A 57,671-nucleotide genomic window follows, 5' to 3' on the forward strand; every position below is an offset into this window, starting at 1 on the left:
CCCCGTTGCGGCCGGGGCCCCCGCGCCCCCCCCGGGGCCCCCCCCCGCGGCCCGGCCGCCGGGGGGGCGCCCCCCCCCCCCCCCCCCGCCCGGGGGGGGGGGGGGCCCCCCCCCCCCCCCCGCCCGCCCCCCTTCCCACCACACCCGAAGGGAAGCGCAGCCATGTCCGTAACCGGATTCCCGTCACCCGTCGCCGAATCGGCCGCTGGGAGGCTGGTCGCCGAGAACCTGGCGGTCGGCTCCTGGAACGACGCGGCGGTCAAGTTCGGCAACACCTTCGGCGCCGTCGCGGGCTTCCTGGGCATCCTGCTGGTGGTCTTCCTGGCCGCCGGTCGGGCCCGGGGTCGCCTGGCCCGACCGCTGGCGGTCGCGGTGTTCCTCGGCCCGGCGGTGCTGCTGCTGGCCGTCGGCCTGGTCGTGCCGCTGGTCCGCACGGTCTACCTCAGCCTCCAGAACGACGACGGCACCCGGTTCGTCGGCGGTGAGAACTTCGGCTGGGCCCTCACCTCCGACTCGGTGCAGAAGGTGCTGGTCAACACGCTGCTCTGGCTGGTGGTCGCGCCGCTCGTGGCGACCGGGCTGGGGCTGGTGCTGGCGCTGTTGGTCGACCGGATGCGCGGCCAGTCGGTGTACAAGTCGCTGATCTTCATGCCGATGGCGATCTCGCTGGTCGGCGCGTCGATCATCTTCAAGTTCGTCTACGAGTCGCGCGGGCCGGGCCAGCCGCAGATCGGCCTGCTCAGCCAACTCGCCGTCGCCGTGGGCTGGGACGATCCGCCGAACTGGCTGCTCTCGCAGCCGCTGAACACCTTCCTGCTGATGGCGGTGATGGTCTGGGTGCAGACCGGCTTCGCGATGGTGGTGCTGTCGGCGGCGATCAAGGCGATCCCGGACGAGGTGGTGGAGGCGGCCCGGCTGGACGGCGCGAGCGGGGTGCGGCTGTTCTGGTACGTCACCGTGCCGATGATCCGCACCACGGTGATGGTCGTACTGACCACCGTCATGATCATCACCCTGAAGGCCTTCGACATCGTCCGCACCATGACCGGCGGCAACTTCGGCACCCAGGTGCTGGCCAACGAGATGTACTCGCAGTCCTTCGTGCAGTTCAACTCCGGCCGGGGCAGTGCCCTCGCGGTGCTCCTCTTCCTCGCGGTGCTGCCGCTGGTGGCCTACAACATCGTGCAGCTGCGGAAGGAGCGTGAGGTCCGGTGACCGGGACGGGCGGCCGGGAGCGGCCGGCGGAGTCGGTGCGGTCGGTGAAGCCGGCACGGCCGGTGCGGTCGGTGAAGGCGGTGCCGCCGGTGCCGCCGGTGCGGAAGGCTTTCAGCAGTCCGCTGGCCTCGGTGTTCGTGATCGCGATGACGGTCCTCTGGACGATTCCGACGCTGGGCCTGCTGGTGACTTCTCTGCGCCCCAAGCAGGACGTGACGGCCAGCGGGTGGTGGAACGCCTTCCTCCATCCGGACCTCGGCCTCGGCAACTACCACTCGGTGCTGTTCGAGGGCGGGTCCGGCGCCTCCACCGGCCTGATGCCCTTCCTGGTCAACTCGCTGGCGATCAGCGTCCCGGCGACGGTCTTCCCGCTGGCGCTGGCGGCGATGGCGGCGTACGCGCTGGCCTGGGTGCGGTTCCGGGGGAGCGACGCGGTCTTCTTCACGGTGTTCGCGCTCCAGGTGGTGCCGCTCCAGATGGCGCTCATCCCGCTGCTGCGGCTGTTCGCCGGCGGTGCGCACCTGGGCTCGCTGACGCTGATCCCGGCGGTGGACCTCAAGGGCAGCTACGCGCCGGTCTGGCTGGCGCACACCATGTTCGCGCTGCCGCTGGCGGTGTTCCTGCTGCACAACTTCATCGCCCAGCTGCCGCGCGACCTGATGGAGGCCGCGGTGGTGGACGGCGCCTCGCACTTCAAGATCTTCCGCTCGATCGTACTGCCGCTGTGCACCCCGGCGCTGGCCTCGTTCGCGATCTTCCAGTTCCTGTGGGTCTGGAACGACCTGCTGGTGGCGCTGACCTTCGCGGGTGGCACACCGGAGGTGGCGCCGATGACGGTGCGGCTGGCGCAGCTGTCCGGCTCCCTAGGCGGGCGCTGGGAGCTGCTCACGGCCGGGGCGTTCCTGTCGATCATCGTTCCGTTGATCGTCTTCTTCAGTCTCCAGCGCTACTTCGTCCGGGGGCTGCTGGCCGGATCGGTGAAGGGGTAGCCAGGGGAGTCCTGTGGTGGTGAGGGCATTCTGAACGCGTTCGAAACAGATTTTTGAACTTGTTCAGAATGGTCTACAGTCGGCAGCGGCCGGGCGCTGAGCGTGCCGGTCCGCGGACCGCCCGATGGGTGGCGTCCGCATGCCTGCCGACCACTGAGGGGGACTCATGTCAGGCCCGTCCACGCCTGCCCCGTCCGATTCGCCCGGTCCGACCGAGTCGGCCGACTCGACCTCGCCGGGGTCGACTGAGTCGCTCGATCCGACTGGGTCACCCGACTCGACTGGGTCGCCCGACCTGATCGCGCCGGGGGCGACTGGGTCGTCCGACTTGACTGAGTCGCCCGATCCGGTCACGCCGGGATCGACTGAGTCACCCGACCCGACCAGGTCGCCCGATCCAGTCGCGCCGGGTCCGACCCAGTCGTCCAATCCGTACGACGCGTTCGACCCGTACGGTCCGTACCGCCCGGCGGGCACCCGCCCGCAGAGCAGGCCGGGCCCGGGCCGGGCGCCCGGCGTGGCCGTGCCCTCGCCCCCTGCGTGGCTGGGCCCCAGCGCCCCCGAGCGCCGGGCGGGGGCCACCCCTAAGATCCTCCTGGCGGCCCTGCTCGCCGGCCTGCTGACGGCCTGGCTGCTCTACGACGGCCTGGGGCCCAACCTGCTGCTGCTCGGCGCCGCCACCGCTGTCGGGGCGGGGATCGCCGCCCGGACGGCCGGGCGCCGGATCCGACCCTGGACGGCGGTGTGGAGCCTGCTCGCCCTCGCCCTGCTCGCCGTCCCGGCCCGGTGGGACGCCGGCTGGCCCGCGGTGCCGGCCGTGGTCGGTGCGCTGGCGCTGGCCTCGCTGGCGCTGCACGGCGGCCGTCGCTGGCCGGGTGTGCTGTTCCCGCTGCCCGGCATCGTGTGGCAGCTGGTGTCCTCGGTGGTCTGGGTCTGGGAGAGCATGGACCGGCGGCCGCTGCCCGGCCGCGACCGGATCGTCCCGGTGCTCAAGGCGCTCGGGGTCGCCGCCGCCCTGCTGACCGTCTTCGGCCTGCTGTTCGCCAGCGCCGACGCCGCCATGGCGGATCTGCTGGGCGGTCTCAGCCCGGATCTCGACCTCGACCAGCTCCCGGGGCGCGGCGCGTTGTTCGTGCTCGGAACGGTGACCGTGCTGGGCTTCGCGCATATGGCCGCCGGCCCGCGCCGCTGGGACCGTACGGTGATCCGGCCGGGCCGGGAGCGGCGGCGGCTGGAGTGGGCGCTTCCGCTGGTCGCGCTCAACCTGATGTTCGGTGTCTTCGCGGTGATCCAGGCCGTGGTGGTGCTCGGTGGCGCGGACGCCGTGCTGAGCAACACCGGGATGAGCCGCTCCGAGTACGCCCGGCAGGGCTTCTGGCAGCTGAGCGTGATCACCGTGCTGACGCTGGTCGTAGTGGCGGTCGCCAACCGCTGGGCGCCGCGCACCACCGTGGCCGACCGCCGGGTGGCGCGGATCCTGCTCGGACTGCTCTGCCTGCTGGCGCTGGCCGTGGTGGCCTCGGCGCTCGGCCGGATGTGGTTCTACGTGGACGCCTCCGGGCTCACCCGGTTGCGGCTCTGGGTACTGGTGGTCGAGGTCTGGCTGGGCGCCGTCTTCCTGCTGCTGATCGCCGCCGGGCTGACCCGCCGCGCCGGTTGGCTGCCGCGCGTCGTCGTCCTCAGCGGGATGCTCACCGTCGCGGTCTACGGCCTGATGGGCCCGGACGCGATCGTCGCCGAGCAGAACGTCACCCGGTACGAGCAGGCCCTGCGGGACGACCCGCGCACCGCGGCCATCGACCTGCGCAACGTCCGCGGGCTTTCGGCGGACGCGGTGCCTGCCCTGGACCGGCTCCCCGAGCCGCAGCGGAGCTGTGCACTGCAGCTGATCGGGCAGGGCCTGGGGGCGGGGTCGAAGCCCTGGTACGCCACCAACCTCGCGGCCACCCGGGCCCGGGAGATCCTGGCGGAGCGGCCGAGGGTCGACTCGACGACGGTCGGCCGTACGGCCTGCGATCAGGCGGGGCTGGCGTACGAGGCCTGGTAGGCCGCCCGAGGGTGGAGGCGGGGGCCGCGGACAGCGGTAGGGCCGGCCGGGAGCGTGCTGCTCCCGGCCGGCCCTTGGCGTCGTGCGGCGCCGGTCCGTCACCTACGGCGTCGGCGCGCGGTGGCGGCGTCGGCGCACGGTGACGGTGACGGTGTCAGTGCATCGCGACGGCGGAGGAGCCGCTCGGCAGGTCGCTGGCCTTGGCCTTGATCACGAAGACCGCGACGAGCAGGGCGACCGCCGCGAGCGCGGCGCCCACGATGAAGCCGTGCGAAATGCCCTGGGTGAGCACGGTGTTCGCGGCGTCGGTGCCCTGCGGGAACTCGTGGTGCTGCTGGAGGTAGGCCAGCTGTTCAGGCTTCGCGCTCTCCATGAACTTCGGCAGCTGCACGGCGGCTTCGGCCGTGGCGTAGTGCGCGAAGACCGTGGTCAGGATCGACAGGCCGAGCGAACCGCCGATCTGCTGCATGGAGTTGAGCAGGCCGGAGGCGGCGCCGGTCTCCTCGCCCGGGACGCCGGCGACCGCGAGCAGCATCACCGGGACGAAGATCAGACCCATGCCGAAGCCGAACACCACCGTGGGGCCGAGGACCCCGTCCAGGTAGCCGCTGTCCTTGCTCATCTGGGTCAGCCAGGTGAGGCCGACGGTGACCAGCAGTGCGCCGCCCGCCATGAAGGGCTTCGGGCCGTACTTGGCCTGGAGGTTGGAGGCGATCTGCGCGGCGATGATGATCGCGACGCTGATCGGGAGGAAGGAGACACCGGCCTTCAGCGGGCTGTAGCCGAGCGGGCCCTGCACGAACAGCACGACGTAGAAGAAGATGCCGAACATGGCCGCCGCCAGGCAGAGCATCATCACCAGGCCGCCGGTGCGGTTGCGGTTGGCGAACAGGTGCATCGGGGTGATCGGCTGGTCGGTGCGGCTCTCGACCACGAGGAAGGCGGCGAGCAGGATCGCGCCGGCCGCGAAGGAGCCGAGCGTGATGCCGTCCGACCAGCCGTCCGAGGCGGCCCGGATGAACCCGTAGACCAGGCCGACCAGGCCGAGCGTCGAGGTGAGGGCGCCGGGGAGGTCGAAGCGGCCCGGGTGGCGCTCGGACTCGGCGATGTGGCGCGGCGCGGCGATCGCGATCAGGATGGCGATCGGCACGTTGACGAAGAACACCCAGCGCCAGTTCAGGTACTCGGTGAGCAGACCGCCGGCCAGCAGGCCGATCGCGGCGCCGGAACCCGCCACCGCCGAGAACACGCCGAACGCGCGGTTGCGTTCCGGTCCCTCGTCGAAGTTGGTGGCGATCAGGGCGAAGGCGGTCGGGGAACAGATCGCGCCGCCGATGCCCTGGAGCGCGCGGGCGGCCAGCAGCAGGCTGCTGTCCTGCGCGAAACCACCGAGCAGTGAGGCCAGGCCGAACAGCAGGGTGCCGAAGATGAACACCCTTCGGCGGCCGAGGATGTCACCCGCGCGACCGCCGAGCAGCAGCAGCCCGCCGAAGGTCAGGGTGTAGGCGTTGATGACCCACGACAGGTCGGTGGTCGAGAAGCCCAGGGCGTCCCTGATGTGCGGCAGCGCGATGTTCACGATGGTCGCGTCGAGGACCACCATGAGCTGGGTGGCGGCGATGACGGTCAGGGTGATGCCCTTGCCCCGCCCCTGGTTCGTCCGCGGTGGTGGGTTCTTGCTGAGCGTGTCGGAGATAGCCACGAATGTGCCCCCTGCTGGCTATGTGCTCGGTGGTGCGGGGCCGGCGGAGTCGCCGGTCCGGGCATGGCACTGCGCCCTTGCGCAGGCCGAGAAGGAACGGGATCGTTCACTAAGCGGACGATATCCTGGCCGCGATTGTGAACGCAAGCGTTCCTTAAGGGTGGTGGCGATGGAGCGGTTGGTGCGACGCCTGGTGGCGGACCGGTCCGGTCGGTCGCCGGGTGGTTCGGCGGGGCCGGCGCCCGGAGAGGTGGCTGTTCGGCCCGAGGTCCTCCAGCCTGAGGCCGTGCGGTCCGGGGCTGTCCGGTCCGGGGCCGTTCGACCGGGGGAGGAGGGCGTCGGGGTGGCGCCAGGGGTGTCGGGCGCCGGGTCGGGCTCGGTGCCGGGTGGCGAACCGGGCTTCTGTCCGGTGCGGGCCGCCCGCCAGGCGCTGACGCGGCCGGCGCGGCGCCGGGGGAAGGAACTGGAGAACGCGATCTTCGAGGCCGCCCTCGACCAGCTCACCTCCGGCGGATACGCGCGGCTCACCATGGAAGGGGTCGCCGGCGCGGCGCGGACCGGGAAGGCCGCGCTCTACCGGCGCTGGGCGTCCAAGGACGAACTCGTCATCGACGCCCTGGACGCCACTCTTCCACGCCCTTACGACACCCCCGACCTCGGGTCCGCGCGTGACGAACTCCACCGGCTCATCGAGGGGTTCACGCAGGCGATGGCCTCCCCGACGGGCTCCGCGCTCAACGCGCTGATGGGCGAGATCGACCAGGAGCGGGCCGAGGTCTTCAAGGCCTTCATCACCGACCGGGTCATCGAGCCGACCGCGCGGACCATCCTGGAGATTCTGCGTCGCGGTGCCGAGCGCGGCGACGTCCGGCCCGGTGCGGCCACCCCGCTGGTGGCCGACGTCATTCCGGCGGTGCTGCTCTACCAGGTCAAGATCCGCGGGCTGGAGAACATGGGGCCGGGGTTCGCCGGTCGGCTGGTGGACGAGGTGCTGGAGCCGATGATCCGGGCCTGAGGCGGTCGCTGCCGGGCCCGGGGGCTGCCGGACCCGGCGCCTCCCCGGACCCGGCCTCCCGGGAGGCGGATTCGGCGGTCGTGAGCGGGCTTAGGCTGGAGGCTGCCCCCGCTGAACGGATTACGCCATGCCCATCGTCCCCCCGACGCACTCCGTCGAACGCTCGCTCCGCCGGGCCGGCGCCAAGATCGTCGTCGGTCTCGACGAGGTCGGGCGCGGCGCCTGGGCCGGGCCGGTCACCGTGGGCGCGGCCGTCACCGGTCTGCGCAAGGCGCCGGAAGGGCTGACCGACTCCAAGCTGCTCACCGAGCTGCGCCGCCGCGCGCTCGCACCCGTCCTCGCCGACTGGGTCACCGCGTACGCGCTCGGGCAGGCCACCCCGCAGGAGTGCGACGAGCTCGGCATGACGGCGGCGCTGCGGCTGGCCGCCGTCCGCGCGCTGGAGGCGCTGCCGGTCGAACCCGACGCGGTGATCCTGGACGGCAAGCACGACTACCTCGGCGGACCCTGGCGGGTGCGCACGGTGATCAAGGGCGACCAGTCCTGTATCTGCGTCTCCGCCGCCTCGGTGCTCGCCAAGGTCCACCGCGACGGCCTGATGGCCGAACTGGGCGAGGGGTGCCCGGACTACGGCTTCGCCGACAACGCCGGCTACCCGTCCCCGGTGCACCGTGCCGCGCTGGAGGAGTTCGGCCCCACCGAGCACCACCGGCTCTCCTGGGCGTACATGGACGGACTGCCGAAGTGGCGCCATCTCAAGCGCGTTCGGGAGGGTGCGGGCGACGGCCAGGGGTCCGCCGACGAACAGTTGACGCTCGGTTTCTGACGGTCCGTCTGGAATTGCCCCGGGAGGGGGCGGCAGGAGGCCGGTGCCCAAGGGGTGGGGTGCCCGTGCGCGTCCGACCGGCATTTGATAGATATCCGGGTATGCCTGTCTTCCCCGAGGAGCCGGAGATTCACGAGAGCCTCCCGGGCCCCGGCGTTCCCTTCCTCCGCGAGTCGGACGCACAAGCCCCCGCCACCGCACCCACCACCGTCGTCGCCCCGGCTCCGGTGCCCGGACCCCGTCCGGCGCCCCCGCGCCCGGCCCCGCCGCGCGCCGCCCGTCCGGGCCCGCCGCAACTGGTCCCCAAGCCCGGGCCGGCACCGCGCCGCCCGGCCCCCGCCGAACCGCGGGTGGAGGTCCAGCGGATCGCCGCCACCCCGGCACAGGCGGTGGAGCGCGCCGACGACGCGGTCGACCTGCTGCTGGAGTCCGGCCGCAACCCGGGCGACATCCTGGTGCTGACGGTCGGCGAAGCGCACCCCTGGCAGCAGCACGAGCTGTCCTTCGGTGAGGAGCGCTACTGGGCGCAGCTCGCCGAGGGCGGGGACGTGTTCTACGCGGACGCCGCGCTGACCCGTCCGGTCCGTCGCGAGGTGGTCGTCCTGGTGGTCAACGGCGGACCGTCCGCCCGGGCCGCCGAGGCGTACGCCAAGGCGCTCGACCACGCGACCGCGCTGCTGGTGGTCTGCGGCGACGCCGGCCCGGCCGCGAAGGGCGCGGCCGGAACCACGGCGGGCCGTCCGGTCAAGGCCTGACCACAGCCGTCCACTTCGGGCCCGGCGCCGCCGTACGGTGCCGGGCCCGAGGTCCGTCCCGCGGCCCCCGGTGGCTGACGGCCGGTGCTGACGGCTGTTGTCGAAGGCCGGTGTTGACGGCCGGTGCCGACGGCCGTTGTCGAAGGCCGGTGTTGACGGCCCGACGGCCGAGGGCTGCCGCGGACTCAGCGCGTGCCGGTGCGGCGGGTCGGTTCGGCCGCCGCGGCCCGCGTCGCGGTCCACGGGGGATCGGACTGCGGGGAGCGCGCCGTGTCCTCGCCGCGCTTGGCTTGGTCGGCCGCCAGCAGGCGGGTCCGCTGGCCGCGCGGGGCCTCCAGCGCCGAACGCGGCGGCAGTTCCGTCACGGTGTGCACCGGCCCCTCGGCCCAGGAGCCCGAGTGCGGCTTGCGCCCGCCCCGACCGTCCCCGAGGACCTGCCAGCCCGCCGGGGTGAGTCCGATGTACGCCCCGCAGCGCAGTCCGTGCAGTGCGGACGCGTCCCGCAGCGCCCACATCCAGGCGCCGTCCTGCGCCGTCCAGCCGGGTGCGCCGTCGCGGCAGCGCAGCAGTAGGGCCGTCCGGGTCGGCTCGGGCAGTCGCAGGTCGTGCGGGATGATCCGGCGCAGGTTCGCCAGCAGCGCGTTGCGGTGCTGCCATCCGTCGGTGTCGTGCGGCCAGGGGGTGAACGAGGCCGAGGCGGCGAGGTGGTGGAGCGCGTCCAGGACGGCGACCACGACGGTGCCCGGCTGGGGCAGGTGGCGCTGGTGCAGTTCCACGACGAACTCGCGCGGGTCGCGCAGCAACGGGATCCCCGAGGCGGTCCAGGTCTCCAGGTCCAGCACCCGTCTGGGTTCCGGGCTCCCGGAGAAGGGATTCTGACCTCGGCCGATACCGTTGATCACGATCCTCCTTCCTGGCCCGTGGGCAGGCGGGTGCCTGGGTACGCCGAAGGGCGGGTCCAGCGGACCGGATTTCGGGTACCCCCCAATTCTCGGGGCATCGGGGGCGGAGCGGCAACGATGAAATGATGAACGCCATCCGATAGCCCATGGTCTGCCGGATATGTTCCACAGTCGTCCGACCGCCGTAGAGGTGCCTCCGGGCCTTGATCCACAACGCCCGGAGGGCAGGGTGAGCCGTCGTCGGCACGGTGACCACTCCTTTCTCGGGCCGTTCGACCGGTGTGATCGAAATCGCTTCGCTTGATCCTTTCTGTTGGGCCATTCGAGTGAACGGGAGGGCTCCTTCGCCGGTTTTCCGGCGTTGGGTCACCCCTGCACGGCCAGCACCAGCGGCAGCACCGCGCTCGCCCCCGCCCGGCGCAGCAGCCGGGCGGCCACGGTGACCGTCCACCCCGAGTCGACGAGGTCGTCCACCAGCAGCACAGGCCCACCGGCGGCCGCCACCGCCTGCTCGACCTCCGGTGGCAGGACCAGCGCGCCGGCCAGCGAGTGCAGCCGCTGGGCGCTGTTGCTGCGGGCGCCGTGCGGGGGCAGCCCGCCGGCGTACTCGATCCGGCCGAGCAGCGGCAGCCGCCCGATCTCGGCGATCCGCGCGCCCAGGCTGCCGACCAACCGGGGCCTGGCCGAGGAGGCCATCGTCACCACGCCGACCGGCCGGTCCAGCCGGGCTCCCTCCGTGGTCGCGGGCCCGGCCCAACCGCCCGGACCGCGGGCCCAGTCGGCGAGCACCGCCACCAGGGCGTCCACCGCCTCGCCGGGCACCGGCACGTCCGGCGCCTGCTCGGCGAGCAGGGTGCGCAGCCGGTTGCCCCAGCCGATGTCGGACAGCCGGCCGAGCGCACGGCCGGTCTCCGCCTGCTCGCCCGCCGGGATCCGGCCCTTGAGCGGCACCCCGAGCGCGTCCATCCCGGTCGGCCAGAGCCGTCGGGGCTCGAAGCTCACGCCCGGGCGGCCGAGCGCGGCCCGGGCGGCGGCCAGCGCCTCGGCGGAGACGTCCGGGGTGTGCAGCGGCCCCGCGCAGTTGTCGCACCGGCCGCACGGCGCGGCCTCCTCGTCGTCCAGCTGGCGGCGCAGGAACTCCATCCGGCAGCCGGTGCCCGCCGCATAGTCGCGCATCGCCCGCTGCTCCGCCTCCCGGGAGGCGGCGACCTTGGCGTAGCGGGCGGTGTCGTACTCCCAACTCTGGCCGGTGGCCGTCCAGCCGCCCTTGACCCGGCGGACGGCGCCGTCCACGTCGAGCACCTTGAGCATGGTCTCCAGCCGGGCCCGGCGCAGGTCCACCCGGGGTTCCAGGGCGGCGGTGGAGAGCGGCCGGCCGGCCTCGGCCAGCGCGTCGATGGTGCGGCGCACCTGATCCTCCGGGGGGAAGGCCAGCGAGGCGAAGTAGCGCCAGATCGCCTCGTCCTCGCGCCCGGGCAGCAGCAGCACCTCGGCCCGGTCCACTCCGCGCCCGGCCCGGCCGACCTGCTGGTAGTAGGCGATCGGCGAGCTGGGCGAGCCGAGGTGCACCACGAAGCCGAGGTCGGGCTTGTCGAAGCCCATGCCGAGCGCGGAGGTGGCGACCAGCGCCTTGACCCGGTTCGCCAGCAGGTCGGCCTCGGCGGTGCGGCGCTCGGCGTCCTCGGTGCGGCCGGAGTAGGAGGCCACCGGGAAGCCGCGTTCGCGCAGGAAGGCCGTCACCTCCTCGGCGGCGGCCACCGTCAGGGTGTAGACGATGCCCGAGCCGGGGAGCCGGTCGAGGTGGTCGGCCAGCCAGGCGAGGCGGTGCGCCGGGTCGGGCAGCGAGAGCACGCCCAGGGTGAGGCTCTCCCGGTCGAGCGGCCCGCGCAGCACCAGAGCGTGCTCGTCAGTGGTGCCGGTGCCGAGCTGCTCGGCGACGTCCGCGGTGACCCGGGCGTTGGCGGTGGCGGTGGTGGCCAGCACCGGGACGCCGGGCGGCAGGTCCGCGAGCATGGTGCGCAGCCGGCGGTAGTCGGGGCGGAAGTCGTGCCCCCAGTCCGAGATGCAGTGGGCCTCGTCGACCACGAGCAGGCCGGTGGAGGCGGCGAGCTCGGGCAGCACCTGGTCGCGGAAGTCCGGGTTGTTCAGCCGCTCGGGGCTGACCAGCAGGATGTCGACCTTCCCGTCGGCGACCTCCTCCTGGATCGCGGTCCACTCGTCGGTATTGGCCGAGTTGATCGTGCGGGCCTGGATGCCGGCCCGGCCGGCCGACTCGACCTGGTTGCGCATCAGGGCGAGCAGCGGCGAGACGATCACCGTCGGCCCGGCGCCGCGGGCCCGGAGCAGGGCGGTGGCGATGAAGTAGACGGCGGACTTCCCCCAGCCGGTGCGCTGGACGACCAGGGCGCGGCGGTGGTCGACCACGAGGGCCTCGATGGCCGTCCACTGGTCCTCGCGCAGGGTGGCTCCGGGGCCGGCGAGCTCGCGCAGGACGGCCTCGGCCCGCGCCCGGACCTCGGCGCGGTCGGCGGTGGCGGTGGTGTGGATGTCGGGCTGCTGCATGGCGTCCATGTAACCCCGTACCGCCGACAAGCGACGAATGCCGGGGAGCGGAGACGGGGGAAGGTGGGATGTATTTCATCCGCTGATCCGCTGAACGGCGGTCAAAATCCACTCGCGGGAGGGAGTGTCGCCTGCTCCGAATGAGTGAGGGAAAATTCGGGGGCGGAGTTATCCACAGGAAAAAAGTCGGTTCCGACATCGTTCGCGGATTGCGTCCACTCTTGCGGCCATGAACGCGATGAACAACGAACACGTCATTCTGTCCCTCGGACCGGCCTCCGACCACCGGCAGGTCGTCATGCGCGGCCCGGCCGACATGGCCGAGCTGCTTCCGTACTTCCTGGGCTTCTACCCCGACGACAGCATCGTCGCGGTGGGGCTCCACGGCCCCGGCCTGCACCAGGGCGGGGTGATCCGGGCGGACCTGCCGCGGTCGCCCGCGCAGTGGCCGGCCGCGGCGGAGGAAACGGCCGCCCTGCTGGTCGCCCTCTCCGAGCGGCACGGCGCCCGGCCGCTCCAGGTGCTCCTCTACCTCTGCCAGGACCGCGGTACGGCCCACGCCCCGCCGGTGGTGGACGGGCTGCGGCCGCTGGCGGAGGCCCTCCGGGCGGCCTTCGGGCGCCGGGGCGTGGCCGTCAAGGAGGCGCTGTGCGTCTCGGACGGCCGCTGGTGGTCCTTCCTCTGCCGCGGCGACGGGTGCTGCGACGCGGCGGGCAATCCGGTGCGGCGCAGCCCGGAGCCCGGTCCGGCGGCCGCCGCCGCGACGGTGGCCGGCCTGGTGCCGCGCGGCAGCCGCAAGGCCATCATCGGCGGGCTGGACCCGGTCGGTCCGCCGGCGGCCGCCGCCCAGCGCGAGGCGCTCGTCCGGGCCGAGGCCGTGGACGCCCTCGCCAGGGAGCAGCGCCTCGCCCTGCTCGACCAGGCCTTCGCCGAGTTCCGGGCCGGAGCCAGGGAACTCGACGCGGACCGGACGGCCCAGCTGCTGCTCGCCCTGCGGGACCGCCTGGTGCGGGACCGCGGCGTCGAGTACGCCAGGCCCGACGAACTGGCCCCGGCCGAGCGGCTCTGGCGCTTCCTCGCCCGGCGGGCCGTGCCGCCGTACGAGGGCTGTGCGGTGGCCCCGCTCACCCTGCTGGCCTGGACGTCCTGGGTCGCCGGGGACACGGCGACGGCCCGGGTCGTGCTCGGGCACGTCCTGCGGCTCGCCCCGGGCTACCTGCTGGCCGAGCTGCTCTACGAGTCGCTCAACGACGGCATGACGCCCCAGGGGCTGCTGGCCGCCGTCGAGGCTCAGCGCCGGCGGCGCGAGGAGCCCGGGGACGCTACGGACCCGGGCGAGGAACCGCGGCCTCCGGCGGGCGGAGCGCCGAACGCCGAGGCGCCGCCGCCCGCCCAGGGGGCGCCCCTCCGCGACGACGCGGGTCCCGGGCCCGCCGCCCCGGGTGCCGGCGAGGCCTCCGGTGAGCGGCCCGGGCGGTCGGCCGGCGCGCGGCGGCACCGGCGTGGCGGTCGCCGGAAGGGCTCGTCCACGGCGTCGGTACCGACGGATCCGGGTCAGGGCGCCCCGGACGGCCCGGGAGGCCCGGAGCCGGACGGCGGTGGTGCCGGGGCGGTCGCCCTGCTGTCGGCGCCCGGACGGGCCGTGGCGCCCGGGCACGCCAGGGTGGCCGGGGAGCGGTTCGCCCGGGGCCTGCGGCTCGGCCGGGCGGCGGCCTGCGTGCCCGCCGCCGCCCGGACCGGCCACCACCGCTGCCGGGGCGTCCGGCGGGCGGCGGGAGGAGGCCACCGTGCGCACTGAGCCGCTCCGTGCCGCGGCGCCGGCCCGAGGGCCGCTACGCCTCGCCGTGCGCCATCTTGATCAGGCGGTCCAGCACCGTGCCGCCGCTCATCCGAAGGCCGTCGTGCTCCCACTCGTTGGTGATCCAGGTCCGCAGGCCGCGCACCGCGCGGGCGGTCTCCAGCGAGTCGGCGGTGTCCACGTACATGTCGTCGTGGTACACGGCCGCCACGACCGGCACGGTGTTGGTGGCCAGTCGCACCCGGTCGTACAGGTCGGGCCAGTCGGTGCGGGCGGCGAGCAGGTCCGCGGTCTCCTTCAGCGGGCGCAGCGCCGGGTCGGTGTCGAACATCCAGGGGTAGATCATCTCCCCGGTGAACAGCACTGGCGCGTCGGACTCCAGCGCGGCCCGGGCGTCGAACTGCGGGAACTCCTTGCGGACCCGCTCGGCCGCCCAGGCGGTGCCGCCCTGGTCCACCGACCGCTGGCCGTAGATCGACTCGTGCAGCACCGCGTAGAGCGGGCCGCCCGCGAAGGAGAGCTGGGCCTGGGCGCCGGCCAGGAAGGTGTCGGAGAGCTCGGCCCCGGCCGCGCCCTCCACCCAGGCCTCCTCCAACAGGTAGTGCAGCGTGCCGGAGCCGTTGCCGCCGCCGAGCAGCATGCCGAGCGCCTGGAACGCCTCGACGGTGAGCAGCCCGCCGTCCGGCAGGGTCGCGGGGGAGTCGGCGAGGTGGGCCGCGATCCGGCGCACCGCCTGGACGTCCTGCGGGAACCGGGCGTAGTGGCCCTCGTTCTTGCCGACCACCCGCGGGTAGGCGGCGCGGTAGACGTCGTCGGCCGAGCTGCCGAGGCCGGAGAGGCCACCGGTGATGAAGGCCTCGGTCAGGCCCTCGGGGGCGATGGAGAGGTAGGTGAGGGTGCAGAAGCCGCCGAAGCTCTGGCCCAGCACGCTCCAGCGCCGGTCGGCGCCGAGCAGCCGCTCGCGGATCAGCTCGGCGTCCCGGACGATCGAATCCGCGCGGAAGTGGGCCAGGTAGTCCGCCTGCTCCTGCGGACCACCGCGCCGGGCGAGGGTCTGCCGGGTCGCGGGGGTGGACCGCCCGGTGCCGCGCTGGTCGAGCAGGAGCACCCGGTAGTCGTCCAGGGCGCGCTCCAGCCAGGAGTCCCGGCCGAGCGGCCGGGCGGCCTTGCCGCCCGGCCCGCCCTGGAGGTAGACCAGCCAGGGCAGGTCGGCCCGCTCGCGGCCTGCGGCGACCACCTCGCGGGCGTACACCTCGATCTGCTCGCCCTGCGGGGCGGCGTGGTCGAGCGGCAGCTGGAACACGTGGTCGGTCGTGACAATCCCGGGCAGCCGGCTGATGGTGGACATGCAACTCCTCGGTCTCTGCTGGTCACAGCGATGGCGTCGCGGTTCACGGGGTCACCGGGTGCGGGGGCCGCGACCCCCGCACCGTATCCTGGCGGCGGTCGAGCACCGGTTCGACCGCCCCGTCCGTCCGACCGGTCGGCCGACCCCGGCCGACGACCGCCCCGAGCGGGCCCGACGGAGGCCCGCAAGACGAGTGCCGGCCCCGGATCGCGAACGGTGACGCGCCCGCGCCGAGGCCCTGGTGACGTTCCGACGGAAGCTGTACGGCCGCCCGGCAGAACCGTCCCGACCAGCGGCGCAGCGGCGGGGCGTGACCTGGTGGCGGTGCGCGGCGTTCACTCCGGGGGTCTCCGCCCGGTTCGGGCGGGCCGATCACCGGGCGGTGCGGACCAGAGCGCCCGGACACCGGCAGCCGTCGGCGGCCGCGTGCGGCACCATGACCGGTGGCCACCAGGGGGCCGAGCGTCACGGCGGGTGCGGGCCGCGGGGGAAGGGCGTCACCGGCCGACCGGGCCGCCGGACCTGACGGCGTGCCGGGCCACGGCGAGGGGCCCCGGGAACGAAGGCGCGGCGCGCCGGTACCGGCCCGGTACCGAGCACCGCATGGCACGACCCGTCACCGGGTACGGCCAGAAACGGCACACCCGCCGACGGGACGGCCCCGTCGGCCCGGCATCATCAGCACGCGATCGAGCATGCTCGCGGCCCACCGGCCTGACCCGGCCACCGGACCGCCGAGGGGAGGAGAGTCCGGTGACCGCCATGAGGCCACCACAGGCCATGCCGGCCGAGAGCGTGGTCGGCGCGCCGCCCAGGCCGGTGGGCCGCCACGACCAGGCCCCGGCAGCCGGGCCCGCGGGCGCACCGCTCGGCCCGGGCCGAGTCGCGGCCCCACCGCGGCCGCAGCCGCCCGCCGTCCACCACGCGGTGATCTGCGTCAACGCCCCGGCGATGGCCGCCTCCGGCCCCGACGGCCAGCTGCGCGGCCACGGCCTGCACGGCTTCTACCGCAACGGCGTCCGGGTGCTCGCCCGGATGGAGCTGCGGCTGGGCGGCATGGAGCCGCTGCCGCTCCAGGGCACTCTGACCAGCACCGCCCAGGCCCGCTTCCTCGGCGCCGTCCGCATCCCCGGCGACCTCGACCCGGATCCGGCACTCACCGTCGAACGGCTGCGGCACGCGGACGGCGTGGAGACCGTGGTCGTGCGCAACACCGGTCCCCGGCCCGCCCGGCTGCCACTGGAGATAGCCCTCGGCACCGACCTCGGCCCGGTCGCCGAGATCGCGGCCGGGCACCGCCAGCCCGACCTGCCGGGGCAGGTGCAGTCCGCCGGACTGCGCTGGACGGGCCCGGTGCACAGCGCCGTGGTCAGCGCCCAGCCCTCCCCGCACGCCGTCCTGGCCGGCGCCGGCGTGCTCCGCTGGGACCTGGAGGTCCAGCCGGGCGCCCGCTGGTCGGTCGAGCTGCACACCGAGCTGGAGACCGCCGCCAGCGGCCCGCGCCCGCCGGGCGGCCGCGGCACCGGCGCGCCACTGCCCTGGTCCGAGCCGGAGGTCCGCAGCGACGACACCCGGGCCGCCCCACTGGTCTCCCGCTCGCTGGACGCCCTCGGCGGGCTGCTGTTCGCCGACCCGGACCGCCCGACCGACCTCTACCCGGCCTCCGGAGCGCCCTGGCGCTTCGGCCTCGCCCCGGCCGACGCGCTCTGGGCCGCCCGGCTGACCCTGCCGCTCGGCACCCGGCTGGCGGCCGGCACCCTCCGGGCGCTGGCCCGCCGCCAGCAACTCGCCCCCGCCCCGGGCCGTACCGAGGGCCTGCTGCCCGGCGCCCTGCGCCATGGCGGTCCCGAGCTGCCGCCCACCTGCACCGCCACCGAGGCCACCCTGCTGTTCGTCACCGTGCTGGCCGAGGCCTGGCGCTGGGGCCTGCCCCCGGCCGAGGTCGCCGAGCTGCTGCCGACCGCCGAGCGGGCCCTGGCCGCCCTGCGGGAGGGGCTGGTCGACGGCTTCGTCACCGACCTGAGCCGCCCGGCCGAGGAGCGCTCCGCCCATCCGGTCGCCGCCCGCGCCGAGGTCCAGGCGCAGGCCCACCGCGCCGCCCTGCACGGGGCCGAGCTGCTGGAGGCCTTCGGCCGACCGGGCGCCGAGGACTGGCGCGGCTGGGCCGCCGGGCTGCGCCGGCGCTTCCGCGAGCGGTTCTGGGTCGACGACCTCTCCGGCGGCCGCCCCGCGGCCGGGCTGGCCCCGGGCGGCCAGCCGCTGCCCGCCGTCGCCTCCTCCCTGGTGCACCTGCTGGACACCGGGCTCGCCGTCGACGGCGGCCGGCACGAGAGCCTGCTGGACCGCGAGCAGACCCGGCTGCTCGCCCAGCGTCTGGTCGCGCCGGAGCTGGACAGCGGCTGGGGCTTGCGCACCCTGAGCGCCAAGTCACTCCGCTTCAACCCGCTGGGCCACCGCGGCGGCGCGGTGCGGGTCCACGAGACGGCGCTGGCGGTCGCCGGCCTGGCCGAGGCCGGTCACGAGAACGAGGCCGGCACCCTGCTGGAGGGCCTGCTCGCCGCGAGCGCCCACTTCGAGGGGCGCCTGCCGGAGATGTACGCGGGGGAGCAGCGCACCCCCGGCTGCCCGCCGGTGCCGCACCCGGCCGCCTGCCGCCCGGCGGCGGTCTCCGCAGCCGGTGCCGTGCACGCGGTGTTCGCCCTCGCCGGGGTCCGGCCCGACGTCCCGGGCGGCCGGGTGCTGGTCCGCCCGGCCAGCACCGCACCGCTCGGCGAGCTGGAGCTGACCGGTCTGCGGGTGGCGGGCGAGCCCTTCTCCGTCCGGGTGAGCCGGATCGGCGTCGCGATGGTGGAGGAGGCGTCCGAGGACCTGCAACTCGTCGCCCGCTGAGCCCGCCGCCGCCCGCCACCGCCCGTCCGGGCCCGGTGTCGGTGACACCGGGTCACCGGCACCGGTCCCGTCCGCTCCCGGCCCGGCGCGGCCCGTACACGAACCGCGCCGGGTCGGGCGGGGGCCACCGGCCAGGAGCGGCCACGCACGGGCCTGTGCTTATCGTCAGAGAGACGACTATGATCGTCGCCATGTCGCGCTACGATCCGTCGGCCTTCCCCCCGTTCGCTGTCACGGTTGACCTCGTGGTGCTGACGGTGCGCGACCACTCGCTCTGCGCCCTGCTGGTCAGACGAGGCGAGCCGCCGTTCCAGGGGTACTGGGCGCTGCCCGGCGGCTTCGTCCGCCCGGACGAGGGCTTGGCCGAGGCCGCCTCCCGTGAGCTGGCCGAGGAGACCGGCCTGCGCGCCCACACCGCCCCCGGCCAGGACGCGGCCGGCCCCGGTGCGGCCGGCGCCCACCTCGAGCAGCTCGCCACCTACGGCCACCCGCAGCGCGACCCCCGGATGCGCGTGGTCAGCGTCGCCTACCTGGTGCTCGCCCCCGACCTGCCGACGCCCCGGGCCGGCGGCGACGCCAGCGGCGCCCGCTGGGCCCCGGTCGGCGAACTCCTCGGGGAGAACCCGGCCGATGGCGTCCCGCTCGCCTTCGACCACGGCCTGATCCTCGCCGACGGTGTGGAACGCGCCCGCTCCAAGATCGAGTACTCCTCCCTCGCCACCGCCTTCTGCCCGACCGAGTTCACCGTCGGTGAGCTGCGCCGGGTCTACGAGGCGGTCTGGGGCGTGGTGCTGGACCCGCGGAACTTCCACCGCAAGGTCACCGGTACCCCCGGCTTCCTGCTGCCCTCGGGTGGCACGACGACCCGTCAGGGCGGCCGTCCGGCCCAGCTGTTCACCGCCGGCGGTGCGACCGTCCTCAACCCGCCCATGCTCCGCCCGGAGTCCTGACCCCCGCGGGCCCTGTGCCCGGTCCTGTCCCCAGCCCTCCGCCAAGCCCTGCGTTCGGCCCGCCCGAACCCGGTACCGACCCGCCGTTCTGCGGTACCGGGCAGCCGAATGGCCTGGCCTGGCTGCGGACCCGGGGGCGTCGGCGCAGAGTGTCGGTGGACGCTCCGACCGCCCGGGCCGGAGGCCTCCGGCCCAGGGAGTCCCGCGATGGCCATCAAGGACTGCGCCAACCAGCGAATCCTCATCGAGGGGCTGGCGGCGGACTACCGGAGCCTGGACAGGACCACCACCGCAACGGAGAAGGAACTGGCCGAGCTGCAGGCCGAGCACGCGGCGCCCGAGTCGATCGCCGCCGTCGAGGAACGGCTGGCCGCCGAGCGGGAGCGGTTGGGCGAGATCGTGGTCGAGGGGCAGGCAGCCGTCGACGAGTTCCACGCGGAGTGCGGCGGTGAGCAGCTCCCGCCACCGCCCTGGCCTTCCCGGTAGGGGCCGCACCCCTCAGCGGACACGGAGCCCCGCCCGTCCGGCGCCACCGAAGCTGCCGACACCACCGGCACCACCGAGGCCACCGGAGCCACCGAAGTCACCGAAGCAACCGACTCCGCCGGGACCCGGAACGGACCGGTCGACCGTGAATCGCAGGATCGGATTGTCCCCTGATCGGGTGAGGTGGGCAGCCGGCGGGCCCGTGCCGTTCCCGTAATGCCCGGAATAGCCGTCGCCGCCCCCTAATGTGCTGGCGCGGAGCCGCGCGGGTGCATGCCCGCCCGTCAGGGGTGCTCCGCGTCGAACAGCTCGGCCGAGGGCACGGGAGCAGCCAGCGATGATCCAGATCACCGGACTGACCAAGGTCTACCGCAAGGGCGCTCCGCCCGCAGTGCTCGACCTGACCTTCGACGCCCGGCCCGGCACGGTGACCGCGCTGCTCGGCGCCGAGGGGGCGGGCAAGTCCACCGCCCTGCGGCTGATGCTCGAACTCGAACGCGGCCAGGGCGTCACGCTCTTCGACGGCCGCCGCTACCGTCGGCTGCGCCACCCCGAGCGCGAGGTGGGGGTGCTGCTGCCCGGCACCGGGGAGGCCGCGGTGGCCGGACATCCGGGCCGCAAGGCGCGCAGCCACCTGCGGATGCTCGCCGCGGCCGTCGGCGTCCCGGCCCGGCGGGCCGACGAACTGCTGGAGCAGACCCGGCTGGCCGCCGTCGCCGGGCAGCGGCTGCGCACCTTCTCGCCCGGCATGCACCGCCGCCTGGCCCTTGCCGCCGCCCTGCTCGGCGACCCCGGCGCGCTGCTGCTGGACGGGCCCGCCGACGGCCTGTCACCGCGCAACGTCGAGTGGTTCCACTCCTTCCTGCGCTCCTTCGGGGCCGCCGGCGGAACGGTCCTGGTGACCACCCGCACGCCGCAGGAGGCCTCGCAGCTCGCGGACCGGGTGGTCACCCTGGACCGCGGCCGACTGGTGGCCGACCAGCCGGTCGCGGAGTTCCGGCGGACCAGGCTCAGCCCCGAAGTGGCCGTCCGGGGGCCGCAGATGGCACGGCTGGCGGACCTGCTGGTCAGCCAGGGCGCGGACGTCCGACGGGACGGCAGCGTGGGCCTCGCGGTGGCCGGCATCGACCGCACCGAGATCGGCGAACTCGCCTACCGCCACGGGATCCTGTTGCACGAGTTGGCGGACCGGGTGGTCGAGCAGCCGGCGCCGCGGGTCGTCCTGCCGGCCGGCTCGGGCCGCTCCGGCCACCTCCGCCTCCACCCGGAACCCGGGGCGGGGCCGAGCCCGGAGCCGGCCGAGCAACCGAACCCGGAACCGAACCCGGCACCGAGCCCGGAACCGAAGTCGGAGCCAGGCCCGCAGTCGGCCGCCGAGCGGATCCCCGAGCCGGCCGCCGAGCCCACCCCGGTCGGAGCCGTGACGACTCCGGCCGAGCCGGCCACCGTCTTCGCCCCCGAAGCCTCCGTCCCCGGAGCCACCGCCTCCGTCCCCCGTGCCGCCACCGCCCCGAAGCACAACGCCCCCCGCCGCCGGGAGGACGGCTCCCTGCCCACCCGCGCCCTGCCCGCCGTGGCAATCGCCGCCGCGCTCCCCGCCGCCGCGCTCCCCGTCCTCGGTTCGGCGGGCCGCCGCCCCGGGCCCGTCGGCCGTCGCCCGGAGCCGACCGCGGAGGCCGGGTCCGACGCCCCCGCCAAGCCCGCCCCCGCGCCCACCGTCGCCGTCGACCGGCTCTTCCGCGACGACCCGGCCCCGGCCCTGCCGCAGCCGCCCGCCCGGGTCCGGCCGCCGGGCCGCCGGGTGAGCGCCGACGACCTGCTCACCGACGACACCGTCCGCCTCCGTCGCCCCGTCTCGGGCACGGGCGCCGTCCGGGTCTCCACCGCCCAGCCCCCCGCCGCCCCCACGGCCCCCGCCATCCCCGCAGCCCCCGCCCCCGCCACCCCCGACGACCACCGGAGCGAGTGAACCGTGCGTGTCCTGGCCTACGAGCTGCGCCGCCTGCGCGGCCTGCGTTCCACCTGGCTGCTGCTCGCCGCCGTGCTGCTCGGCGACGCCGTCGTGGCCGCCGTCCTGGCGGACCAGGCCCCGGACGGTCCACTGGCCGCTTCGGCCGGGGTGCGGCTGCTGACCGCCGCCGTCCCGTTGGTCCCGCTGCCCTTCGCGGCGCTCGGCGCCGGGGTGCTGGGCGCGCTCTCGTACGGGCACGAGGTGCGCCACCCGGGGCTGCCGGCCTCGCAGGTGTCGTACCCGCGCCGGGTGCGACTGCTGCTGGCCAAGCTGCTGGTGATCGGGCCGGTGGCGGCCCTGTTGGCGCTGACCACCCTGCTGCTCGACACGCTGGCCGTGCACCTCGCGCTGCCGGACGGCGTCACCGTGGCGGCTTGGGCGGACCCGGCCGCGCTGTCGGACCGGGTGTCCGCGGCGGTGACCGGCGCCGGGCTGTCCGGCCTGTCCGACCTGCCGGGCGTGTTCTCCCCGCTCGGCCTGACGGCCGGTCACGGGGTGCCCGCCGCCCTGCTGGCCTTCGTCCTGCTCACCGTGGTGGCGGCCTGGACCGGGGTGCTGACGGCCTCGCTGACCCGCAGCGCCGCGGCCGGGGTGCTGTTGCTGTGCGCACTGCCGCCGCTGCTGGAGTCCGGCGTCGCCCTGCTGCTGCGTCACACCGGCAGGCCGTGGCCGGTCCGGGCGGCCGAGCTGCTGCCGTTCCAGTCCGGGATCGAGTGGGCCTACGGCTGGGTGTACGGCGGTGCGCACGAGGCGGTGGCCGGGAGCGCGGCGCTGACCGATCCGGCGCTGCTCGCCGCGGTCGCGGCCCCCGCGGGGCTCCTGCTGCTCGCCGCCCTGCTGGTCCAGGCCCGCCGCCGCGCCCTGTAGGCCTGTGGCTGCGCATCGCGCAGGGCCTCCCGCACGGCGCCGCACCCGTGGGCGGCCCTGTCCGGTCCTGCGAAAGCCCCCGGGGTGCGGTCCTGCCCGTGGTTACCAAGATCGACCAGCAGTGACCGTAATGCGCGGTTCTTCCTGATAAGAAGTCAATTATCCAGTCACGGTCGATCACCCTTTCGTGTGCTTTTCACGAGAATTCTCAAGCCACGCCTGCGGATCGCCGACAAAGGAGGCGTGAGTACCCTTGCGCACCCCACCATGACCCCCGCCCGTTCCGCCGATGGGCCCATCCACGGTCCCGGCGACCTGGACCGCTTCTCGTACGCCGACCGGCCGACCCCGCCGGCGCCCCGCTGGGAGGGCGCCGAGTCCGACATCGGTCGGGTCGGCCGCAAGACCACCAGCAGCCGCGGCCGCGGTCTGCACGGCCAGCTGGTCCAGCAGCTCGGCCAGATGATCGTCTCCGGCGATCTCGGTGCCGACCGCCCGCTGGTGCCTGAGGAGATCGGCCAGCGGTTCGAGGTCTCCCGGACCGTCGTCCGCGAGTCGCTGCGCGTGCTGGAGGCCAAGGGCCTGGTCAGCGCCCGGCCGAACGTCGGCACCCGGGTCCGTCCGGTCGGCGACTGGAACCTGCTGGACCCGGACATCATCGAGTGGCGCGCCTTCGGTCCGCAGCGGGACGAGCAGCGCCGGGAGCTGTTCGAGCTCCGCTGGGCGATCGAGCCGCTGGCAGCCCGGCTCGCCGCCGGTCACGGCCGGGAGGACGTCCAGCAGCGCCTGGTCGAGCTGGTCGAGATCATGGGCCACGCCGCCTCCCAGGCCGACCTCTCCACGTACACCCGGGCCGACGCCGAGCTGCACGGCCTGATCCTCCAGATGGCCGGCAACCGGATGCTGGAGCACCTGTCCGGGATCGTCGCCTGCGCGCTGCAGGTCTCGGGCGGCCCGGCGATCTCCTGCGAGCGGCCCTCCGAGTCCTCGGTCGGTCTGCACGCCCGGCTGGTGGACGCGCTGGGTGCCGGTGACGGCACCGCGGGCGAGGTCGCGATGCGGGCGCTGCTCACCGTCCATCCCGAGGTCGAGCCGTCCGTCCCCGCGCCCAGGGAGCACTGAACGGGCTGTTTCCACGAGCGGAGGCGCCGGCTGGCGGCGGTCCGCTCCGCCAGGGCCCTCCGGTCGCATCGTGCGGCGCAGCCGGGGGGCCTCCGCATGCCGTCACCCCTCGGGTCGACCGGAGCCGGGAGAACGTGGGGAACGCCGGGGGCGGGAGAAGGACGGGGAAGCCGGGGGAAGCCGGAGCCGGGAGAGCCGGGGAGAAGCCGGGCCTGCCGGTCGCGCCCGGGAGGGGTTACCGGGCCCGGGAAGGCGGCCCGGCGAAAGGCGAGTCCATTTCACAGCTTGTCCATGACAACAGTTCACCCCGCGAGTGCGCGATGATGGAAGCGGCCCCGGGTTGCGGGCGCCGGGTCGGTGTGACCCGCGACACGAAGGCCATGCGTAACACTTGACGAGTAGCAGCGATGTGTCCTGAGCGGAAGCAGCTCCGGAATACTCCAACATGTCAGAATGCTGTGTTGGTCCGCGGCGCTGCTGCCGTCCTGCAAACCCAGTCCTCAAGCCCGAGTCGGTCGGAATCGACACCGCGCGTCCGACGCGCGATCTCCTTCCCCGCCCGCTCGGGCGGCCGGTACGGGTTCGAGATCCACTCATCGTCCGAGAGGTTGTTCGTGTCGGCCAGCACATCCCGTTCGCTTCCCCCCGAGATCGCCGAGTCCGCGGCTCTGCTGGCGCTCATCGAGCGGGGCAAGGCCCAGGGGCAGATCGCCGGTGACGACGTGCGCCAGGCGTTCGAGGCGGACCAGATCCCGGTCACCAAGTGGAAGAACGTCATGCGCAGCCTCAACCAGGTGCTGATTGAGGAGGGGGTGGACCTCATGGTCAGCGCGGCCGAACCGGCCGGCGCCAAGCGCAAGAGCGTTGCTGCCAAGAGCCCCACCAAGCGCACCGCCACCAAGGCTGTCACCACCCGGACCCCGGCCGCCTCGTCGGCCCCGACCAAGCCGCCCGTGCGGATCGCCCCCGGCGCTCCCGTCGCGGCTCCGGCCGTCGCGGCCGCCACGGCCCCGGCTCCCACCGTCTCCGCCGAGATCACCGCCGAGGGGAGGACCGCGGTCGGCTCCGAGCTGAAGGCGGCTCCCGCGAAGAAGGCCGCGCCGGCCAAGAAGGCCGCGGCCAAGAAGACCGCCGCGCCGGCCAAGAAGACCGCCGCCAAGAAGACCGCCGCCGGCAAGACCGCCAAGGGCGACGAGGAGCTGCTCGGCGAGGAGGAGCTGCTCGAGGACGTCGCGCTGCCCGGCGACAAGACCGAGGCCGAGGGCACCGCTCCGGAGGAGGAGTCGGAGGGCTTCGTCCTCTCCGACGACGACGAGGACGACGCGCCGGCCCAGCAGGTCGCCGTCGCCGGTGCCACCGCCGACCCGGTCAAGGACTACCTGAAGCAGATCGGCAAGGTCCCGCTGCTCAACGCCGAGCAGGAGGTCGAGCTCGCCAAGCGCATCGAGGCCGGCCTGTTCGCCGAGGACAAGCTCTCGGCCGCCGACAAGCTCGCCCCGAAGCTCAAGCGCGAGCTGGAGATCATCGCCGAGGACGGCCGCCGGGCCAAGAACCACCTGCTGGAGGCCAACCTCCGCCTCGTGGTCTCGCTGGCCAAGCGCTACACCGGTCGCGGCATGCTCTTCCTGGACCTGATCCAGGAGGGCAACCTCGGTCTGATCCGTGCGGTCGAGAAGTTCGACTACACCAAGGGCTACAAGTTCTCGACCTACGCCACCTGGTGGATCCGCCAGGCGATCACCCGCGCCATGGCCGACCAGGCCCGCACCATCCGCATCCCGGTGCACATGGTCGAGGTCATCAACAAGCTGGCCCGTGTCCAGCGCCAGATGCTCCAGGACCTGGGCCGCGAGCCCACCCCGGAGGAGCTGGCCAAGGAACTCGACATGACCCCCGAGAAGGTCATCGAGGTCCAGAAGTACGGCCGTGAGCCGATCTCGCTGCACACCCCGCTGGGCGAGGACGGCGACAGCGAGTTCGGTGACCTGATCGAGGACTCCGAGGCGGTCGTCCCGGCCGACGCGGTCTCCTTCACCCTGCTCCAGGAGCAGCTGCACTCGGTGCTGGACACCCTGTCCGAGCGCGAGGCGGGCGTGGTCTCGATGCGCTTCGGCCTGACCGACGGCCAGCCGAAGACGCTGGACGAGATCGGCAAGGTGTACGGGGTCACCCGTGAGCGCATCCGCCAGATCGAGTCGAAGACCATGTCGAAGCTGCGCCACCCGTCGCGCTCCCAGGTGCTGCGCGACTACCTGGACTGATTCGACGGCAGTCGTTCCACGCGAAGGCCCGGAGCCGCACGGCTCCGGGCCTTCGCGGCTGTCCGGGCCCGGGCGCGTCAGCGTACGGGTGGTGGTTGTCCCTCGTCCGGGTGGCGGCGCGGCGGGAAGCGGTCGCACCGTGTAGCCGGTCACCTACGCTGTGCCGGTTGCCCGCTTCCGAGCCTCCTGGAGTCACGGTGCCGACCGAGCCGGACCGCACAGACCTGCCGACGCCCGCCCCGTTCCCGGCGGACCCCTCCGACCCGGCCGCCGACCGGGCGGGCCGCCGCCGCAGGGCCGCCGTGCTGGCGCTGCTCGCCGCCGTTCCCGTCCCGCTGGTCGCCCTCGGTACCGCGGCGCCGGCCGAGGCACAGCGCCGGGTGGTCGGCGGCAGCGCGGTGAGCACCGCGGACCACCCGTGGATCGTGGCGCTGTCCAGCCGCCAGCAGTTCGGCAGCGGCCGTTCCGGCCAGTTCTGCGGGGGTGCGCTGGTCACCCCGACCAAGGTGGTGACGGCCGCGCACTGCTTCTACGACGAGGCCAGGGGCCGGGTGGACCGGCCGGGCCTGAAGGTGATCGTCGGCCGGGACGACATGCGCGGCACGTCCGGCCGGGAGGTGGCGGTGCGGTCGGTCTGGATCCACCCCGACTACTCCTTCGCCGCCAACATGAACGATGTCGCGGTGCTCACCCTCGCGGAGTCCCAGGGCGCCCTGCCGGTGGTCGAGCTGGTCGGCCAGGGCGAGACCGAACCGTACGCGGCCGGGACCACGACCCAGGTGTACGGCTGGGGTGACACCACGGGGCGGGGCGACTACTCGCCCGTGCTGCGCGGGGTGTCCGTGCCGGTCGTGCCGGACCAGGTCTGTGCGCAGGCCTATCCGGGCGGGCAGGACGGGAGGTTCGACGCCCGGGGCATGGTCTGCGCGGGCGAGGAGAGGGGCGGCAAGGATGCCTGCCAGGGCGACAGCGGCGGCCCGATGATCGTCGACGGCCGGCTGGTGGGCCTGGTGTCCTGGGGGACGGGCTGCGCCGAGGCGGCCCACCCGGGCGTCTACACCAGGGTGTCCTCGGTCGCGGACGCGGTGCGCTCGGTGCTGTGACCACCCGCGACCACCGGCGACCACCGGTGAACGCCCGCGAACGCCGGTGGCAGCCGCGGACGAGGCGCCTCCGGTGCCGCGGTCGTCGCGGCGGGTGAGCGGCCGATCACGTACCGGCACCGGTTTCTGACGCCGCGTCGGACGCCGCCGGAGCCACGGCCCGGGGCAACGGCGGGGGTCAGGAGGGCGGCCCGGGGTACAGCAGAGCCGGGCGACCGGCCCCCGAAGGGGTCCGTCGCCCGGCTCACCGGTCGCGCGTAGTGCGCGACCGGACACAGCTCGAGGCCGGCTGCTGTTGGTGGCGCCCTGTATCAGCGCTCGTCGTCGGTGGCCGTCACGGTGGTCGCGGTGGTGAGACGGCCGCTCTCGTCCTGTATCTCCACGGCGATCTTCTTGAGCTCGGGCTCGAACTTCCGGCCGTGGTGGGCGCAGAAGAGCAGCTCTCCGCCGCTGGCGAGTACGACGCGCAGGTAGGCCTGGGCGCCGCAGCGGTCGCAGCGGTCAGCCGCGGTGAGCGGGCTCGCAGGGGTCAGAACAGTAGTCACGTCGCCTCTTCTCTAGCTCGACGAGCTGTCGTACCAGGGTCAACATCCAACCAGGCCGAAAACGTTCCCGCTCGTGGCTTTTCTTCTCTGAGGATTCTGCTGTGTTGATGAGGACGTGCCCCGGGCGCCGGTGGTTCATGCGTGCCGGATTCCGGGATCCGCCCTTCGCTCGAACGCCCGATCGGGATCGGGTGCGAGGTCCGCGTAGCATAATCCTCTGCCGGGTTGGAGCATAAGCCCCGTCCCGGGCCCCGGTAGCCTGCATAACGGCAGTTCCGGAGCCTGCGCCGGGCCCCACGATCCGCCAGGACCGGTGGTACCGGGAGGAGATGGCGCCCCCGGGGCCCACACCCGGGTGCGGTGCTTGTTCGCGCAGCGCGTACAAGCTGCGCGGGGCCGGTCCGTCGTGCTGTGCACCCGGCGCACGGGTTCGGGCACGCAGGGCGACGGGTGTCGGTGCGGCGTGCTGCACTGGCGTTTGGTCCGGATGCGTCCGGATGTGACCGATGAGACAGATCTTCACCGAGGAGAGTGCCGCGTGAGTGCCGAAACGACCGTGCCGTCCGCGCTGCTGGCCGGCGACGACGGTTCCAACTACACCGCGCGGCACCTGCTCGTCCTGGAGGGCCTGGAGGCGGTCCGCAAGCGCCCCGGCATGTACATCGGCTCGACCGACAGCCGCGGTCTGATGCACTGCCTCTGGGAGATCATCGACAACTCCGTCGACGAGGCGCTCGGCGGCTACTGCGACCGCATCGACGTCGTGCTGCACCCCGACTCCTCGGTCGAGGTCCGGGACAACGGGCGCGGCATCCCGGTCGACGTCGAGCCCAAGACCGGGCTGTCCGGCGTCGAGGTCGTGATGACCAAGCTGCACGCCGGCGGCAAGTTCGGCGGCGGCTCCTACGCGGCCTCCGGCGGTCTGCACGGCGTCGGCGCCTCGGTCGTCAACGCGCTCTCCGCCCGCCTCGACGTCGAGGTCGACCGCAGCGGGCACACCCACGCGATCAGCTTCCGCCGCGGCACCCCCGGCATCTTCACCGAGACCAGCCCGGACGCGCCCTTCGAGGCCGGCAACGGCCTGACCAGGACCCGCAAGGTGCCGAAGACCCGCACCGGCACCCGGATCCGCTACTGGGCCGACCGGCAGATCTTCCTCAAGGACGCCAAGCTCTCCCTGGAGACGCTGCACAGCCGCGCCCGGCAGACCGCCTTCCTGGTCCCCGGCCTGACCATCGTGGTGCGTGACGAGCGGCTCACCGAGAGCGAGCAGATCGACGAGACGGTCTTCCGCTACGACGGCGGCATCGCCGAGTTCTGCGAGTTCCTGGCCCCCGACAAGCCGGTCTGCGACGTGCTGCGGCTGCGCGGCGAGGGCACCTTCAAGGAGACCGTGCCGGTCCTGGACGACCTCGGCCACATGACCCCCACCGAGGTCACCCGCCACCTCGGCGTGGACATCGCGCTGCGCTGGGGCGCCGGCTACGACACCACCCTGCGCTCCTTCGTCAACATCATCGCCACCCCCAAGGGCGGCACCCACATCACCGGCTTCGAGCGCTCGCTGGCCAAGACGGTCAACGAGGCGCTGCGCGCGAGCAAGCTGCTGCGCGTCGCCGAGGACGACATCACCAAGGACGACGCCACCGAGGGCCTCACCGCCGTCGTCACCGTCCGGCTCGCCGAGCCGCAGTTCGAGGGCCAGACCAAGGAGGTGCTCGGCACGTCGGCGGCCAACCGGATCGTCGCCGCCGTCGTCGCCAAGGAGCTCAAGGCCTTCCTCGCCTCGGCCAAGAAGGACCAGAAGCTCCAGGCCCGGGCCGTGCTGGACAAGGTCGTCGCGGCCGCCCGCACCCGGGTCGCCGCCCGGCAGCACAAGGAGGCCCAGCGCCGCAAGACCGCGCTGGAGACCAGCTCGCTGCCCGCCAAGCTGGCCGACTGCCGCAGCGACGACGTCGACCGCAGCGAACTGTTCATCGTCGAGGGGGACTCCGCGCTCGGCACCGCCAAGCTCGCCCGCAACTCCGAGTTCCAGGCGCTGCTGCCGATCCGCGGCAAGATCCTCAACGTGCAGAAGGCGTCCGTGAGCGACATGCTCAAGAACGCCGAGTGCGCCGCGATCATCCAGGTGATAGGGGCCGGCTCCGGCCGCACCTTCGACATCGACCAGGCCCGCTACGGCCGGGTCATCTTCATGGCCGACGCCGACGTCGACGGCTCGCACATCCGCACCCTGCTGCTCACCCTCTTCCACCGCTACATGCGGCCGATGGTCGAGCAGGGCCGGGTCTTCGCCGCCGTGCCGCCGCTGCACCGGATCGAGCTCACCAGCCCCAAGCGCGGCCAGGAGAAGTACCACTACACCTACTCCGACGCCGAACTGCGCTCCACGCTGCTGGAGTTCCAGCGCAAGAACCAGCGCTGGAAGGAGCCGGTGCAGCGCTACAAGGGCCTCGGCGAGATGGACGCCGACCAGCTGGCCGAGACCACCATGGACCCGCGCCACCGCACGCTGCGCCGGATCAACCTGGGCGACCTGGAGCAGGCCGAGCGGATCTTCGACCTGCTGATGGGCAACGACGTCGCCCCGCGCAAGGAGTTCATCGTGGATTCGGCGGCCACCCTGGACCGCTCCCGCATCGACGCCTGATCCCGGCCGGACGCGAGGGCCCTCCACCCACGGGTGGAGGGCCCTCGCGCCGCCGGTTCCACCCGTGCTCCACCCCGGCTCCGATCAGCGGGAAGCGGCGGATCCGTAGCGTCGGAGAGGTCAGCAAGAAGCCTCTCCTCGGGACGGAGAATCCGATGAGTTCCATCGCCAACATCCTCGTGGTCATCGCGGTGGTGGTCCTGGTGGTCCAGCGCCAGATGCGCGTCCAGCGGCTGGACACCGAGCGCCGGTTCTGGCTGCTGCCGCTGGTCCTGGGCGCGCTCGCGCTGCGCGACCCGCAGCTCGTCGACCACCAGCACACCGCGGTCTCCGCCACGCTGCTGGTCGCCGGCCTCGTCGCCGTGCTCGCGATGGGCACGGTCTGGGGCTGGACCGTACGGATCTGGCGGGCCCCCGACGGCGGCGTCCTGGTCAAGGGCACCAAGGCCACCGTGGCCGCCTGGTGCGGGATGATCGCCATCCGGATCGGCCTGTACGCGGTCGGCTCGGCCCTGCACGTCCACCAGGCGGGCAGCACACTGCTGCTGGGCATGGCGGTCCTGCTGCTGGTCCGCTCCGTCGTGGTGAACTGGAGGGCCCGCACGCTGGAGCCCGCGCGGACCGCCGCCGGACTGCGCTGACCCGCCGCCGTGAGCATCGAGGAGGCCCCCGTGGCCGGGTGGTACTGGACCCGCTGGCCGTCCCGGGAAGGGATCGGCCGCGAGGACGAGAGCCGGCCGCGGCGGGTCCTCACCGTGTTCGGCCGGACCGTCCTGGTGGTCGTCGTCGGCTGGGGGACCTTCTCCGGGGGCCGGTACGCCGGCTGGGCCGCGGCCGCCGCGGCGGCCGGGCTGGCCGCGGCCTTCGCCCTCAGCGCGGGGTACCTGCGGGCCACCCGGGAGCAGCGCCCGGCGGCCTCGTACCTGCTGGCCGCCGGCCTGGTCGGCGCGGGCTGGCTCGCCAACCAGGGGCTGGCCTACACGCTGGCCGACTTCCTCTGGATCGGGCTGGCCGTGACGGCCCTGATCCGGCTGCCGCCCGCGCCCGCGCTGTGCGCCGCGGCGGTCGCGCTGGGCTCGTACACGGCGGCCTCCCCGGCGAGCTGGCTCAGCATCGCCGCCACCATCGGAGGGTCCGTCCTGGTCGGCTTCCTGCTGCGGCTGGACATCGAGGCGCGCGGCACCGCCCGCCTGCTGCTCGCCCAGGAGCGGGCCGCCCGGGCCGCCGAGGCGGAGAGCGCGGCGCTCGCCGAACGGGCCAGGATCGCCCGGGAGATCCACGACGTGCTCGCCCACAGCCTCTCCGCGCAGCTCGTCCACCTGGAGGCGGCCCGGCTGATGCTGGACGCCGGGACGGACCGCGAGCAGGTCCGCGAACGGGTCGTCGCCGCCCGGCGGATGGCGCAGGACGGGCTGGCCGAGACCCGGCAGGCGCTGTCCGCGCTGCGCGGGGAGTTCACCCCGGTCGGGGAGTTCCTGGTGGAGCTGACCGGACGGGAGCGGGCCGCCCTCACCGTCACCGGCACGCCCCGGCCGCTCGCCGCCGAGGCCGCCCTCGCGGTGCGGCGCACCGCGCAGGAGGCGGTGACCAACGTCCGCAAGCACGCGTCCGGCGCCCGCTGCGCCGTCGAACTGCGCTACCTGGACGGCGCGGTGGAGCTGGAGGTGCGCAACACCCGGCCGCCGCGCGGCCCGTCCGCGGCCGAGCCGGCGTCGGGGGAGCTGGCGGCCAGCGGCAGCGGGTACGGTCTGCTGGGGATGCGCGAACGCGCGGAACTGCTCGGCGGCACGCTGCTGGCGGGCCCGGAGGACGGAGGGTGGCGCGTGCTGCTGCGGGTGCCGGCATGACGGAACCGGCGATCAGGGTGCTGGTCGCCGACGACCAGACGGTGGTGCGCGAGGGCATCGTGATGCTGCTGGGGCTGCTGCCCGGCATCGAGGTGGTCGGTGCGGCGGGGGACGGGGAGGAGGCCGTCGCCCTGGTGGAGCGTCATCACCCGGACGTGGTGCTGATGGATCTGCGGATGCCGCGCTGCGACGGCGTCGAGGCGACGAGGCGGATCCGCACGGCGCACCCGGAGACCGAGGTGGTGGTGCTCACCACCTACGCCGACGACGAATCGCTGTTCCCGGCGCTCCAGGCCGGGGCGCGCGGCTACCTCACCAAGGACGCCGGCGGCGAGGAGATCGCCCGGGCCATCGCGGACGTCCGCTCGGGCGCCGCCGGACTCTCCCCGCAGATCCAACTCCGGTTGCTGGAAAGGCTTTCGGAGCAGCCCGGCGGCTCCGGGCCGGCCGCCGGGCCGCCGGTCGGCCGGCCGGGGGAGCTGCCCGACGGGCTGACCGTCCGGGAGGCCGAGGTGCTGGCGCTGATCGCCCAGGGGCTGTCCAACGCGGAGATCGCCCAACGGCTGTTCGTCAGCCAGGCCACCGTGAAGACCCACATCAACAATCTGTTCGCCAAGACCGCGGTACGGGACCGGGCTCAGGCGGTCGCCTACGCCTTCCGACACGGAATCACCGGGACGCAGCAGTAGTCCGATGAGTGTCTGTCGGATGATCGATCACCTCATCGAGTGAACGTATCTGCGATGGTCAGAGGCGTTGTCCTAGGGCCGCCATCATGGTTCGGGTCAGAACATCCGGCCGTCCAGGAGCATCAGTGCCACAGCAGCAGACGAGCAGCCCCGGCCAGGGGCAGCGATTCGACTGGTGGGCCGCTCCGGCCGCCGGCACCCCCGTTGAGCCCGCCGAGCCATCGGCTGCGCACCGCCGGTCGGCGGTACCGGCGCAGTCGGGCCCCATCCGTACGGAGCACACCCGTCCGGACCGGTCGGCAGAGGCAGTCGGCGAGCCTGTGGCCGTCGGCGCACCGATCCACGGGCCCGCCGTCGAGCCGTTCGCCCAGAGCACCCCCGTCGACCAAGCGGCCCCGGCCGCACCGCACGCACCCCTCGGGTCCCTCGCGCCACGGGACGAGGAACCGGTCGCCGACCGGACCGAGGTCTACCGGGAGGTCCAGGCCAGCGCGGCCTTCCGGCAGATCCGCCGCAGCTACCGGACCTTCGTCTTCCCCATCACCGGCGGCTTCCTCGCCTGGTACCTGCTGTACGTCGCCGCCCAGGCCGGTGCCCCCGACCTGATGCGCCGCGCGGTGGCCGGCCCGCTCAACGTGGCCTGGCTGCTGGGACTTCTGCAGTTCGCCTCGACCTTCCTGCTCGCCTGGCTCTACGCCCGTAACGCCCGGACCAAGCGCGACCGCGCCGCCCTGGGTCTGCGCTGGGACACCCAGGACCAGCTGCGATGACGACCCTGATGGCCACCGTGCCCACCGACGCGGCCGTGGCCGCCGTGAGGACCGCCGCGCGGACCGTGGTGTCGACCGCCACCCCGCCCCCGGTCGCCCCCACCGGCGACCACCACTCGCTCGCCATCGCGCTGTTCGCCGTCGTCGTCCTGGTCACCCTGGGGGTCACCCTCTGGGTCGGCCGCCAGGGCAACGCCGCCGAGGACTTCTTCGCCGGCGGCCGCGACTTCACCCCGCTGCAGAACGGCTTCGCGCTCTCCGGCGACTACCTGTCCGCGGCCTCCTTCCTGGGCGTCGCCGGGCTGATCGCGCTCTACGGCTACGACGGCGTGCTCTACAGCATCGGCTTCCTGGTCGCCTGGCTGGTCGTGCTGATGCTGGTCGCCGAACTCGTCCGCAACGCCGGCCGGTACACCCTCGCCGACGTGCTCGCGCTGCGGCTGCGCCGCCGCAAGGTGCGCGCCGCGGCCGGCGGCGCCAGCGTCGTGGTCACCCTGCTCTACCTGGTGGCCCAGATGGTCGGCGCCGGTTCGCTGGTCGCCCTGCTGCTCGGCACCGGCAGCCCGCACGCCCGCACCTGGACCATCATCGCGGTCGGCGCCCTGATGATCGTCTACGTCACCATCGGCGGGATGCGGGCCACCACCTGGATCCAGATCATCAAGGCCTTCCTGCTGACCGGCGGTTCGGTGCTGCTGACGGTGCTGCTGGTGGTCCGCTTCCACGGGGACCTCGGCGAGCTGATGCGCCAGGCCGCCGACCACAGCGGTGCCGGGCACCGCTACCTGGAGCCCGGGCTCAAGTACGGCGGCAGCCTCACCAGCCGGCTGGACTTCGTCAGCCTCGGCCTCGCCCTGGTGCTCGGCACCGCGGGCCTGCCGCACATCCTGTCCCGCTTCTACACCGTGCCCACCGCGCGGGCCGCCCGCCGCTCCACGATGTGGGCGATCGGCCTGGTCGGCAGCTTCTACCTGATGGCCATCGTGCTCGGCCTCGGCGCCACCGCGCTGATCGGCTCGGCCGAGGTGCGGCACGCCAACTCGGCCGGGAACACCGCCGTTCCGCTGCTCGCCCTGGTGCTCGGCGGCGGCAACGGCAGCACCGGCGGGGTGGTGCTGTTCGCCCTGATCTCGGCGATCGCCTTCGCCACCATCCTCGCCGTGGTCGCCGGGCTCACCCTGGCCTCCTCGGCGGCCTTCGCCCACGACGTCTGGGCCGGCGCCTGGCGCGCCCGGCCCGCCCGCGAGCAGGCGAAGAACGGTCGCGGCCGTCGTCGTCGGGGCGAGACCGTCCCGGCCTCCCGGTCGGAGGAGTCGGTGTCCGGGATCAGCGAGCAGCAGGAGGTGGTGGTCGCCCGGTTCGCCGCCGCCGGGATCGGTGCGACGGCGATCGTGATCAGCCTCTTCGCCCAGCAGCTGAACGTCGCCTTCCTGGTCGGCCTGGCCTTCGCCGTCGCGGCCTCGTCGAACCTGCCGGTGCTGCTGTACAGCCTGTTCTGGTCGCGGTTCACCGCCCGCGGCGCGGTCTGGGCGGTGTACGGCGGGCTGGTCCCGGCGATCGTGCTGGTGTTCTTCTCACCGGTGGTGTCCGGCTCCCACGAGGCGCTCTTCCCCGGCCTCGACTTCCACTGGTTCCCGCTGGAGAACCCGGGCCTCGTCTCCATCCCGCTCGGCTTCCTCGCCGGGTGGCTCGGGACGGTCACCTCGTCCGAGCCCGCCGACCCGGACCGGTTCGCCGAGCTGGAGGTACGTGCTCTCACCGGTGCGGGCGCGGCCTGAGCCGTCGCGCCCGGGGAACCCCGGCGGGCCTGGGGCCGCCGGGGTTCCCCCCTGTCCGGGCCCGGTCCGGCGGTCATCGGCCCCGACCGGAACGGCTACGCCCGGGCCACCAGGCCGTAGCGGTGCTCCGGGCGGCCGGTGTCGCCGTACCGCAGGGTCAGCCGCAGCCGGCTGTCCCGCTCCAGCTGCTTGAGGTAGCGCTGCGCGGTGGAGCGGCTCAGCCCGGTGGCATCGGCGACCTCCTGGGCGGAGAGCGGCCGGCCGGCCCGGCGCAGGACGCCCATCACCAGGTCGGTGGTGGGCGCCGAGTGGCCCTTGGGAAGCGGCCCGGCCGGGGCGGCGGCGCTGCGCAGGGTCGCGAACAGCCGGTCCACCTCGTCCTGGCCGGCCTCCCGGGCCGGCGCGGCGAGCGCGTGCCGCAGCTGCGCGTACGCCACCAGCTTCTCCCGCAGCCCGGCGAAGGTGAACGGCTTGACCAGGTACTGGAGCGCGCCGTGCTGCATCGCGGCGTGCACCGTCGACACGTCCCGGGCGGCCGTCACCATCATCACGTCGCAGGCCACCTGGCGTTCCCGCAGCCGGCGCACCAGGGCCAGGCCGGTCTCGTCCGGCAGGTGGTGGTCGAGCAGCAGCAGGTCCACCGGTCGGCGCTCCAGGGCGGCCAGTGCCTCCCCGGCCGAGTGCGCGGTGCCGGTCACCCGGAAGCCGGGGACCTTGGCCACGTAGGCGGCGTGCACGTCCGCGACCCGGAAGTCGTCGTCCACCACGAGTACGTCGATCATCACGCCTCCACGAGCTGGGTGGTGAGCAGGGCCTCGGGCAGCTCGACGGTGAACCGGGCGCCGCCGAGCGGCCCGGTGTCGAGCACGATCCGGCCGCCGGTCCGTTCGACCAGCCGCCGCACCATCGCCAGCCCCAGCCCGCGCGGACGGTGCGCGGGCGCGTCCTTGCTGCTCCACCCCTCTTCGAAGACCTGCTCGCGCAGCTCCTCCGGCACGCCCGGGCCGCTGTCCGCGACCTGCAGCAGCAGCGTCGGGCCGGCCGCCGCCAGGCTCACCTCCACCCGGCCCCCGCCGCCCGCGGCCAGCGCGTCCACCGCGTTGTCGATCAGGTTGCCGAGCACCGTCACCAGCGCCCGGGCGTCCACCACGGCGTCCGGCAGGTGCGCCGCCGGGGCCAGCGCCAGCCGCACCCCGCGCTCGCCCGCCACCGCGCTCTTGCCCGCCAGCAGCGCCGCCACGTGCGGGTCCTGCACCTGCTCGGCGATCCGGGCCGCGACCACCGCGTGCGAGCCGGACTGCTCCGAGATGAACGCCACCGCCTGTTCGTGGCGGCCCAGTTCCAGCAGGCCCAGCAGGGTGTGCATCCGGTTGGCGTGTTCGTGGTCCTGGGCCCGCAGCGCCTCGGTCAGGCTGCGGGTGGTGTCCAGCTCGCGGACCAGCGACTCCAGCTCGGTGCGGTCCCGCAGGGTCACCACGGCGCCGCCCTCGGGCGTGGCCGTCCGGTTGACCACCAGCACCCGGTCGTCCCGGACGGCCGGCAGGTCGGCGCCGGCGATCCGCCCGGCGAGCACGTCCGCCAGCCGGCCCGGCGGCAGCACCGCGCCGATCGGGCGGCCGGCGCAGTCCTCGGGCAGGCCGAGCAGCCGGAACGCCTCGTCGTTGGCCAGCCGGATCCGGCCGTGCTCGTCCAGCGCCACCATGCCCTCGCGGATGCCGTGCAGCATCGCCTCCCGCTCCACCAGCAGCGCGGAGATGTCGGCCAGCGCGATGTTGTGGGTGCGGCGCTTGAGGCGGCGGGCCAGGAGGAGGGTGGCGAGCGTCCCGGCGGCGAGGCCGGCGGCCGCGCACAGCAGGATCCCGGTGAGCATCTTCAGCAGCCGGCGGCGGATCGAGTCGTCGCTGATGCCGACCGAGACCTCGCCGACGATCCGGCCGTCCGCCATCCGCAGCGGCACCTTGCCCCGGGCGGTGCGGCCCAGGGTGCCCTGCTGGATGGCGGTGACGCTGCGGCCGCTGAGGGCGGGCTCCGGGTCGGTGCTGACCCGCTGGCCGATCCGGCCCGGGTCGGTGTGCGAGAGCCGGATGCCGTCCAGGTCGGTGACCACGACGAAGCTGGCGCCGGTGGCCAGCCGGATCTGCTCGGCGTTGCGCTGCGCGGCCACCACGTCGCGGCCGGCGGCGGCCCGGGCGATGTTCTCGTCGGTGGCGGTGGCCTGGGCGATCGACAGCGCCCGCTGCATCGCGTCGTGGTCCAGCTCGCTGCTGACCGGGGCCAGGAACAGCCCGGCGGTCACGGCGGTGACACCGACGGTGACGACGGTCTGGCTCAGCAGCAGTTGGGCGAAGACCCGGCGGGGCCGGCGGGCGAGCTTCATCCGGGCCTCCTCTCGGCGGCTGCGGGGGAATCGGATGTCCGGGAGCGGGGATGGGAGCGGGGGCGGGGTGGGGGCGCCTCCGGTGGGGTGGGTCGGGACACCCTATGTTTCCGCGCTGTTTCTGTCAGCCGCGTCCCCGCAGTTGTAGCGCAAGCAAAACGAGCAGAACACCCCTCTATGCGGAGAAGTCGCACTACGCGAAGAAGGCTCCCGCCGGGGCCGGGCCCGCTCCTACCTTTCCGGGGCAAGCACAGAACCGGGAGGAATGCATGACCGAGACCCCGGCGATCGAGCTGACCGGCGCGACCAAACGCTTCCGCACCCCCTCGGGGGCGTTGCACACCGCCGTCCGCGATCTCGATCTGACCGTCGCCCAGGGCGAGTTCGTCGCCGTCGTCGGCCCCACCGGCTGCGGCAAGTCCACCACGCTGACCCTGGTCAGCGGCCTGGAGGAGCCCACCGAGGGCGAGGTCCGGGTGTACGGCGAGCCCGTGCGCGGGATCGACCCCAAGGTCGGGTTCGTCTTCCAGCAGGACGCCGTCTTCCCCTGGCGCACCGTCCTGTCCAACGTGATGGCCGGCCCGCGCTTCCGCGGCGTGCCCGCCGCCGAGGCCAGGGAACGGGCCCGGGACTGGCTCGGCCGGGTCGGCCTGGCCGCCTTCGAGGACCGCTACCCGCACCAGCTGTCCGGCGGCATGCGCAAGCGCGTCGCGCTCGCCCAGACCTTCGTCAACGACCCGGCGATCCTGCTGATGGACGAGCCGTTCTCGGCCCTGGACGTGCAGACCCGGGCCCTGATGTCGGACCAGCTGCTGGAGCTGTGGGCCGGTACCGGCTCGTCGGTCGTCTTCGTCACCCACGACCTGGACGAGGCCATCGCGCTCGCCGACCGGGTCGTCGTCATGACGGCCGGACCGGCCACCGTCAAGGAGGTCTTCACCGTCGACCTGCCGCGCCCGCGCACCGTGGAGGCCGTCCGGCTGGAACCGAGGTTCGTCGAGCTGTACCGCGAGATCTGGGCCTCGCTCGGCGAAGAGGTGCGCATCACCCGGGAGAGAGGAGCGGGTCGTGCCGCTTGAGACCGCGTCCGATTCCGTGCCCGAGTCCGTGTCGGGAGCCGCGCCGGGAGCCGTGCCGGCCGGCGCCGGGAAGCCCCCGGCCGTCACGACGAGGACCGAGGCCCGCGAACGGGCCGCCCGCAACCGCCGGTTGGTCGTCTACGGCGCCCGGGTCGCGGTGCTGCTCGCCTTCCTCGGGCTCTGGGAGGTCTGCGCCCGCACCGACGTCATCGACCCGTTCAACTTCTCCCAGCCGTCGAGGATCTGGGACCAGATCTGGCAGTGGGTCACCCACGGCACCGCGCAGGGCTCGCTCGGCGAGCAGATCGGCTACACCCTGTACGAGGCCCTCGCCGGCTGGGTGATCGGCGTCATCGGCGGCGTGCTGCTGGGCATCGCGCTCGGCCGGATCCGCTTCCTGGCCGACGTGTTCGGGCCGTACATCAAGGTGCTCAACGCGATCCCGCGGATCGTGCTCGCGCCGATCTTCCTGATCTGGTTCGGCCTCGGCCCGGCCTCCAAGGTCGCCTCCGCGGTGGTGCTGGTGTTCTTCCCGGTGTTCTTCAACGCCTTCCAGGGCGCCCGCGAGGTGGACCGCAACCTCGTCGCCAACGCCCGCATCCTGGGCGCCGACAACCGCAGGGTCACCCTCCAGGTGGTCATCCCCGCCGCCACCACCTGGATCTTCACCAGCCTGCACGTCAGCTTCGGCTTCGCGCTGATCGGCGCCATCGTCGGCGAGTACATCGGCGCCACCAAGGGCCTCGGCCTGCTCGTCGCGGCCGCCCAGGGCACCTTCAACGCGGCCGGCGTGTACGCGGCCATGACCATCCTCGCCGTCGTCGCGCTGCTCACCGAGGGGCTGCTGACCTTCGCCGAGAAGAAGCTGTTCCGCTGGAAGCCCGCCGACGCGGGCGACGGCCGCTGAACCTCCCCCGCCCGTACGAAGAGAGGCCCCCACCCATGCGCAGAACGGCTGCCGCCGCCCTCGCCGCCCTCCTGCTCCTCCCGCTCTCCGCCTGCGCCAACGACGCCGCCACCGCCGGACACGGCGCGGTCGCCGCCCCCGCCGGGCAGCAGGTCGACGGGCCCAAGGTCAAGATCATGGTCGGTGGCCTGGACAAGGTCATCTACCTGCCCGCGATGCTCACCCAGCGGCTCGGCTACTTCGCCGAGGCCGGCGTCAACGTCGAGCTGATGACCGAACCGGCCGGCGTCAACGCCACCACCGCGCTGCTCGCCGGGGACGTCCAGGGCGCCGTCGGCTTCTACGACCACACCATCGACCTCCAGGCCAAGGGCAAGAAGGTCGAGTCCGTGGTGCAGTTCGCCCAGGCGCCCGGCGAGGTCGAGGTGGTCTCCACCAAGCAGGCCGACGCGATCAGGTCCGGCGCCGACTTCAAGGGGAAGAAGCTCGGCGTCACCAGCCTCGGCTCCTCGACCGACTTCCTCACCAAGTACCTCGCGGTCAAGAACGGCACCGCCGTCAGCGAGTTCAGCCCGATCGCGGTCGGCGCCGGCCAGACCTTCATCGCCGCGCTCCAGCAGGGCAGCATCGACGCCGGGATGACCACCGACCCGACCGTCGCCGCCGTCCTGGACAAGGGCCTCGGCAAGGTCCTCTACGACATGCGCACCCCCGAGGGCTCGCGCGAGGCGCTCGGCGGGCTCTACCCGTCCTCGTCGCTGTACATGAACACCGACTGGGTGGAGAAGAACAAGGACACCACCCAGAAGCTCGCCAACGCCTTCGTGAAGACCCTCACGTGGATGTCCACCCACAGCCCCGAGGAGATCGCCGCGAAGATGCCCGCCGACTACGCCCAGGGCGGCGCCGAGCAGTACGCGGCGGCGATCAAGGCGACGCTGCCGATGTTCACCACGGACGGCGTGATGCCGGCCGACGGGCCGAAGACGGTGCTCTCGGTGCTCGCCGCGTTCCACCCGGACGTGAAGGGCAAGGAGGGGTCGATCGACCTGGCGAAGACCTACACCACGGAGTTCGTCGCCAAGGCCGCCGGCTGAACCCCGCCGCCGACAGCGGTCCCGCGCTCACCCCCACGGGCGCGGGGCCGCTGTGCGTCAGAGCCCTCGTACGGACAGCACGTCCATCCGCGACGGCGTCCCCGCCGCCTTGCCGCAGCTCTCCGGCCGCGCCGGCTCGCTCACCGTCTCGATCACGTCCACCTCCCAGGACCGGCCGTCCCGGTGCAGCACCGTCACCAGCCAGCGTCGCTCACCGTCCGGCCGCTGGACGAGCGTCAACGCGTCCACCCCGGTCTCGCCGGTCGCCAGCCGCACCGCGTGCTCGGCCGCCTGGCCCGGACGCTCCCAGCCCGAACAGCCGCGCGACCACTCCGGCACCGTGTGCCCGGCCGCCGTCGCCGCCAGCACCTCCTTGGCGGTCTCCGGCGTCAGCCGCCCGTACGCGTAGCCGTACGGCAGCACCAGCATCGTGGGGGAGAAGCGGTGCCCGCCCAGGTGGGTGACCTCCCACACCTCGCTGTGCCCGGCCGCCGCCAGCTCCGCCGCGAGCGGACGGCCCAGCAGCGCGCAGCAGCGGTCCCGCCGCCCGTTGGTGCACACCAGGGCCACCGGGCCGCCGACGTGCTCCGCACCGAAGCCGGTGTGGTCCCCGGCGCCCAGCGCCGCGAAGTCCAGGCCCAGCAGCTCCGCCGGATCCGCCACCGCCGCCCGGCGCACCCAGTCGCGGCCCGGCACCGTGTGCGCCACGAGCACCTCGTGGCGCGGGGTCGGCAGGCAGTCGGCGTGCCGCCCGGGCCGCCGGATCAGCGCCACCCGCACGCCCGTCCCGGCCGCGGCCGCCTCCAGCGCCCGCCCCACCGCCGCGTCCAGATGGCTCTCGCCCAGCGCCTTCGCGCCCCACGGCCCGTTCTGCTCCACCAGCAGCCAGGTGCTCGCCACCGCCGCCGTCGCGGCCAGCGGCTCCGAAAGTTCACGCGACACGGTCGCACAAGTGCTCACGCCGGCAAGGCTACCCTCAGCTGATCACCCTCACTCGATCACCCGAAGGCGGCCTTCACCCGCTGCGCGACCTCCTCGTCCACCGTGTCGTACATCGGCTCGGAGACGGTCGGGAGGTCGGCGAACTCCAGGTGGATGCTGCGGACGACGTCCGCGAACAGCTCCGAGTACAGCACCCAGTCCTCCGGGCACGGGGTACTCAGCTCCAGCGAGAGCAGCTGCGACTCGTTCGGCAGCGGCAGGTGCACCTGGATCACCGAGGTGGTCAGCACCCCGTCGACGAGCGGGACCGCCAAGCCGTCGAGCGGGGTCGACCCGTCGTCCACCGCGGTCGCCACCGCGTCGATCACCGCGACGGCCCGCCCGGCCGGCAGCTCGACCGCCGTCACCTCCGCCTCCGGACGGGACAGGGCCAGCCGGGTGAGCAGGAAGTCCACCGCGCCGGGGTAGTCGGTGCCGACCAGCGGGCAGACCGTGGCCGTGATCGACGCGGTGCTCGGTCGGCCGTCCACGTCCACCAGGCACATCCCGGCGTGGATCACCCCGGCCTCGGCCATCGACGGGATCAGCCCGGCCAGTGCCACGGCCCAGCGCACCCGCACCTCCTCGGGCTGGGAGGCCAGCACCTCGCAGACCAGCTCCCACAGCTCCTCGGCCACCTGGTCGTCGGTGCCGAGCACCGGGACCTCGTGGAAGGCGGGCGGGACGACGAAGCGGATCTGGAGCCGCGCGTCCTCGGCGGGACGGTAGGCCGTCGGTATGTCGGGCATCGAGCCTTCCTGGGAGGTCATGACGGCTTGCGGATCCGGTTGCGGACATCCAGCCAGGACGGCGGGACGGGGACCGGGACGCCGTACGCGCGGGCTTCGACGAGCAGGTCGAGGTAGGCGGCGGCACGGTCGCGAAGACCGGAGCGGTGCCAGGTCCAGTGCGCCCTCAGCGCGGGGAGGGCGGTGAGCGCGCAGAAGGCCGCCAGGCCGCCGATGACGAGGATGGACTGCCGGCGCTGCTCGGAATAGCTGAAGTCCGAGCCGAGGAAGCCGACCAGCACGGCCAGGCAGAAGACCAGGGCGGAGACATTGGTCCACACCAGTCTCCGGCGGACGGTGCGCCGCTGCGCGGTGAGCAGGCCCCGGACCGCCTGTTCGTCCAGGAAGTCGAGGCCGTGCGGGGCACCGAGTTCACGGGCCCGGGTGGCCAGCGGCCAGTGCTGTGCGAGCGCGGCGGGCGGCAGCACCGGGAACGCGGGGTCGATCACCGCGTCGGGCGGCCACCACGAGCCGGGCTGCGCAGCGACGGACGGCGGGGGCACGGGGGCGTACGGGCCCGGACCGGTGGGGTATGCGGCCGGTGGTTGCGCTTGCGGAGCGGGCCGGGCGTCTGCGTCCCATGACGCCTGCTCGGTATCGGCTCCCCACTCGGCGGGAATCTGGATCGTCAGCCCCGCGCGCCTGGCCTGGTTCAGCAGCCCGATGTACGCGGTGAAATGTACGGAAGCTTCAGTCTTTGCCGATCCGCGGTTCGCGCCCCATATCCAGAGTGCGATTCCGGCCGGAACCCCAAGGATCACTGCTGCCCAATTGCCGGTGATCCAGGAAGCTGCTACGCCCATGATGATGAGCAGCAGCGCCAGTTCGTCGAAGGAGTCCAGCCGATTCCGTAGCCGCATGTGTCTGATCACCACATTGCGGGCCACATCGTCGTTCAGCAGAGTGACACCGTAGAGTGCCTCGGCCCGCCGTGCCGCTTCGGCTACCTCGGGCACGGAAACGAGCTGCCCGCCCGAGACGGGAAGGGTCACGTAGAGGTCCTTGACCATGCGCCTGTCCTCTCAGCCGACGGCGTTCAGGAACGGAGCGGACGCCGGTCGGTACGCGGGCTTCGGAAGCGGTCCCGGGGCCTCGACGTGGGATGCCCGGGCCTTCTCCTTCTCGCCGTCCTGGTAGAAACCGTAGGCGAGCCCGTTCGCCTTGTTCGTGATCGTGACCGTGCGGGGGTCCACTGCGACGCCCGCCTTCTTGAGCCCGCCGACGATGAGCTTGGTCGATATCGGGTTCATGGTCTTCTCGAACAGGCCCGCGCCGGCGGCCGAGGTGCGTTCGGCGGCGCCGGCCCCCTCGGCCGCCACCGAGGTCCTGACGTTCCGGATCGGGGCCCGGATCACCTTGTTGACGACACCGACGCCCTGGACCTTCGTGATCGACTTCCCGGCGGTGGCGAAGCCCTTGATGGCGCCGACACCCGGGATCACCCCGAGTCCGTCCAGTCCGATCTTCAGCCAGGAGACGTCCTGGCCCCGGGACTTGGCGATGCCGTGCCCGGCCATCGCGGCCGCGCTGGTCAGCATGGCCGCGGCGCCCAGCAGTGGGCCCGCCACGGGGACCGCCAGTGCGGCGATCGCCAGCACGGCTGAGATCTTGGACAAGTCGTCCGCGTGCTCGGCGAGGAAGTCCAGCGACTTCTGCCAGGCGTGCTCCACCTTGTCCAGCATCCGCTTGAAGAAGCTCGGGTCCGGCGGGTGGTGCCGGGACGCCTCCATGATCGCCTTGGCGGCCGCCTCGGCCTTGTTCTTGTGGTCGGCGAGCTGCTTGTGGCCGTTCGCGACCACTTCGTCGAGCTGGTGCGCGAGCTGCTGCTGGGCCTGGAGTTTGGCCTCGAAGTCGGCCTTGGCCTTCGACTGGGCCGCCGCGTCGGTGGACTGCGCGGAGGCGTCGAGGGCCTTGCCCGCGGCGTCGCACTGGACGTTCATGTCACCCAGCCGGGAGCGCAGTTCGACGGCCTGGGCCTCCATCGTCCGGCCGTTGGCGAGCAGGCCGGTGAGCTGGGTGTGCCAGGCCTTGAGGGCCCGGGAGCAGGCGGCCATCGAATCGTGGCCCTGGGTGAGGTACTTGGGCAGTTCGCCCAGTTTTCCCGCGAAGTTGCGGGCCGCCTCGCCCTGCCAGGCGCTGCCGTCGGAGCCGAGGTCGGCGAGGGTGTGGCGCAGTTCCTCCAGTTCGCGGGCGACGGCGTCGACGTCCGCGTACATCTTGGCGATGGCCGGAAGGTCCCCCGGGGCCGGGCAGAAGCCGAGGCCCGGCCAGTTCTTGTCACTCATGGTGGAAAGTCAGTCCCCCTGTTGGTCGGCTCAGGTCGCGCCGAATCCCTTGGCCGTGCCCTGCTCGTTCTCCCCGTAGTTCTTGAGCGTCGCGTCCAGGCCCTCGCGCAGGCCGTGGGCGAGCTTGGCCATCCGGCCGATGCCGCCGTGCCAGTGGTCCTCGAAGCCCTTGCACGCCGCGTCGAGCCGTGCGGTGCCCAACTGCTTTCCCTTGCCGAGGTTCTCGAGGCTCTTGGCGACCGCCCCCATGCGGGTGCCGCATTCGTCGAGTTGTTTGGACACCGTGCTCATCCGGCCCATGTCGATCTTGAATTCTTCAGCCAACTGCCGTGCCCCCCAAGGCCGGTGACGAGGTGTCGAGCACACCTGTTCGGTGAACCTAACCCATGGGAGGGCAAAGTTCAGGCCATGGCCGGGAAATGGTGATCACCGTTCCGTATCCCCGGCCGGGCGGGTACGAAAAAGCGGAGGGGCACCGGACGATGTCCGGTGCCCCTCCGCTCGGGCGGGAGCCGTTACGCCGGGCCGGCGACCACCGCGATCGGGGTGGTGACCGGGGTGCCGGAGCCGTCGCGGCGCGGGTCGCGCTCGGGCAGGTCGACCGGGGCGCCCTTGGCGGTGGCGGCGCGGGCCGGGGCGGCACCGGCCCAGGCGAAGGCCAGGGCGTCCTCGCCGCGCAGGAAGCGCTGGCAGCGCACGCCGCCGGTGGCGCGGCCCTTGCGCGGGTACTGCTCGAACGGGGTGACCTTCCAGCTGGTCTGCTCGCCGTCGGAGAGCGTGCCCGTGGCCGTGGCCACCGAGACCACCACCGCGTCCGCCGCCGGGTCCACCGCTGTGAAGGACAGCACCCGCGTGCCGTCCGACAGCTTGATGCCCGCCATGCCGCCCGCCGGGCGGCCCTGCGGACGCACCTGGCCCGCGGGGTAGCGCAGCAGCTGGGCGTCGGAGGCGATGAAGACCAGGTCCTCCTCGCCGGTGCGCAGTTCGACCGCGCCCACCAGCTCGTCGCCCTCCTTGAGGGCGATCACCTCGAACTCGTCCTTGTTCGCCGGCCACTCCGGCACCACCCGCTTCACCACGCCCTGCAGCGTGCCCAGCGCCAGCCCCGGCGAGGACTCGTCCAGGGTGGTCAGCGCCAGCGCCCGCTCCCCGTCCTCCAGCCGCAGGAACTCGCCCACCGCGGCCCCGCCCGCCAGCGTCGGCGACGGTGTCGGCGGCAGCGCCGGGAGGTCGATCACCGGCAGTCGCAGCACCCGGCCCGCGGACGTGACCACGCCGACGTCCGCCCGGGCCGTCGCGTGCACCGCCGAGACGATCACGTCGTGCTTCGCCCGCTTCTCCGACTCCTCGAACGGCTCGCCGTCCGCCGTCCGCGCCAGCAGGCCCGTCGACGACAGCAGCACCCGGCACGGGTCGTCCGCGACCTCCAGCGGCACGGCCAGCGCGGCCGAGGGCACCGCCCCCGCCTCCAGCAGCACCGTGCGCCGCTCGGTGCCGAACTGCTTGGACACCGCGCCCAGTTCGGACGACACCACGCTGCGCAGCTTGGTGTCCGACTCCAGGATCTCGGTCAGGTCCGCGATCTCGGAGGTCAGCTTCTCCTTCTCCTGCTCCAGCTCGACCCGGTCGAAGCGGGTCAGCCGCCGCAGCGGGGTGTCCAGGATGTACGCGGTCTGCGTCTCCGACAGCGAGAAGTGCTCCATCAGGCGTTCCTTCGCCTGCTGGGCGTTGTCACTCGACCGGATGATCGCGATGACCTCGTCGATGTCGAGCAGCGCCACCAGCAGGCCCTCGACCAGGTGCAGCCGCTCCTCGCGCTTGCGGCGGCGGAAGTCGCTGCGCCGGCGCACCACGGTGAAGCGGTGGTCGACGTAGACCTCCAGCAGCTCCTTGAGCCCCAGCGTCAGCGGCTGCCCGTCCACCAGCGCCACGTTGTTGATGCCGAAGGTCTCCTCCAGCGGCGTCAGCTTGTACAGCTGCTCCAGCAGCGCCTCCGGCACGAAGCCGTTCTTCACCTCGATGACCAGCCGCAGCCCGTGCTCGCGGTCGGTCAGGTCCTTGACGTCCGCGATGCCCTGGAGCTTCTTCGCGTTGACCAGGTCCTTGATCTTCGAGATGACCTTCTCCGGGCCGACGTTGTACGGCAGCTCGGTGACCACGATGCCCTTGCGGCGGGCCGTCACCGCCTCCACCGTCGTCGTCGCCCGGATCTTGAACGTGCCGCGGCCCGACTCGTACGCGTCCCGGATGCCCGACAGGCCCACGATCCGCCCGCCGGTCGGCAGGTCAGGACCGGGCACGAACCGCATCAGCGTGTCCAGGTCCGCGTTCGGGTGCTTGATCAGGTGCCGGGCCGCGGCCACCACCTCGGACAGGTTGTGCGGCGGCATGTTCGTCGCCATGCCGACCGCGATGCCCGTCGCGCCGTTCACCAGCAGGTTGGGGAACGCAGCCGGCAGCGCCAGCGGCTCCTGCTCGCTGCCGTCGTAGTTGGGGCCGAAGTCGACGGTGTCCTCGTGGATCGACTCCACCATCGCCATCGAGGCGGCCGTCAGCCGCGACTCGGTGTAGCGCATCGCGGCCGGCGGGTCGTCGTTGCCCAGCGAACCGAAGTTGCCGTGCCCGTCGATCAGCGGCAGCCGCATCGAGAACGGCTGCGCCATGCGCACCACCGAGTCGTAGATCGACTGGTCGCCGTGCGGGTGCAGCCGGCCCATCACCTCGCCCACCACGCGGGCGCACTTCACGTGCGCGCGCTCCGGGCGCAGGCCCATCTCGTTGGCCTGGTACAGGATCCGGCGGTGCACCGGCTTCAGGCCGTCCCGCGCGTCGGGCAGTGCACGCGAGTAGATCACCGAGTAGGCGTACTCCAGGAAGGAGCCCTGCATCTCGTCCACGACGTCGACGTCGAGGATCCGCTCCTCGAAGTCTCCGGGCGGCGGGGTCTGCGAACTGCGGCGGGCCATCGCGGCGGGGCTCCCTTACGTGTCGCTGGCTGTGTCTCGGTCGGTCGCCGAACGCCGGGGGGCGGTCGTCGCTCGTCTCCGCACCGTCCCGCCGCCGGACCCGTCAACCGGGCGCCGTCGACAGGGCGCGGCGCCCCCATTGTGGACCCTCGGGCCGACACTCCCGGTCAGCGGCCCTCTTCCGCCCCTGGCGAACGGCCCCGTCCGCGCGGACACGAACACGGCTCCCGCACGTTGCACCACAATGGGGGACGCCACACGAACCCCCGACATCGACGACGGGAAGGACCCGAGCGCATGGCCAACCCGGCCCCCGCCTCCAGCCGAGGCATCGCCATCACCGAGCACCGCCTGGCCAACGGCCTGCGCGTAGTCCTCTCCGAGGACCACCTGACCCCGGTCGCCGCCGTCTGCCTCTGGTACGACGTGGGCTCCCGGCACGAGGTCAAGGGCCGCACCGGCCTCGCCCACCTCTTCGAGCACCTGATGTTCCAGGGCTCGGCCAACGTCACCAACAACGGGCACTTCGAGCTCGTCCAGGGCGCCGGCGGCTCGCTCAACGGCACCACCAGCTTCGAGCGCACCAACTACTTCGAGACCATGCCCGCCCACCAGCTGGAGCTCGCGCTCTGGCTGGAGGCCGACCGGATGGGCTCGCTGCTCGCCGCGCTCGACGAGACGTCCATGGAGAACCAGCGCGACGTCGTCAAGAACGAGCGCCGCCAGCGCTACGACAACGTCCCGTACGGCACCGCCTTCGAGAAGCTCACCGCGCTCTCCTTCCCCGACGGCCACCCGTACCACCACACCCCGATCGGCTCCATGGCCGACCTCGACGCGGCCACCCTGGAGGACGCCCGCACGTTCTTCCGGACGTACTACGCGCCCAACAACGCGGTCCTCTCGATCGTCGGCGACATCGACCCCGAGCAGACCGTCGCCTGGGTCGAGAAGTACTTCGGCTCCATCCCCGCGCACGACGGCAAGCAGCCCCCGCGCTCGGGCGAGCTCCCCGAGACGATCGGCCGCGAGATCCGCGAGGACGTCCACGAGGACGTCCCCTCCCGCGCCCTGATGGCCGCCTACCGCCTCCCGCACGACGGCACCCGCGAGGCCGACGCCGCCGACCTCGCCCTCACCATCCTCGGCAGCGGCGAGTCCAGCCGCCTCTACAACCGGCTGGTCCGCCGCGACCGCACCGCCGTCGCCGCCGGCTTCGGCCTGCTGCGGCTGGCCGGCGCCCCCAGCCTCGGCTGGCTCGACGTCAAGACCTCCGGCGACGCCACCATCGAGCAGATCGGCACCGCCGTCGACGAGGAGCTCGCCCGCTTCGCCGCCGAGGGCCCCACCGCCGAGGAGCTCGAACGCGCCCAGGCCCAGATCGAGCGCGAGTGGCTCGACCGGCTCACCACCGTCGCCGGCCGGGCCGACGAACTGTGCCGCTACGCCGTCCTGTTCGGCGACCCGGAGCTGCTCAACGACGCCCTCCCCAAGGTCCTCGACGTCACCGCCGAGGAGGTCCAGGCCATCGCCAAGGCCCGGCTCCACCCCGACAACCGGGCCGTCCTCGCCTACGAGCCGACCGCCGCCGCCGAGACCGACGCCGACTCCGACGCCGCTTCCGAAGAGGAGGGTGCCGCCGTATGAGCACCGACTACGTCCCCGCCATGACCTTCCACCCGCAGCCCCGGCCGGGCACGCCCAGCCCCTGGGACTTCCCCGCCCCCGAGCGGGCCGCCCTCGGCAACGGCATCACCGTCCTGCACTGCCACCGGCCCGGCCAGCAGCTGGTCGCCGTCGAGGTCCTGCTCGACGTACCGCTCGCCGCCGAGCCCGAGGGCCTCGACGGCGTCGCCGGCATCCTCGCCCGCGCCTTCAGCGAGGGCACCGACACCCTCAGCGCCGAGGAGTACGCCGCCGAGCTGGAGCGCGCCGGCGCCACCCTCGACACGCACGCCGACCACCCGTGCATCCGGATCTCCCTGGAGGTCCCCGCCTCCCGGCTCCAGCGCGGCCTGTCCCTGCTCGCCGACGCCCTGCGCGCCCCGGCCCTGCCCGAGGCGGAGATCGAGCGGCTGGTCGCCAACCGCCTGGACGAGATCGTCCACGAGCAGGCCAACCCCGCCCGGCGCGCCGCCAAGGCCCTGTACGCCGAGCTCTTCGACGCCGCCGACCGGCTCTCCCGGCCCCGCGCCGGCACCGCCGACACCGTCAAGTCGATCGACCGCGCCGCCGTCAAGGCCTTCTACGACGGCCACGTGCGCCCCGCGACCAGCACCGTCGTGGTGGTCGGCGACCTCACCGGCGTCGACCTGCCCGCGCTGCTGGAGAGCACCCTCGGCACCTGGACCGGAACGGCCGCCGAGCCGTCCGTCCACGCCCCGGTCACCGGCGACGACCACGGCCGCGTCGTCATCGTGGACCGCCCCGGCTCCGTCCAGACCCAGCTGCTCATCGGCCGGATCGGACCCGACCGCCACGACCCGGTCTGGGCCGCCCAGACCCTCGGCACCTACTGCCTCGGTGGCACCCTCACCTCCCGCCTGGACCGCGTCCTGCGCGAGGAGAAGGGCTACACCTACGGCGTGCGCGCCTTCGCCCAGCCGCTGCGCTCGGCCGCGGACGGCAGCGGGCGCGCCATGCTCGCCATCAGCGGCTCGGTGGACACCGCCTCCACCGCCCCCGCGCTGGCCGACACCTGGGTCATCCTGCGCACCCTCGCCGCCGAGGGCCTCACCGACGCCGAGCGCGACGAGGCCGTGCAGTTCCTGGTCGGCGTCGCCCCGCTGAAGTACGAGACCGCGGGCTCGGTCGCCGGCACCCTGGCCGACCAGGTCGAGCAGTACCTGCCGGACGACTACCAGGCCGAGGTCTACCGGCAGCTCGCCGAACTGCCCACCGCCGCCGCCACCGAGGCGGTCGTCGCGGCCTTCCCGCCGGACCGCCTGGTCACCGTCCTGGTCGGCGACGCCGCCGTGATCGCCGACGACGTGCGGGCGCTCGGCATCGGCGAGGTCACCGTCGTCAGCTGACGGCCCCTCCCGGAACACCCTCCGGCCCGGTGGAGCATCCGCTCCGCCGGGCCGGACGCGTTTTTAAATCCGTTGCGGGCCGCGCCCGTTCCGTGGATAGATGTTCCCCGACGCACAGCACGTGCGAACTGCGACGAAGGAAGGGAGGCGGTCACCATGCGGGTCGAGCAAGCCATACGACGCTCCCCGAGGCCGTATTCCCCCTGCACCGTCGCCCCGGGCGCCTGAGCCCCACCCCCCTGAACTTCCCCGAGCCGCGCCGGGATTCCTCGCGCGGCACCACCTTCCCCGAACCACCCGACCCCTGGAGGTCGTTCACCCATGTCGTACACCGAGGTACCCGGCGTCCGCGTCCCGATCCGGATGTGGACCGACCCGGCCACCGTCGAGGGCCAGGCCCTCCAGCAGCTGCGCAACATCAGCTCCCTGCCCTGGCTGCACGGCCTCGCCGTGATGCCCGACGTCCACCTGGGCAAGGGCGCGACGGTCGGCTCCGTCATCGCCATGAAGGACGCGGTCTGCCCGGCGGCCGTCGGCGTCGACATCGGCTGCGGGATGAGCGCGGTGAAGACCTCGCTCACCGCCGAGGACCTCCCGGACGACCTCTCCGGCCTGCGCCGCGAGATCGAGCGGGCCATCCCGGTCGGCCGCGGCCTGCACACCGACCCGGTGGACCCGTCCAAGCTGCACGGCTTCCGCACGGCGGGCTGGGACGACTTCTGGCAGCGCTTCGACGGCATCGCGGAGGACGTCAAGTGGCGGCGCGAGCGGGCGATGCAGCAGATGGCGACGCTCGGCGGAGGAAATCACTTCATAGAACTGTGCGTTGATACGACTGACGCGGTCTGGCTGATGCTGCACTCCGGATCGCGCAACATCGGCAAGGAGCTGGCCGAGCACCACATGGGCGTCGCCCGCTCGCTGCCGCACAACCAGGGCCTGATCGACCAGGACCTGGCCGTCTTCCTCGCGAAGACCCCGGAGATGGGTGCCTACCGGCAGGACCTGTTCTGGGCCCAGGAGTACGCGAAGCTCAACCGCGCGCTGATGATGGCGCTCTTCCAGGACGTCGTCCGTCGGGAGTTCACCAAGGCCGGGGTGACCTTCGACGAGGTCATCAGCTGCCACCACAACTACGTGTCGGAGGAGCGGTACGACGGCGTCGACCTGCTGGTGACCCGCAAGGGCGCGATCCGGGCCGGCTCCGGCGATCTCGGGATCATCCCCGGCTCGATGGGGACAGGTTCCTACATCGTCCGCGGCCTGGGCAACGCGTCGTCGTTCAACTCGGCCTCGCACGGCGCCGGCCGCAAGATGAGCCGCAACGCCGCGAAGAAGCGGTTCACCACCCAGGACCTGGTCGAGCAGACCAAGGGCGTGGAGTGCCGCAAGGACGGCGGCGTGGTGGACGAGATCCCGGGCGCCTACAAGAACATCGAGAAGGTCATCGAGCAGCAGAAGGACCTCGTCGAGGTGGTCGCGCACCTCAAGCAGGTCGTCTGCGTCAAGGGCTGACCAGGCCGGCCGGAGCACGGCGGCCGGAAAGCCGATCGGGGTGCCGCCGGAATCCGGCGGCACCCCGATCGGGTGCGTGCTGCGAGGCTCAGGCCGCGGCGGGGAGCTCGTCGAGGCCCTCGGAGACGAGCTTGGCGAGGCGGTCGAGCGCGTCGTCGGCGTTCTCGGCGTCGGAGGCGAGGATGACCTCGTCGCCGCCCTGGGCGCCCAGGCCGAGGAGGCCGAGCATGGAGGCGGCGTTGACCGGGTTGCCGCCCGGCTTGGCGATGGTGATCGGCACGCCGGTGGCCGTGACGGCCCGGACGAAGACGGAGGCGGGACGGGCGTGCAGGCCCTCGGCCCAACCGATGGTGACGCGGCGCTCAGCCATGAGACGTGCCTTTCCGGTGAAGCTGGTCACGGCCGTGCTCGGTGAGCGGGGGGAAACGGCCATGTTGTCTAGACCAGTGTTGCACGCAGGCGGCCCCTGGGAACCGCAGCGTTCAGGACTTGTGATTGTTTCTTTTCGGGGCATAAACCCCGGTCGACGGCCCTGTCCACCCTGCCGTGAGCACGCGCCCGGCGCCATTCGGCTCGCCGCCGGATAACCTGACGAATGTGGAAGACCCCGCGGTGGCGAACCCCGCGCAACCCGACTATCCGCAGCACTGGGAAGCGGACATCCTGCTGCGTGACGGAGGTACGGCCCGGATCCGGCCGATCACCCCCGACGACGCCGGACGGCTCGTGGAGTTCTACGGGCAGGTGTCGGACCAGTCCAAGTACTTCCGGTTCTTCGCCCCCTATCCGCGGCTCTCCGACAAGGACGTCCGCCGCTTCACCCACCACGACTTCGTGAACCGGGTGGGCCTCGCGGTGGTGGTCCGCGACCGCTTCATCGCCACCGTCCGGTACGACCGGATCGACGCCGAGGGCCGCCCCTCCGAGACCGGCACCGACGCCGAGGTGGCCTTCCTGGTGCAGGACGCCCACCAGGGCCGCGGCGTGGCCTCCGCCCTGCTGGAGCACATCGCGGCGGTCGCGCAGGAGCGCGGCATCCGCCGCTTCCAGGCCGAAGTGCTGCCGGAGAACCGGAAGATGGTGAAGGTCTTCACCGACGCCGGCTACACCCAGCACCGCAGCTTCGCCGACGGCGTGGTGCACCTGGAGTTCGACCTGGAGCAGACCGACCGCTCGCTCGCCGTGATGCGCGCCCGCGAGCACCGCGCCGAGGCGCGCTCGGTGCAGCGCCTGCTCACCCCGCGCTCGGTGGCGGTGATCGGGGTCTCCCGCACCCCGCAGACCGTCGGCCGTGCCATCCTGCGCGACCTGCTGGGGGACGAGGCCCCGGCCGACCGCCCGGTGTACGCCGTGAACCGCAACGCCGCGCCCGGCACCGAGCTGGACGGCGTCCCGGTCCACCGTTCGATTCTGGACATTCCCGGGCCGGTGGACCTCGCGGTGATCGCCGTCCCCGAGGGCGCTGTCCCGGCCGCCGTCGCCGAGTGCGGCGCCCACGGGGTGCAGGGCCTGGTGGTGGTCACCGCCGGCTACGCGGAGACCGGTCCGGAGGGCCGGGACCGGCAGCGCGCGCTGGTCCGCCAGGCCCGCGCGGCCGGCATGCGGGTGATCGGCCCGAACGCCTTCGGCCTGATCAACACCGACCCCGGGCGCCCGCTGAACGCCTCGCTCGCCCCGCGCCTGCCCGGCCGCGGCGGCTTCGGGATCTTCTGCCAGTCCGGTGCGATCGGCGTGGCCCTGCTGGAGGCCTCCCACAAGCGCGGCCTCGGCGTCTCCTCCTTCGCCTCGGTCGGCAACCGGTCCGACGTCTCCGGCAACGACTTCCTCCAGTACTGGGCCGAGGACGAGGCCACCCAGGTGGTGCTGCTGTACCTGGAGTCCTTCGGCAACCCGCGCAAGTTCACCCGGATCGCCCGCCGGCTGGCCGCCGTCAAGCCGGTCGTGGTGGTCAAGGGCGCCCGGCACACCGGCAGCCTGCCGCCCGGCCACGCCGTCCCCGCCACCGCCACCGGCCTGCGCGACGCCACCGTGGACGCGCTGTTCGAGCAGGCGGGCGTCATCCGGGTGTCGACCATCACCGAGCTGTACGACACCGGCGAGCTGCTGGCCCAGCAGCCGCTGCCGCCGGGGAACCGGGTCGCGGTGGTCGGCAACTCCGACTCGCTCGGCCTGCTCACCTACGACGCCCTGCTGAGCGCCGGCCTGCGCCCGTGCACGCCCGTCGACCTCACCACCGCCGCGACCGGCGAGAACTTCCGGATCGCCCTGGACGTCGCGCTCGCCGACCCGGCCGTGGACGCGGTGATCGCCGTCGCCATCCCGCCGATCGGCACCTCCGCCCACGCCTTCATGGGCGGCCGGCTGACCGGCGAGGACGACCCCGCGATGGGCTCGGACGACCCGGAGATCGCCGCCGCGCTGCTCGAAGCCGGTGGCCGCGCCCGGGAGCTGGGCAAGCCGCTGCTGCTCACCCACCTGGCGCTGACCGACCTGCCGGTCCGGCTGCGCCCCGGCGGCATCCCCGCGTACGCGGCGCCCGAGCGGGCCGTGCACGCCCTCGCCCACGCCGTGCACTACGCGCAGTGGCGCCGCCGCACGGCCGCGGCGGAGGAGACGGCGCGCGTCCCCGAGCTGGACCGGATCGACGAGCCCGGCGCCCGCCGGCTGGTGGAGGCGGCGCTGAGCACCCGGGCCGCCGTCGCCGCACGCACCCAGCCCGGTGGTGCCCGGATCACCCTGTCCGAGGCCGAGGCACAGGAGCTGCTGGCCCGCTACGGGATCGACGTCTCGCCGGTGCGGCCGGCCCCGGACGAGGAGGCCGCCGTCGCGGCCGCCGCGGCGCTCGGCTACCCGGTGGCCCTCAAGGCGACCGCCCCGCACCTGCGCCACCGCCCCGACCTGGGCAGCGTCCGGCTGGACCTGACCGACGAGGCGGGCCTGCGCCGCGCCCACCGCGAGCTGGACGCGCTGCTCGGCGGCGCCGCGCAGGCCGAGCTGGTGGTCCAGCGGATGGCGCCGCGCGGCGTGGACACCGTGATCGCCGCCACGGTGGACCCGGCGGTCGGCGCGATCCTCTCCTTCGGCCTGGCCGGCGCCCCGGCCGAACTGCTGGGCGACACCGCGCACCGACTGGTTCCGGCCACCGACCAGGACGTCGCCGGGCTGATCCGGGAGGTGCGGGCGGCGCCGCTGCTGTTCGGCTGGCGCGGCGCCGAGTCGGTGGACACCGACGCGCTGGAGGAACTGCTGCTACGGGTGTCGCAGCTGGTGGACGACGTGCCGGAGATCGCCTCGGTGGATCTCGAACCGGTGGTCATGGCCCCGCACGGACTGGCGATCCTGGGGGCGCGGGTGCGGGTGGCGCCGCTGCCGGTCCGCAGCGATCTGGGCCCGCGCGCGATGAGCACGCTGTAACCTTCCTTGGTTGCGCCCTGCCCGGGCGCTGTTGTCCGAAGCTCGGCGCCGTGCCGCCCGCTTCGTCGGCGGACCATGCCAGGATGGAGATATGGCGAAGACCGGTACCACCACCACTCAGGACCTGCGCTCGGCTATCGAGCGCAGCGGCTACTACCCGGCCCTGGTGTCCGAGGCGGTCGAGTCCGCGGTGGGCCCGGAGCCGATCAGCTCCTACCTGGTGCACCAGGAGACGACCTTCGACGCCAACGAGGTGCGCCGGCACGTCACGGTGCTGGTCCTCACCCCGACCCGGTTCGTGGTGAGCCACACGGACGAGCAGTCCGGGGCCGAGGGCAGCCCGGCGGTGCCGTTCGCGACGACCTCGACGGAGAGCGTCCGGCTGGACCGGATCGGTTCGGTGGTGGTGAGCCGGATGGTGGCGAACCCGGAGACGTACACCCCGGGCACCCTGCCGCGCGAGGTGGTGCTGACGATCGGCTGGGGCGCGGTGCAGCGCCTGGACCTGGAGCCGGCCGGCTGCTCGGACCCGAACTGCGAGGCCGACCACGGCTACACCGGCTCGGCCACGGCCGACGACCTCTCCCTGCGGGTGAGCGAGGCCGGCGACGGCCCGGAGACGGTGTCCCAGGCGCTGGTGTTCGCCCGGGCGCTGTCCGACGCGACGATCAGCACCGGCCCGCGGGTCTGAGTTCCGCCGCTTCCGACCGACCGCACCGCTACGAATCCGGTTCCATGTCCTTCGTTCCTGCCGACGGCTACGACGCCTTCGAGATCCTTGACCCGGCCACGGCCCCCGCGCCCCCGTACGGCAGTGGTTCGCTGTGCGACCTGCTGCCCTCGGTGGCGGCGGGGCTGGGCGTCCCCGGGTTCACCGCGACGCTCCCGATCGCCCCGGCGGACCGGGTGGTGGTGTTCCTGGTGGACGGCCTGGGCTGGGAGCTGCTGCTGCGCCACCCCGAGTACGCGCCGTTCCTGTCCTCGCTGGCCGGGAGCTCGATGGGGGGCAGCGGCCGTCCGCTGACCGCAGGCTTCCCGTCCACCACGGCGACCTCGCTGGCCTCGGTCGGCACCGGTACGCCGCCGGGCCTGCACGGCCTGGCCGGGTACACGGTGGCGGTGCCGGGCGCCGGCTACCTGATGAACCAGCTGCGCTGGCAGCCGCCGACCGAGCCGCACGCCTGGCAGCCGTACCCGACGGTCTTCGAGCGCACCCACCAGGCCGGGGTGGCGACCGCGCAGGTCTCCTCCCCGCTGTTCGCCCAGACCCCGCTGACCAGGGTGGCGCTGTCCGGCGGCACCTTCCTCGGCCGCACCACGGGCGAGGAGCGGATGGACCTGGCGGCCTCCTGGCTGGCCGAGCACGACCGGGCGCTGGTGTACACGTACGTCAGCGAGCTGGACGGCGCGGGCCACCGCTTCGGCGTGGACTCGGACGAGTGGCGGATGACGCTGGACGCGGTGGACCGGCTGGCCCGCCGGCTGGCCGCGCAGCTGCCGCCGCGTTCGGCGATGTACGTGACGGCCGACCACGGCATGATCGACATCGCCCCGGAGGACCGGATCGACTTCGACGAGGACTGGGAGCTGGGCGCCGGCGTCGCCCTGCTCGGCGGCGAGGGCCGGGCCCGGCACGTGTACGCGGTGCCGGGGGCCGCGGCCGACGTGCACGCGGTCTGGAGCGAGGTGCTGGGCGACCGGATGTGGGTGGCCACCCGGGACCAGGCGATCGCGGCGGGCTGGTTCGGCCCGGCCGTGGACGAGCGGGTGTACGCGCGGATCGGCGACGTGGTCGCCGCGGCGCGCGACGACATCGCGATCACCGCCTCCCGCAACGAGCCCGGCGAGTCCGCGATGATCGGTCTGCACGGTTCGATGACCCCGGTCGAGCAGTTCGTGCCGCTGCTCGAAGTCCGCGGCTGAGCCGCTCGATCGACTCTTCTGCGCCCGAATTCCCTTGATGTGAAAGGCCCTTGCTCCACCCATGGCTGAACTGGTGTTCTTCTCGGGCACGATGGACTGCGGCAAGTCGACGCTGGCGCTGCAGATGGACCACAACCACACCGCGCGCGGCCGGCAGGGCGTGATCCTCACCCGCAACGA

The 57,671-nt window shown here is 73.5% G+C and carries 45 protein-coding genes (1 of these 45 running past the window's edge); 31 read left to right on the forward strand and 14 right to left on the reverse strand.

The window, feature by feature from the left end:
- Window positions 1-162: 162 nt before the first annotated feature.
- From ACFVXH_RS32165 to ACFVXH_RS32175, 3 genes are all read left to right on the forward strand, one after another.
- Entirely contained in the window at window positions 163-1,215 is a 1,053-nt protein-coding gene (locus tag ACFVXH_RS32165) for a carbohydrate ABC transporter permease (protein ID WP_117489729.1), read from the forward strand.
- On the forward strand, window positions 1,212-2,204 hold the full coding sequence (locus ACFVXH_RS32170; RefSeq protein ID WP_387829418.1) for a carbohydrate ABC transporter permease: 993 nt from the start codon (window positions 1,212-1,214) through the stop codon (window positions 2,202-2,204). The genes ACFVXH_RS32165 and ACFVXH_RS32170 overlap by 4 nt, the downstream gene beginning before the upstream one ends.
- 523 nt (window positions 2,205-2,727) lie before the next feature.
- A complete protein-coding gene (locus ACFVXH_RS32175) occupies window positions 2,728-4,251 on the forward strand; it encodes a DUF4153 domain-containing protein (protein ID WP_387829420.1) in 1,524 nt (507 codons plus the stop codon).
- Window positions 4,252-4,405: 154 nt separating this feature from the next.
- Here ACFVXH_RS32175 and ACFVXH_RS32180 read toward each other — a convergent pair whose 3' ends face one another.
- Complete coding sequence (locus ACFVXH_RS32180; RefSeq protein WP_049653101.1) at window positions 4,406-5,953, reverse strand: MFS transporter; 1,548 nt, start codon at window positions 5,951-5,953, stop codon at window positions 4,406-4,408.
- A gap of 343 nt (window positions 5,954-6,296) precedes the next feature.
- On the opposite strand from ACFVXH_RS32180, the gene ACFVXH_RS32185 reads away from it, so the two are divergent.
- From ACFVXH_RS32185 to ACFVXH_RS32195, 3 genes are all read left to right on the forward strand, one after another.
- Entirely contained in the window at window positions 6,297-6,968 is a 672-nt protein-coding gene (locus ACFVXH_RS32185; RefSeq protein WP_387829422.1) for a TetR/AcrR family transcriptional regulator, read from the forward strand.
- Between the two features lie 127 nt (window positions 6,969-7,095).
- The gene (locus ACFVXH_RS32190; RefSeq protein ID WP_049653099.1) at window positions 7,096-7,794 is read left to right on the forward strand and encodes a ribonuclease HII; all 699 of its coding nucleotides are present in this window, start codon (window positions 7,096-7,098) and stop codon (window positions 7,792-7,794) included.
- Window positions 7,795-7,895: 101 nt separating this feature from the next.
- Window positions 7,896-8,549 (forward strand): hypothetical protein, encoded by a 654-nt coding sequence (locus tag ACFVXH_RS32195; protein WP_387829424.1) that lies wholly within the window; start codon window positions 7,896-7,898, stop codon window positions 8,547-8,549.
- Between the two features lie 185 nt (window positions 8,550-8,734).
- On the opposite strand, the gene ACFVXH_RS32200 is transcribed toward ACFVXH_RS32195, so the two are convergent.
- Window positions 8,735-9,454: a hypothetical protein gene (locus tag ACFVXH_RS32200; protein ID WP_380719014.1), complete on the reverse strand. Its 720-nt coding sequence runs from the start codon at window positions 9,452-9,454 to the stop codon at window positions 8,735-8,737.
- A gap of 363 nt (window positions 9,455-9,817) precedes the next feature.
- Entirely contained in the window at window positions 9,818-12,013 is a 2,196-nt protein-coding gene (locus ACFVXH_RS32205) for a RecQ family ATP-dependent DNA helicase (RefSeq protein ID WP_117491988.1), read from the reverse strand.
- 229 nt (window positions 12,014-12,242) lie between these two features.
- Here ACFVXH_RS32205 and ACFVXH_RS32210 point away from each other — a divergent pair, with 229 nt between their 5' ends.
- Window positions 12,243-13,811 (forward strand): DUF4192 domain-containing protein, encoded by a 1,569-nt coding sequence (locus tag ACFVXH_RS32210; RefSeq protein WP_387829426.1) that lies wholly within the window; start codon window positions 12,243-12,245, stop codon window positions 13,809-13,811.
- A 34-nt stretch (window positions 13,812-13,845) separates the two neighbouring features.
- On the opposite strand, the gene ACFVXH_RS32215 is transcribed toward ACFVXH_RS32210, so the two are convergent.
- Window positions 13,846-15,159 (reverse strand): alpha/beta fold hydrolase, encoded by a 1,314-nt coding sequence (locus ACFVXH_RS32215; protein WP_380741612.1) that lies wholly within the window; start codon window positions 15,157-15,159, stop codon window positions 13,846-13,848.
- A 762-nt stretch (window positions 15,160-15,921) separates the two neighbouring features.
- Between ACFVXH_RS32215 and ACFVXH_RS32220 the strand changes: the two genes are divergently transcribed.
- The 8 genes from ACFVXH_RS32220 to ACFVXH_RS32255 all read left to right on the forward strand — a co-directional run bounded on the left by ACFVXH_RS32220 (window position 15,922) and on the right by ACFVXH_RS32255 (window position 26,848).
- Window positions 15,922-18,048, forward strand: a complete 2,127-nt coding sequence (locus ACFVXH_RS32220) for a glycogen debranching N-terminal domain-containing protein (RefSeq protein WP_387829469.1) — start codon at window positions 15,922-15,924, stop codon at window positions 18,046-18,048.
- 191 nt (window positions 18,049-18,239) lie between these two features.
- Window positions 18,240-18,998, forward strand: coding sequence for an NUDIX domain-containing protein (locus ACFVXH_RS32225; protein WP_387829428.1), 759 nt, complete (start codon window positions 18,240-18,242; stop codon window positions 18,996-18,998).
- Window positions 18,999-19,205: 207 nt separating this feature from the next.
- Window positions 19,206-19,484 carry a hypothetical protein gene (locus ACFVXH_RS32230; RefSeq protein WP_387829430.1) on the forward strand — a complete coding sequence of 93 codons (279 nt, stop codon included), beginning with the start codon at window positions 19,206-19,208 and terminating at the stop codon, window positions 19,482-19,484.
- 337 nt (window positions 19,485-19,821) lie between these two features.
- Window positions 19,822-21,453 carry an ATP-binding cassette domain-containing protein gene (locus ACFVXH_RS32235; RefSeq protein ID WP_387829432.1) on the forward strand — a complete coding sequence of 544 codons (1,632 nt, stop codon included), beginning with the start codon at window positions 19,822-19,824 and terminating at the stop codon, window positions 21,451-21,453.
- A 3-nt stretch (window positions 21,454-21,456) separates the two neighbouring features.
- Window positions 21,457-22,362, forward strand: coding sequence for a hypothetical protein (locus ACFVXH_RS32240; protein WP_387829434.1), 906 nt, complete (start codon window positions 21,457-21,459; stop codon window positions 22,360-22,362).
- A gap of 189 nt (window positions 22,363-22,551) precedes the next feature.
- Complete coding sequence (locus ACFVXH_RS32245) at window positions 22,552-23,484, forward strand: FadR/GntR family transcriptional regulator (protein WP_049650790.1); 933 nt, start codon at window positions 22,552-22,554, stop codon at window positions 23,482-23,484.
- A gap of 608 nt (window positions 23,485-24,092) precedes the next feature.
- A complete protein-coding gene (locus ACFVXH_RS32250; protein WP_074005670.1) occupies window positions 24,093-25,745 on the forward strand; it encodes an RNA polymerase sigma factor in 1,653 nt (550 codons plus the stop codon).
- 302 nt (window positions 25,746-26,047) lie between these two features.
- Window positions 26,048-26,848, forward strand: coding sequence for a trypsin-like serine protease (locus tag ACFVXH_RS32255; protein ID WP_049650795.1), 801 nt, complete (start codon window positions 26,048-26,050; stop codon window positions 26,846-26,848).
- Between the two features lie 311 nt (window positions 26,849-27,159).
- Here the strand turns inward: ACFVXH_RS32255 and ACFVXH_RS32260 are convergent, their stop codons facing one another.
- Window positions 27,160-27,393, reverse strand: a complete 234-nt coding sequence (locus ACFVXH_RS32260) for a hypothetical protein (RefSeq protein WP_049650788.1) — start codon at window positions 27,391-27,393, stop codon at window positions 27,160-27,162.
- Window positions 27,394-27,931: 538 nt separating this feature from the next.
- On the opposite strand from ACFVXH_RS32260, the gene ACFVXH_RS32265 reads away from it, so the two are divergent.
- The 6 genes from ACFVXH_RS32265 to ACFVXH_RS32290 all read left to right on the forward strand — a co-directional run bounded on the left by ACFVXH_RS32265 (window position 27,932) and on the right by ACFVXH_RS32290 (window position 35,127).
- Window positions 27,932-30,043: a type IIA DNA topoisomerase subunit B gene (locus ACFVXH_RS32265; RefSeq protein ID WP_387829436.1), complete on the forward strand. Its 2,112-nt coding sequence runs from the start codon at window positions 27,932-27,934 to the stop codon at window positions 30,041-30,043.
- Window positions 30,044-30,198: 155 nt separating this feature from the next.
- Complete coding sequence (locus ACFVXH_RS32270; RefSeq protein ID WP_049650786.1) at window positions 30,199-30,684, forward strand: CcdC protein domain-containing protein; 486 nt, start codon at window positions 30,199-30,201, stop codon at window positions 30,682-30,684.
- 30 nt (window positions 30,685-30,714) lie between these two features.
- Complete coding sequence (locus tag ACFVXH_RS32275) at window positions 30,715-31,890, forward strand: sensor histidine kinase (protein ID WP_387829438.1); 1,176 nt, start codon at window positions 30,715-30,717, stop codon at window positions 31,888-31,890.
- Window positions 31,887-32,579, forward strand: coding sequence for a response regulator transcription factor (locus ACFVXH_RS32280; RefSeq protein WP_049650785.1), 693 nt, complete (start codon window positions 31,887-31,889; stop codon window positions 32,577-32,579). Before ACFVXH_RS32275 ends, ACFVXH_RS32280 begins: the two co-directional genes overlap by 4 nt.
- Window positions 32,580-32,899: 320 nt before the next feature.
- Window positions 32,900-33,349 (forward strand): DUF485 domain-containing protein, encoded by a 450-nt coding sequence (locus ACFVXH_RS32285; protein ID WP_181970691.1) that lies wholly within the window; start codon window positions 32,900-32,902, stop codon window positions 33,347-33,349.
- Window positions 33,346-35,127 carry a cation acetate symporter gene (locus ACFVXH_RS32290; RefSeq protein ID WP_234348313.1) on the forward strand — a complete coding sequence of 594 codons (1,782 nt, stop codon included), beginning with the start codon at window positions 33,346-33,348 and terminating at the stop codon, window positions 35,125-35,127. Before ACFVXH_RS32285 ends, ACFVXH_RS32290 begins: the two co-directional genes overlap by 4 nt.
- A 95-nt stretch (window positions 35,128-35,222) precedes the next feature.
- On the opposite strand, the gene ACFVXH_RS32295 is transcribed toward ACFVXH_RS32290, so the two are convergent.
- Window positions 35,223-35,909 carry a response regulator gene (locus tag ACFVXH_RS32295; RefSeq protein WP_387829441.1) on the reverse strand — a complete coding sequence of 229 codons (687 nt, stop codon included), beginning with the start codon at window positions 35,907-35,909 and terminating at the stop codon, window positions 35,223-35,225.
- Window positions 35,909-37,504, reverse strand: coding sequence for an ATP-binding protein (locus tag ACFVXH_RS32300; RefSeq protein WP_375876179.1), 1,596 nt, complete (start codon window positions 37,502-37,504; stop codon window positions 35,909-35,911). The genes ACFVXH_RS32295 and ACFVXH_RS32300 overlap by 1 nt, the downstream gene beginning before the upstream one ends.
- Before the next feature lie 269 nt (window positions 37,505-37,773).
- On the opposite strand from ACFVXH_RS32300, the gene ACFVXH_RS32305 reads away from it, so the two are divergent.
- The 3 genes from ACFVXH_RS32305 to ACFVXH_RS32315 are packed head-to-tail and all read left to right on the forward strand — an operon-like array spanning window position 37,774 to window position 40,587.
- On the forward strand, window positions 37,774-38,583 hold the full coding sequence (locus ACFVXH_RS32305; RefSeq protein ID WP_049650781.1) for an ABC transporter ATP-binding protein: 810 nt from the start codon (window positions 37,774-37,776) through the stop codon (window positions 38,581-38,583).
- Entirely contained in the window at window positions 38,573-39,490 is a 918-nt protein-coding gene (locus tag ACFVXH_RS32310; RefSeq protein WP_387829444.1) for an ABC transporter permease, read from the forward strand. The genes ACFVXH_RS32305 and ACFVXH_RS32310 overlap by 11 nt, the downstream gene beginning before the upstream one ends.
- Before the next feature lie 35 nt (window positions 39,491-39,525).
- The gene (locus ACFVXH_RS32315) at window positions 39,526-40,587 is read left to right on the forward strand and encodes an ABC transporter substrate-binding protein (RefSeq protein WP_375876177.1); all 1,062 of its coding nucleotides are present in this window, start codon (window positions 39,526-39,528) and stop codon (window positions 40,585-40,587) included.
- Window positions 40,588-40,644: 57 nt separating this feature from the next.
- Here ACFVXH_RS32315 and ACFVXH_RS32320 read toward each other — a convergent pair whose 3' ends face one another.
- From ACFVXH_RS32320 to ACFVXH_RS32345, 6 genes are all read right to left on the reverse strand, one after another.
- Window positions 40,645-41,547 carry a sucrase ferredoxin gene (locus ACFVXH_RS32320; RefSeq protein ID WP_049650779.1) on the reverse strand — a complete coding sequence of 301 codons (903 nt, stop codon included), beginning with the start codon at window positions 41,545-41,547 and terminating at the stop codon, window positions 40,645-40,647.
- A gap of 38 nt (window positions 41,548-41,585) precedes the next feature.
- On the reverse strand, window positions 41,586-42,317 hold the full coding sequence (locus tag ACFVXH_RS32325) for a hypothetical protein (RefSeq protein ID WP_049650778.1): 732 nt from the start codon (window positions 42,315-42,317) through the stop codon (window positions 41,586-41,588).
- A gap of 17 nt (window positions 42,318-42,334) precedes the next feature.
- Complete coding sequence (locus ACFVXH_RS32330) at window positions 42,335-43,366, reverse strand: hypothetical protein (protein WP_387829447.1); 1,032 nt, start codon at window positions 43,364-43,366, stop codon at window positions 42,335-42,337.
- Between the two features lie 12 nt (window positions 43,367-43,378).
- A complete protein-coding gene (locus tag ACFVXH_RS32335; RefSeq protein WP_387829449.1) occupies window positions 43,379-44,641 on the reverse strand; it encodes a WXG100 family type VII secretion target in 1,263 nt (420 codons plus the stop codon).
- Between the two features lie 30 nt (window positions 44,642-44,671).
- Window positions 44,672-44,965, reverse strand: a complete 294-nt coding sequence (locus ACFVXH_RS32340; RefSeq protein WP_387829451.1) for a hypothetical protein — start codon at window positions 44,963-44,965, stop codon at window positions 44,672-44,674.
- A gap of 191 nt (window positions 44,966-45,156) precedes the next feature.
- Window positions 45,157-47,607, reverse strand: a complete 2,451-nt coding sequence (locus ACFVXH_RS32345) for a DNA topoisomerase (ATP-hydrolyzing) subunit A (protein ID WP_074005662.1) — start codon at window positions 47,605-47,607, stop codon at window positions 45,157-45,159.
- A gap of 297 nt (window positions 47,608-47,904) precedes the next feature.
- Here ACFVXH_RS32345 and ACFVXH_RS32350 point away from each other — a divergent pair, with 297 nt between their 5' ends.
- The 3 genes from ACFVXH_RS32350 to ACFVXH_RS32360 all read left to right on the forward strand — a co-directional run bounded on the left by ACFVXH_RS32350 (window position 47,905) and on the right by ACFVXH_RS32360 (window position 52,154).
- Window positions 47,905-49,254, forward strand: a complete 1,350-nt coding sequence (locus ACFVXH_RS32350; RefSeq protein ID WP_074005661.1) for a pitrilysin family protein — start codon at window positions 47,905-47,907, stop codon at window positions 49,252-49,254.
- A 20-nt stretch (window positions 49,255-49,274) separates the two neighbouring features.
- Window positions 49,275-50,639 carry a pitrilysin family protein gene (locus ACFVXH_RS32355; protein WP_074005706.1) on the forward strand — a complete coding sequence of 455 codons (1,365 nt, stop codon included), beginning with the start codon at window positions 49,275-49,277 and terminating at the stop codon, window positions 50,637-50,639.
- Between the two features lie 321 nt (window positions 50,640-50,960).
- Entirely contained in the window at window positions 50,961-52,154 is a 1,194-nt protein-coding gene (locus ACFVXH_RS32360) for an RtcB family protein (RefSeq protein ID WP_387829453.1), read from the forward strand.
- Window positions 52,155-52,242: 88 nt separating this feature from the next.
- Here ACFVXH_RS32360 and ACFVXH_RS32365 read toward each other — a convergent pair whose 3' ends face one another.
- Window positions 52,243-52,524 carry an HPr family phosphocarrier protein gene (locus tag ACFVXH_RS32365; RefSeq protein WP_049653316.1) on the reverse strand — a complete coding sequence of 94 codons (282 nt, stop codon included), beginning with the start codon at window positions 52,522-52,524 and terminating at the stop codon, window positions 52,243-52,245.
- Between the two features lie 227 nt (window positions 52,525-52,751).
- Between ACFVXH_RS32365 and ACFVXH_RS32370 the strand changes: the two genes are divergently transcribed.
- From ACFVXH_RS32370 to ACFVXH_RS32385, 4 genes are all read left to right on the forward strand, one after another.
- Window positions 52,752-55,568 carry a GNAT family N-acetyltransferase gene (locus tag ACFVXH_RS32370; RefSeq protein ID WP_387829455.1) on the forward strand — a complete coding sequence of 939 codons (2,817 nt, stop codon included), beginning with the start codon at window positions 52,752-52,754 and terminating at the stop codon, window positions 55,566-55,568.
- A 91-nt stretch (window positions 55,569-55,659) separates the two neighbouring features.
- Window positions 55,660-56,259, forward strand: coding sequence for a DUF5998 family protein (locus tag ACFVXH_RS32375; RefSeq protein ID WP_049653318.1), 600 nt, complete (start codon window positions 55,660-55,662; stop codon window positions 56,257-56,259).
- 44 nt (window positions 56,260-56,303) lie between these two features.
- Window positions 56,304-57,491, forward strand: a complete 1,188-nt coding sequence (locus tag ACFVXH_RS32380; RefSeq protein ID WP_049653320.1) for an alkaline phosphatase family protein — start codon at window positions 56,304-56,306, stop codon at window positions 57,489-57,491.
- Between the two features lie 61 nt (window positions 57,492-57,552).
- A protein-coding gene (locus ACFVXH_RS32385) for a thymidine kinase (protein WP_074005657.1) crosses the window boundary here: on the forward strand, window positions 57,553-57,671 show its beginning. It continues 538 nt past the right edge of the window; only the first 119 of its 657 coding nucleotides appear in the window; it begins with the start codon at window positions 57,553-57,555; the stop codon falls past the right edge of the window.

The organism is Kitasatospora sp. NPDC058184 (assembly GCF_042883725.1).
Classification (GTDB): Bacteria; Actinomycetota; Actinomycetes; order Streptomycetales; family Streptomycetaceae; genus Kitasatospora.

Excerpts from the sequence above, each read along its gene's own strand:
- ACFVXH_RS32165 (WP_117489729.1), top strand. The coding sequence starts at position 163 with ATGTCCGTAACCGGATTCCCGTCACCCGTCGCCGAATCGGCCGCTGGG.
- ACFVXH_RS32190 (WP_049653099.1), top strand. The coding sequence starts at position 7,096 with ATGCCCATCGTCCCCCCGACGCACTCCGTCGAACGCTCGCTCCGCCGG.
- ACFVXH_RS32195 (WP_387829424.1), top strand. The coding sequence starts at position 7,896 with ATGCCTGTCTTCCCCGAGGAGCCGGAGATTCACGAGAGCCTCCCGGGC.
- ACFVXH_RS32205 (WP_117491988.1), bottom strand. The coding sequence starts at position 12,013 with ATGCAGCAGCCCGACATCCACACCACCGCCACCGCCGACCGCGCCGAG.
- ACFVXH_RS32210 (WP_387829426.1), top strand. The coding sequence starts at position 12,243 with ATGAACGCGATGAACAACGAACACGTCATTCTGTCCCTCGGACCGGCC.
- ACFVXH_RS32215 (WP_380741612.1), bottom strand. The coding sequence starts at position 15,159 with ATGTCCACCATCAGCCGGCTGCCCGGGATTGTCACGACCGACCACGTG.
- ACFVXH_RS32220 (WP_387829469.1), top strand. The coding sequence starts at position 15,922 with ATGAGGCCACCACAGGCCATGCCGGCCGAGAGCGTGGTCGGCGCGCCG.
- ACFVXH_RS32225 (WP_387829428.1), top strand. The coding sequence starts at position 18,240 with ATGTCGCGCTACGATCCGTCGGCCTTCCCCCCGTTCGCTGTCACGGTT.
- ACFVXH_RS32230 (WP_387829430.1), top strand. The coding sequence starts at position 19,206 with ATGGCCATCAAGGACTGCGCCAACCAGCGAATCCTCATCGAGGGGCTG.
- ACFVXH_RS32235 (WP_387829432.1), top strand. The coding sequence starts at position 19,822 with ATGATCCAGATCACCGGACTGACCAAGGTCTACCGCAAGGGCGCTCCG.
- ACFVXH_RS32270 (WP_049650786.1), top strand. The coding sequence starts at position 30,199 with ATGAGTTCCATCGCCAACATCCTCGTGGTCATCGCGGTGGTGGTCCTG.
- ACFVXH_RS32280 (WP_049650785.1), top strand. The coding sequence starts at position 31,887 with ATGACGGAACCGGCGATCAGGGTGCTGGTCGCCGACGACCAGACGGTG.
- ACFVXH_RS32290 (WP_234348313.1), top strand. The coding sequence starts at position 33,346 with ATGACGACCCTGATGGCCACCGTGCCCACCGACGCGGCCGTGGCCGCC.
- ACFVXH_RS32295 (WP_387829441.1), bottom strand. The coding sequence starts at position 35,909 with ATGATCGACGTACTCGTGGTGGACGACGACTTCCGGGTCGCGGACGTG.
- ACFVXH_RS32300 (WP_375876179.1), bottom strand. The coding sequence starts at position 37,504 with ATGAAGCTCGCCCGCCGGCCCCGCCGGGTCTTCGCCCAACTGCTGCTG.
- ACFVXH_RS32305 (WP_049650781.1), top strand. The coding sequence starts at position 37,774 with ATGACCGAGACCCCGGCGATCGAGCTGACCGGCGCGACCAAACGCTTC.
- ACFVXH_RS32315 (WP_375876177.1), top strand. The coding sequence starts at position 39,526 with ATGCGCAGAACGGCTGCCGCCGCCCTCGCCGCCCTCCTGCTCCTCCCG.
- ACFVXH_RS32325 (WP_049650778.1), bottom strand. The coding sequence starts at position 42,317 with ATGCCCGACATACCGACGGCCTACCGTCCCGCCGAGGACGCGCGGCTC.
- ACFVXH_RS32330 (WP_387829447.1), bottom strand. The coding sequence starts at position 43,366 with ATGGTCAAGGACCTCTACGTGACCCTTCCCGTCTCGGGCGGGCAGCTC.
- ACFVXH_RS32335 (WP_387829449.1), bottom strand. The coding sequence starts at position 44,641 with ATGAGTGACAAGAACTGGCCGGGCCTCGGCTTCTGCCCGGCCCCGGGG.
- ACFVXH_RS32345 (WP_074005662.1), bottom strand. The coding sequence starts at position 47,607 with ATGGCCCGCCGCAGTTCGCAGACCCCGCCGCCCGGAGACTTCGAGGAG.
- ACFVXH_RS32350 (WP_074005661.1), top strand. The coding sequence starts at position 47,905 with ATGGCCAACCCGGCCCCCGCCTCCAGCCGAGGCATCGCCATCACCGAG.
- ACFVXH_RS32355 (WP_074005706.1), top strand. The coding sequence starts at position 49,275 with ATGACCTTCCACCCGCAGCCCCGGCCGGGCACGCCCAGCCCCTGGGAC.
- ACFVXH_RS32360 (WP_387829453.1), top strand. The coding sequence starts at position 50,961 with ATGTCGTACACCGAGGTACCCGGCGTCCGCGTCCCGATCCGGATGTGG.
- ACFVXH_RS32365 (WP_049653316.1), bottom strand. The coding sequence starts at position 52,524 with ATGGCTGAGCGCCGCGTCACCATCGGTTGGGCCGAGGGCCTGCACGCC.
- ACFVXH_RS32375 (WP_049653318.1), top strand. The coding sequence starts at position 55,660 with ATGGCGAAGACCGGTACCACCACCACTCAGGACCTGCGCTCGGCTATC.
- ACFVXH_RS32380 (WP_049653320.1), top strand. The coding sequence starts at position 56,304 with ATGTCCTTCGTTCCTGCCGACGGCTACGACGCCTTCGAGATCCTTGAC.